59 protein-coding genes and 1 pseudogene (1 of these 60 cut by a window edge) are annotated in these 55,102 nt (G+C 71.1%); 34 read left to right on the top strand and 26 right to left on the bottom strand.

The annotated features are described in order from the left end of the window. Window positions 1-201: 201 nt before the first annotated feature. The 3 genes and pseudogenes from FV234_RS11725 to FV234_RS11735 form a co-directional block, all read left to right on the top strand. A pseudogene (locus tag FV234_RS11725) lies at window positions 202-984 on the top strand (SLC13 family permease); the annotation flags it as partial. A gap of 16 nt (window positions 985-1,000) precedes the next feature. Then, entirely contained in the window at window positions 1,001-2,338 is a 1,338-nt protein-coding gene (locus FV234_RS11730; protein ID WP_147829434.1) for an acyclic terpene utilization AtuA family protein, read from the top strand. A gap of 15 nt (window positions 2,339-2,353) precedes the next feature. After that, window positions 2,354-2,659: a hypothetical protein gene (locus FV234_RS11735; protein WP_147829436.1), complete on the top strand. Its 306-nt coding sequence runs from the start codon at window positions 2,354-2,356 to the stop codon at window positions 2,657-2,659. A gap of 109 nt (window positions 2,660-2,768) precedes the next feature. On the opposite strand, the gene FV234_RS11740 is transcribed toward FV234_RS11735, so the two are convergent. The 4 genes from FV234_RS11740 to wrbA all read right to left on the bottom strand — a co-directional run bounded on the left by FV234_RS11740 (window position 2,769) and on the right by wrbA (window position 4,356). Beyond that, a complete protein-coding gene (locus FV234_RS11740) occupies window positions 2,769-3,005 on the bottom strand; it encodes a hypothetical protein (protein WP_147751348.1) in 237 nt (78 codons plus the stop codon). Window positions 3,006-3,135: 130 nt separating this feature from the next. After that, window positions 3,136-3,318, bottom strand: a complete 183-nt coding sequence (locus FV234_RS11745) for a hypothetical protein (protein ID WP_147751349.1) — start codon at window positions 3,316-3,318, stop codon at window positions 3,136-3,138. Window positions 3,319-3,420: 102 nt separating this feature from the next. Beyond that, complete coding sequence (locus FV234_RS11750) at window positions 3,421-3,612, bottom strand: hypothetical protein (RefSeq protein ID WP_147751350.1); 192 nt, start codon at window positions 3,610-3,612, stop codon at window positions 3,421-3,423. Window positions 3,613-3,708: 96 nt separating this feature from the next. After that, entirely contained in the window at window positions 3,709-4,356 is a 648-nt protein-coding gene (gene wrbA, locus FV234_RS11755; RefSeq protein WP_238272793.1) for an NAD(P)H:quinone oxidoreductase, read from the bottom strand. Between the two features lie 177 nt (window positions 4,357-4,533). On the opposite strand from wrbA, the gene FV234_RS11760 reads away from it, so the two are divergent. The 3 genes from FV234_RS11760 (at window position 4,534) to FV234_RS11770 (ending at window position 5,819) form a co-directional block, all read left to right on the top strand. Further along, the gene (locus FV234_RS11760; protein WP_187273658.1) at window positions 4,534-4,824 is read left to right on the top strand and encodes a hypothetical protein; all 291 of its coding nucleotides are present in this window, start codon (window positions 4,534-4,536) and stop codon (window positions 4,822-4,824) included. 55 nt (window positions 4,825-4,879) lie between these two features. Next, window positions 4,880-5,236: a hypothetical protein gene (locus FV234_RS11765; RefSeq protein WP_147751353.1), complete on the top strand. Its 357-nt coding sequence runs from the start codon at window positions 4,880-4,882 to the stop codon at window positions 5,234-5,236. Window positions 5,237-5,444: 208 nt separating this feature from the next. Continuing rightward, window positions 5,445-5,819, top strand: coding sequence for a response regulator (locus FV234_RS11770; RefSeq protein WP_147751368.1), 375 nt, complete (start codon window positions 5,445-5,447; stop codon window positions 5,817-5,819). A gap of 110 nt (window positions 5,820-5,929) precedes the next feature. Here FV234_RS11770 and FV234_RS11775 read toward each other — a convergent pair whose 3' ends face one another. Both FV234_RS11775 and FV234_RS11780 read right to left on the bottom strand, forming a co-directional pair. Next, a complete protein-coding gene (locus tag FV234_RS11775; protein WP_147751354.1) occupies window positions 5,930-6,340 on the bottom strand; it encodes a DUF1236 domain-containing protein in 411 nt (136 codons plus the stop codon). A gap of 143 nt (window positions 6,341-6,483) precedes the next feature. Beyond that, window positions 6,484-9,828 carry a DEAD/DEAH box helicase gene (locus tag FV234_RS11780; RefSeq protein ID WP_147751355.1) on the bottom strand — a complete coding sequence of 1,115 codons (3,345 nt, stop codon included), beginning with the start codon at window positions 9,826-9,828 and terminating at the stop codon, window positions 6,484-6,486. Window positions 9,829-10,351: 523 nt separating this feature from the next. On the opposite strand from FV234_RS11780, the gene FV234_RS11785 reads away from it, so the two are divergent. Together FV234_RS11785 and FV234_RS11790 are read left to right on the top strand one after the other, a co-directional pair. Further along, window positions 10,352-10,588: a hypothetical protein gene (locus FV234_RS11785; protein WP_147815635.1), complete on the top strand. Its 237-nt coding sequence runs from the start codon at window positions 10,352-10,354 to the stop codon at window positions 10,586-10,588. Window positions 10,589-10,592: 4 nt separating this feature from the next. Further along, the gene (locus tag FV234_RS11790; RefSeq protein ID WP_147751357.1) at window positions 10,593-10,772 is read left to right on the top strand and encodes a DUF2934 domain-containing protein; all 180 of its coding nucleotides are present in this window, start codon (window positions 10,593-10,595) and stop codon (window positions 10,770-10,772) included. A 31-nt stretch (window positions 10,773-10,803) separates the two neighbouring features. Here FV234_RS11790 and FV234_RS11795 read toward each other — a convergent pair whose 3' ends face one another. The 10 genes from FV234_RS11795 to FV234_RS11840 form a co-directional block, all read right to left on the bottom strand. Continuing rightward, the gene (locus FV234_RS11795) at window positions 10,804-11,292 is read right to left on the bottom strand and encodes a response regulator (protein ID WP_147829440.1); all 489 of its coding nucleotides are present in this window, start codon (window positions 11,290-11,292) and stop codon (window positions 10,804-10,806) included. A gap of 276 nt (window positions 11,293-11,568) precedes the next feature. Then, window positions 11,569-11,856, bottom strand: coding sequence for a hypothetical protein (locus tag FV234_RS11800; protein ID WP_147751359.1), 288 nt, complete (start codon window positions 11,854-11,856; stop codon window positions 11,569-11,571). A 131-nt stretch (window positions 11,857-11,987) separates the two neighbouring features. Beyond that, window positions 11,988-13,040 (bottom strand): zinc ribbon domain-containing protein, encoded by a 1,053-nt coding sequence (locus tag FV234_RS11805; RefSeq protein WP_147751360.1) that lies wholly within the window; start codon window positions 13,038-13,040, stop codon window positions 11,988-11,990. A gap of 76 nt (window positions 13,041-13,116) precedes the next feature. Beyond that, on the bottom strand, window positions 13,117-14,397 hold the full coding sequence (locus tag FV234_RS11810; protein WP_238272795.1) for a DUF3829 domain-containing protein: 1,281 nt from the start codon (window positions 14,395-14,397) through the stop codon (window positions 13,117-13,119). A gap of 44 nt (window positions 14,398-14,441) precedes the next feature. Beyond that, window positions 14,442-14,783: a hypothetical protein gene (locus tag FV234_RS11815; RefSeq protein ID WP_147751362.1), complete on the bottom strand. Its 342-nt coding sequence runs from the start codon at window positions 14,781-14,783 to the stop codon at window positions 14,442-14,444. Window positions 14,784-15,012: 229 nt separating this feature from the next. After that, window positions 15,013-16,083 (bottom strand): glycosyltransferase, encoded by a 1,071-nt coding sequence (locus FV234_RS11820; RefSeq protein WP_147751363.1) that lies wholly within the window; start codon window positions 16,081-16,083, stop codon window positions 15,013-15,015. Beyond that, window positions 16,080-16,997, bottom strand: a complete 918-nt coding sequence (locus FV234_RS11825; RefSeq protein ID WP_147751364.1) for a galactosyltransferase-related protein — start codon at window positions 16,995-16,997, stop codon at window positions 16,080-16,082. Before FV234_RS11825 ends, FV234_RS11820 begins: the two co-directional genes overlap by 4 nt. A 23-nt stretch (window positions 16,998-17,020) precedes the next feature. Continuing rightward, on the bottom strand, window positions 17,021-18,178 hold the full coding sequence (locus FV234_RS11830; RefSeq protein WP_147751365.1) for a glycosyltransferase: 1,158 nt from the start codon (window positions 18,176-18,178) through the stop codon (window positions 17,021-17,023). A gap of 21 nt (window positions 18,179-18,199) precedes the next feature. Beyond that, complete coding sequence (locus tag FV234_RS11835; protein ID WP_187273659.1) at window positions 18,200-19,087, bottom strand: glycosyltransferase family 2 protein; 888 nt, start codon at window positions 19,085-19,087, stop codon at window positions 18,200-18,202. Beyond that, complete coding sequence (locus tag FV234_RS11840) at window positions 19,077-21,131, bottom strand: HAD-IIB family hydrolase (protein WP_147829442.1); 2,055 nt, start codon at window positions 21,129-21,131, stop codon at window positions 19,077-19,079. Before FV234_RS11840 ends, FV234_RS11835 begins: the two co-directional genes overlap by 11 nt. Before the next feature lie 60 nt (window positions 21,132-21,191). On the opposite strand from FV234_RS11840, the gene FV234_RS11845 reads away from it, so the two are divergent. Next, the gene (locus tag FV234_RS11845; protein ID WP_147751370.1) at window positions 21,192-22,232 is read left to right on the top strand and encodes a glycosyltransferase family 4 protein; all 1,041 of its coding nucleotides are present in this window, start codon (window positions 21,192-21,194) and stop codon (window positions 22,230-22,232) included. Further along, window positions 22,232-23,425, top strand: coding sequence for a glycosyltransferase family 4 protein (locus FV234_RS11850; protein WP_147829444.1), 1,194 nt, complete (start codon window positions 22,232-22,234; stop codon window positions 23,423-23,425). Before FV234_RS11845 ends, FV234_RS11850 begins: the two co-directional genes overlap by 1 nt. Window positions 23,426-23,447: 22 nt before the next feature. On the opposite strand, the gene FV234_RS11855 is transcribed toward FV234_RS11850, so the two are convergent. Next, window positions 23,448-24,431: a hypothetical protein gene (locus FV234_RS11855; protein ID WP_147829475.1), complete on the bottom strand. Its 984-nt coding sequence runs from the start codon at window positions 24,429-24,431 to the stop codon at window positions 23,448-23,450. Between the two features lie 98 nt (window positions 24,432-24,529). On the opposite strand from FV234_RS11855, the gene FV234_RS11860 reads away from it, so the two are divergent. Together FV234_RS11860 and FV234_RS11865 are read left to right on the top strand one after the other, a co-directional pair. Continuing rightward, entirely contained in the window at window positions 24,530-25,162 is a 633-nt protein-coding gene (locus FV234_RS11860; RefSeq protein WP_147829446.1) for a hypothetical protein, read from the top strand. A gap of 10 nt (window positions 25,163-25,172) precedes the next feature. Continuing rightward, the gene (locus FV234_RS11865) at window positions 25,173-25,817 is read left to right on the top strand and encodes a hypothetical protein (protein ID WP_147752056.1); all 645 of its coding nucleotides are present in this window, start codon (window positions 25,173-25,175) and stop codon (window positions 25,815-25,817) included. Between the two features lie 33 nt (window positions 25,818-25,850). Here the strand turns inward: FV234_RS11865 and FV234_RS11870 are convergent, their stop codons facing one another. Beyond that, entirely contained in the window at window positions 25,851-26,759 is a 909-nt protein-coding gene (locus FV234_RS11870) for a LysR family transcriptional regulator (protein ID WP_147752057.1), read from the bottom strand. A 90-nt stretch (window positions 26,760-26,849) separates the two neighbouring features. On the opposite strand from FV234_RS11870, the gene FV234_RS11875 reads away from it, so the two are divergent. Then, window positions 26,850-27,293 carry a PACE efflux transporter gene (locus tag FV234_RS11875; RefSeq protein ID WP_147752058.1) on the top strand — a complete coding sequence of 148 codons (444 nt, stop codon included), beginning with the start codon at window positions 26,850-26,852 and terminating at the stop codon, window positions 27,291-27,293. A 12-nt stretch (window positions 27,294-27,305) separates the two neighbouring features. On the opposite strand, the gene FV234_RS11880 is transcribed toward FV234_RS11875, so the two are convergent. From FV234_RS11880 to FV234_RS11890, 3 genes are read right to left on the bottom strand one after another with little or no spacing between them, the layout of a single operon-like run. Further along, a complete protein-coding gene (locus FV234_RS11880; protein ID WP_147752059.1) occupies window positions 27,306-28,199 on the bottom strand; it encodes an NAD(+)/NADH kinase in 894 nt (297 codons plus the stop codon). 60 nt (window positions 28,200-28,259) lie between these two features. Beyond that, on the bottom strand, window positions 28,260-29,246 hold the full coding sequence (locus FV234_RS11885; protein WP_147752060.1) for an SPFH domain-containing protein: 987 nt from the start codon (window positions 29,244-29,246) through the stop codon (window positions 28,260-28,262). A gap of 21 nt (window positions 29,247-29,267) precedes the next feature. Beyond that, window positions 29,268-30,020 (bottom strand): NUDIX domain-containing protein, encoded by a 753-nt coding sequence (locus tag FV234_RS11890; RefSeq protein ID WP_147752061.1) that lies wholly within the window; start codon window positions 30,018-30,020, stop codon window positions 29,268-29,270. Between the two features lie 211 nt (window positions 30,021-30,231). Here FV234_RS11890 and FV234_RS11895 point away from each other — a divergent pair, with 211 nt between their 5' ends. From FV234_RS11895 to FV234_RS11920, 6 genes are all read left to right on the top strand, one after another. Then, entirely contained in the window at window positions 30,232-30,699 is a 468-nt protein-coding gene (locus tag FV234_RS11895; protein WP_147752062.1) for a hypothetical protein, read from the top strand. A gap of 101 nt (window positions 30,700-30,800) precedes the next feature. Then, window positions 30,801-31,097 carry a hypothetical protein gene (locus tag FV234_RS11900; RefSeq protein ID WP_147752063.1) on the top strand — a complete coding sequence of 99 codons (297 nt, stop codon included), beginning with the start codon at window positions 30,801-30,803 and terminating at the stop codon, window positions 31,095-31,097. A gap of 33 nt (window positions 31,098-31,130) precedes the next feature. After that, window positions 31,131-31,430 carry a hypothetical protein gene (locus FV234_RS11905; protein ID WP_147752064.1) on the top strand — a complete coding sequence of 100 codons (300 nt, stop codon included), beginning with the start codon at window positions 31,131-31,133 and terminating at the stop codon, window positions 31,428-31,430. 334 nt (window positions 31,431-31,764) lie between these two features. Next, complete coding sequence (locus tag FV234_RS11910) at window positions 31,765-31,950, top strand: hypothetical protein (protein ID WP_147752065.1); 186 nt, start codon at window positions 31,765-31,767, stop codon at window positions 31,948-31,950. A 141-nt stretch (window positions 31,951-32,091) separates the two neighbouring features. Further along, window positions 32,092-32,340, top strand: coding sequence for a hypothetical protein (locus tag FV234_RS11915; RefSeq protein ID WP_147752066.1), 249 nt, complete (start codon window positions 32,092-32,094; stop codon window positions 32,338-32,340). Between the two features lie 477 nt (window positions 32,341-32,817). Then, entirely contained in the window at window positions 32,818-33,555 is a 738-nt protein-coding gene (locus FV234_RS11920; RefSeq protein ID WP_246686182.1) for a Crp/Fnr family transcriptional regulator, read from the top strand. A gap of 111 nt (window positions 33,556-33,666) precedes the next feature. Here FV234_RS11920 and FV234_RS11925 read toward each other — a convergent pair whose 3' ends face one another. Continuing rightward, window positions 33,667-33,942, bottom strand: a complete 276-nt coding sequence (locus tag FV234_RS11925) for a hypothetical protein (RefSeq protein ID WP_147752067.1) — start codon at window positions 33,940-33,942, stop codon at window positions 33,667-33,669. A 157-nt stretch (window positions 33,943-34,099) separates the two neighbouring features. On the opposite strand from FV234_RS11925, the gene FV234_RS26195 reads away from it, so the two are divergent. From FV234_RS26195 to FV234_RS11995, 15 genes are all read left to right on the top strand, one after another. After that, entirely contained in the window at window positions 34,100-34,267 is a 168-nt protein-coding gene (locus FV234_RS26195) for a hypothetical protein (RefSeq protein ID WP_187273660.1), read from the top strand. Window positions 34,268-34,809: 542 nt separating this feature from the next. Next, complete coding sequence (locus FV234_RS11930) at window positions 34,810-35,097, top strand: hypothetical protein (protein WP_147752068.1); 288 nt, start codon at window positions 34,810-34,812, stop codon at window positions 35,095-35,097. 12 nt (window positions 35,098-35,109) lie between these two features. Further along, window positions 35,110-35,418, top strand: a complete 309-nt coding sequence (locus FV234_RS11935; protein WP_147829448.1) for a hypothetical protein — start codon at window positions 35,110-35,112, stop codon at window positions 35,416-35,418. Between the two features lie 374 nt (window positions 35,419-35,792). Then, on the top strand, window positions 35,793-36,203 hold the full coding sequence (locus tag FV234_RS11940) for a helix-turn-helix transcriptional regulator (protein WP_147829450.1): 411 nt from the start codon (window positions 35,793-35,795) through the stop codon (window positions 36,201-36,203). A 334-nt stretch (window positions 36,204-36,537) separates the two neighbouring features. Continuing rightward, complete coding sequence (locus FV234_RS11945) at window positions 36,538-36,780, top strand: hypothetical protein (protein ID WP_147752071.1); 243 nt, start codon at window positions 36,538-36,540, stop codon at window positions 36,778-36,780. An 884-nt stretch (window positions 36,781-37,664) separates the two neighbouring features. Next, complete coding sequence (paoA, locus tag FV234_RS11950; protein ID WP_147752083.1) at window positions 37,665-38,315, top strand: aldehyde dehydrogenase iron-sulfur subunit PaoA; 651 nt, start codon at window positions 37,665-37,667, stop codon at window positions 38,313-38,315. Then, window positions 38,312-39,262, top strand: coding sequence for a xanthine dehydrogenase family protein subunit M (locus FV234_RS11955; RefSeq protein WP_147752072.1), 951 nt, complete (start codon window positions 38,312-38,314; stop codon window positions 39,260-39,262). The genes paoA and FV234_RS11955 overlap by 4 nt, the downstream gene beginning before the upstream one ends. Window positions 39,263-39,265: 3 nt before the next feature. Then, window positions 39,266-41,485, top strand: a complete 2,220-nt coding sequence (paoC, locus tag FV234_RS11960; protein ID WP_147829452.1) for an aldehyde oxidoreductase molybdenum-binding subunit PaoC — start codon at window positions 39,266-39,268, stop codon at window positions 41,483-41,485. Window positions 41,486-41,612: 127 nt separating this feature from the next. After that, the gene (locus tag FV234_RS11965) at window positions 41,613-42,725 is read left to right on the top strand and encodes an FAD-binding domain-containing protein (RefSeq protein ID WP_147829454.1); all 1,113 of its coding nucleotides are present in this window, start codon (window positions 41,613-41,615) and stop codon (window positions 42,723-42,725) included. Between the two features lie 96 nt (window positions 42,726-42,821). Further along, window positions 42,822-43,961, top strand: a complete 1,140-nt coding sequence (locus FV234_RS11970; RefSeq protein WP_147829456.1) for a metallophosphoesterase — start codon at window positions 42,822-42,824, stop codon at window positions 43,959-43,961. A 162-nt stretch (window positions 43,962-44,123) separates the two neighbouring features. Next, window positions 44,124-45,173 carry a 2-dehydropantoate 2-reductase N-terminal domain-containing protein gene (locus tag FV234_RS11975; RefSeq protein WP_147752076.1) on the top strand — a complete coding sequence of 350 codons (1,050 nt, stop codon included), beginning with the start codon at window positions 44,124-44,126 and terminating at the stop codon, window positions 45,171-45,173. Window positions 45,174-45,201: 28 nt separating this feature from the next. Then, window positions 45,202-46,125, top strand: coding sequence for a LysR family transcriptional regulator (locus tag FV234_RS11980; RefSeq protein WP_147763166.1), 924 nt, complete (start codon window positions 45,202-45,204; stop codon window positions 46,123-46,125). 109 nt (window positions 46,126-46,234) lie between these two features. Beyond that, the gene (locus FV234_RS11985) at window positions 46,235-47,452 is read left to right on the top strand and encodes a CaiB/BaiF CoA-transferase family protein (protein WP_147829458.1); all 1,218 of its coding nucleotides are present in this window, start codon (window positions 46,235-46,237) and stop codon (window positions 47,450-47,452) included. Then, window positions 47,449-48,372, top strand: coding sequence for a hydroxymethylglutaryl-CoA lyase (locus FV234_RS11990; protein ID WP_147829460.1), 924 nt, complete (start codon window positions 47,449-47,451; stop codon window positions 48,370-48,372). The genes FV234_RS11985 and FV234_RS11990 overlap by 4 nt, the downstream gene beginning before the upstream one ends. A gap of 190 nt (window positions 48,373-48,562) precedes the next feature. Continuing rightward, window positions 48,563-49,882, top strand: a complete 1,320-nt coding sequence (locus FV234_RS11995; protein WP_147763168.1) for an MFS transporter — start codon at window positions 48,563-48,565, stop codon at window positions 49,880-49,882. A gap of 177 nt (window positions 49,883-50,059) precedes the next feature. Here FV234_RS11995 and FV234_RS12000 read toward each other — a convergent pair whose 3' ends face one another. The 4 genes from FV234_RS12000 to FV234_RS12015 form a co-directional block, all read right to left on the bottom strand. Continuing rightward, a complete protein-coding gene (locus tag FV234_RS12000) occupies window positions 50,060-52,765 on the bottom strand; it encodes an RICIN domain-containing protein (RefSeq protein ID WP_246686183.1) in 2,706 nt (901 codons plus the stop codon). 252 nt (window positions 52,766-53,017) lie between these two features. Then, a complete protein-coding gene (locus FV234_RS12005; protein WP_147829464.1) occupies window positions 53,018-53,701 on the bottom strand; it encodes an SCO family protein in 684 nt (227 codons plus the stop codon). A 227-nt stretch (window positions 53,702-53,928) separates the two neighbouring features. After that, entirely contained in the window at window positions 53,929-54,825 is an 897-nt protein-coding gene (locus FV234_RS12010) for a type II secretion system protein GspK (protein ID WP_246686184.1), read from the bottom strand. Beyond that, window positions 54,822-55,102: the 3' portion of a prepilin-type N-terminal cleavage/methylation domain-containing protein gene (locus FV234_RS12015; RefSeq protein ID WP_147829466.1), read on the bottom strand. The gene runs 331 nt beyond the window's last position; 281 of the gene's 612 nt are visible here — the last part of the coding sequence; the start codon falls outside the window, past its right edge; the stop codon is at window positions 54,822-54,824. Before FV234_RS12015 ends, FV234_RS12010 begins: the two co-directional genes overlap by 4 nt.

A 55,102-nucleotide genomic window follows, 5' to 3' on the forward strand; every position in this document is an offset into this window, starting at 1 on the left:
CCTGCACCGGAGGTCGTCATCTGGCCAACGGAACCGAGCAGATCAGCGCCGCTCGCTCACCCCGCCATCGTCACACGGCCGACGATGCACTAACTTCGAACCTGGGCCACCGAATGGGGGCAGGCCAGCATCCACCCTCCTTCAGGGTTCAGGATGCCCGAAAACCTTGCGCTCAGCGCGGACCAGTTTGATGGGGCAGGGTCAGTCGGCCTCGTCTTCATCTTCACGGCCGCCTACTGGCTCGGCCTTCGCGAGGAGCGCCGTCTCGCCCAGGCGCCGCGCGCCGCCGCGGCGGGGACCGCCTCCGCGCCGGCCCCCGTCGCCCGCACCTTGAGCGATGCGGAGCGGTCGCAGCGCCGGCCCTGCCGGTTCTGGATCAACGTCGTCCTCACGGTCGCCGTGCTCGGAACGATGGTGTTCATGGCGGAGAAGGTGCCGCCGGCCCTGATGTTCATGCTCGGCACCGCGCTGGCGCTGATCGTCAACTACCCGCAGGTCGACGCCCAGCGGCAGCGCATCGACGCCCACGCCAAGGCCGCGATCCTGATGGCTTCGATCCTCCTGGCGGCCGGCGTGGTCACCGGCATCATGCAGGGCACCGGAATGCTGAGGGCGATGGCGCAGACCGCCGTGACCTTCGTGCCGCCGGAGATGGGACGCCACATCCCGTTCGCGCTCGGCCTGGTGTCGATGCCGCTCTCGATGCTGTTCGACCCGGATTCGTTCTATTTCGGCGTCCTGCCCGTGGTGTCCGAGATCGCCCACCATCTCGGCGTGCCGCCGGTGCAGGTCGCGCAGGGCGCGCTGCTCGGCCAGATGACGACGGGCTTCCCGGTGAGCCCGCTGACGCCGGCGACGTTCCTGGTGTGCGGCCTGACCGGCATCGACCTCGCCGACCACCAGAAGTTCACCTTCCCGTTCCTGTTCGCGGCCTCGGTGGTGATGACCGTCGCCTGCGTCCTCCTCGGGGTCTTCCCCCTCTGACAGCGGAGATCGATCCATGAGAACCGTCCGCCTTGGCGCCGGCGCAGGCTATGCCGGCGACCGGATCGAGCCCGCCGTCGAACTCGCCGAGCGCGGCGCGATCGACTACCTCGTCTTCGAGGGCCTGGCCGAGCGCACCATCGCGCTGGCGCAGCAGGCGACGCTTCGCGATCCCGGGGGCGGCTACGATCCGCTCCTGGAGGCGCGCATGCGGGCGGTGCTCGCGCCGTGCCGGGCGCGCGGCATCCGCATCGTCACGAACATGGGCGCGGCCAACCCGGTCGCCGCCGCGCGGAAGACCAGGGCGCTGGCGCAGGAGCTCGGCCTCACCGGGCTGACGGTCGCCGCGGTGACCGGCGACGACCTCCTCGACGCGGTTCGGGCCGGCGACTTCGCCCTGGAGGAGAGCGGCGAGGCGGTGGCCGACCTCGGCAACCGCATCATCTCGGCCAACGCCTATCTCGGCGCCTCTCCGATCGTGGAGGCGTTGGCGGCCGGGGCCGACGTGGTCATCACCGGGCGCGTGGGCGATCCGGCCGTGTTCCTCGCGCCGCTGATCCACGCGTTCGGCTGGGCGATGGACGACTGGGAGCGCCTAGGCCGCGGCACGCTTGCCGGGCACCTGCTCGAATGCGCCGGCCAGATCACCGGCGGCTACTTCGCCGATCCGGGCTTCAAGGACGTCCAGGGTCTCGCACGCCTCGGTTTCCCCATCGGGATCGTGTCGGAGGACGGCACGGTCGAGGTCACGAAAGTCGAGGGCTCGGGCGGCCATGTCAGCCTCGCCACGTGCAAGGAGCAGATGCTCTACGAGGTGCACGATCCCGCCCGCTATCGTCAGCCGGACGTCGTCGCCGACTTCTCCGAGGTCGAGATGGAGCAGGTCGGCCCGGATCGCGTCCGTGCGACCGGCGCCACGGGCTCGCCCGCGACCGGCTTCCTGAAGGTCTCGGTGGGTTACGTCGATTCCTACGTCGGCGAGGGCCAGATCTCCTATGCCGGCCCCGGCGCCCTTGCCCGCGGCCGGCTCGCCCTCGAAATCGTGCGCGAGCGTCTCGCGCTCACCGGGGTGGCGTCGCGCGAGTTGCGCTGCGACCTGATCGGCGTCGACGCGCTGCACGGGCCGGCCCTGTCGGAAGGGCGGGAGCCCTACGAGGTCCGGGTCCGCGTCGCCGGGCGGACCGACACCCTCGCCGAAGCCGTGCGGATCGGCAACGAGGTCGAGACGCTCTACACCAACGGCCCCGCCGGCGGCGGCGGCGCCTGGAAGTCGGCCCGCGAGGTCGTGGCCGTGCAGTCGGTCCTCGTCCCGTCCACGCTGGCGACGCCGCGCGTGCAGATCGTAGAAGCCTGAGCAGGAGAGCGGATCATGAAGCCACGCGCGCTCGCCCACTCCCTCACCGGAGACAAGGGCAACACCTCGAACATCTCCCTGATCGCCTACGACCCAGCGGATTACGACCGTCTCGAAGCGCATGTCACGGCGGAGCGGGTGCAGGCGCATTTCCGCGAAATCGTGACCGGACAGGTCGTGCGCTACGCGCTGCCCAGGATCGGAGCGCTGAACTTCGTGATGACGGGCGCCCTCGGCGGCGGCGCGACCCGCTCGCTGGCGCTCGACGCACACGGCAAGGGCCTCGGCTCGGCCTTGCTCGATTTGGAGATCCCCGACTGAGCCGAGACGACCCTTGCGCGCGAGGTGACACGGCCCGCCGCGACGGCCGGGGCGGTGTCGCCGCCGGTGGCCGAGAAGGCGAGCGGGGCGTTGCTCGCGCCGAACACCGCTACCGGCCTAGGCACGGCGAAAGAGAAAGGTTTGGGCACGGGAGCGACTTTCGGTCGAGCTGCGCCGCATTCATCCGAACGTACAGGAAATCGCGCTGCCTCCGCATGTCCGCGAACAGGCTCAGCCGGCCGACCGTGCGGGCACGCTCGCCCGCGTGCCACGCGTGCGGCAGCCCGGTCTCGGCCATGCAAGTTGTGACGAGGGCATCGCCGATCCCGAGGATGGCCTTGGCCATCAATTCCAGGCGATCAGTTCCAGGGATGAGGCTCGGAGCGTCTGCGGGACCTGCCGACCGGTGTCGAAGGCTTCGCCGGTCATCCGCGCGCGAGAACGTTCCCGTGCGGCTCGTTCGCGACGAGACGCCGTCAGGTCGGCTGCACTTCCGTGTCCTTCACCGCGGGATCGTCTTCCACCGGGACCGTGGGCTGGGGTTGCGGGTCGGCCTCGATGTCCTCTTCGCTCGCCGGGACGACCTCGTCGAGTCGCGCGGGGTCTTCGATCAGGGCGCCCGGATCCTCGCCCGGCATCGGCGTGTCGGCATGGTTCATGACGTTGGTCTCTCTGGGACGAGGTCGGGGGAAGCGTTCAGGGGGAAGGCCCTATGGGGGCGCGGTGCCGCGCGCCGGCGCCCCCGGGATCGGACGGCGCCGTCAGGCGTCCGCGTCGTCGGCGTCGAGGATGCCTTCGAGGTCGCCGACCAGTGCGTCGAGCTGCTCGGAGGTGGAGCGGATCTTGAACGTCGTCCCGTCCTCCGCCTCCACGGCGATCTCCACGTGGTCGCCGACCTTGGCCGCCAGCGCCTGCTTCAGAATGTAGGTCGTCACGTCTGCCTTGTCGGCCATGCCGTCTCCTTCACGTTCGCCGCGGGCAACGCTGCGCAGAGGCGTTGGTTGGTGCGGCAGAACCTCGCGGCGGGGCGCAGCGGCTTGGTATCGCGCTCACGAACGCCGGCAGGGCATCTCGCCGGCGGCGATCAGGGCCTGGGCGATCGCCACCGTACGGCGGCTCTGGTGGCGGATGGCGTCGAGGTCCTCGCGCCGCGGGTCGGCGTTCTCGGCGCCGACGATGGCCGAGGCGCCGTAGGGCGATCCGGCCTCGAGCATCGCCGCGTCGGTGTAGCCCGGCGGGAGGATGACCATGCCGAGATGCGCCATCGGCGCGTAGAGCGACAACGTCACCACCTCCGAGCCGCCATGCGGCCAGGAGGCGACGGTGAAGGCGCCACCGACCTTGCCCGAGAGCGCGCCGCGCTTCCATTGCGGGCCGAGCAGGTCGAGGAAGGCCTTCAGCTCGGTGGCCATCGCGCCGAAGTAGCAGGGTGTGCCGAACAGGATCGCGTCGGCCCATTCCGCATCCTCGTGGGTCGGCGCCGGGTACAGCGCGTTCTGCCGCGCGGCGTTCTCCGTCCAGCCCTCGACCTTCGCCATCGCGTCGGCATCGGCGACTTCGCGGGCGCGGCGCAGACGCACGGTGGCGCCGGCGTCCCGCGCGGCGTCCGCGGCCGCCACGGCCAGCGCCTCGACGGAACCGGAGCGCGAGTAGAAGACGATCAGCACGCGGGCGGGATCGGAAAGGGGATCGGACACGGTGGTTTCCTTGGTCGAGATTTCTCCGACGTAGGGCGGCCGGCATCCGCGGGACCGCGCCCTGCCAAAGGGCCGCGCCGCGGCGGCCGGTCGCCAGCGCCACAGGGGTGGAGCCATCGCACACGCTGCACGTTGCCCGTCCGAAGTCCGATGCGATCGGGCGAGCGAGGTTTCACGGTGGCAGAACAACTCTCCGGACAGGCCGGCCGACAGGGCAAGCGCGGCAAGCCCGCCCTCTACGTGCTGGTCGCCAGCGTGGGACTGATGGTTGCGGCCCTCGTCGGACTGATGGTGTGGCAGGGCGCCAGCTCCCCGCCCGACTACGCGAGCCAGAGCCAGGCCGCGTCGCGCGCGCAGATCACCGGTTCCACGACCGGCCGGAGCGATGCCCCATCCTCGGCCAACACCGGCGCCGTGCCGGCTGGCAACCCGGCCTATCCGCAGCCCGCCAAGCGGGACGCCAACTGAACCCGTCGTCGAACCCGCCGTTCCCGGGTTCGACATCCTCCTGGGAAGCCCGACGATGACCTTGCGTTCCGAGACTCCGCCCTCTCCCGCCAACCTCGACTTCGGTACGCCGCCGGACGACGAGAACCCGACCTCGGCCCAGCTGAAGGCCGACATCGATAGCGGGCGGACCGGAGACAAGGTCAGCCACGGCGACGTCGGCGCGGCGCCGCTCGGGACCTGCGACGAGGCCGGCGACACGCCGCCGACCCCGCAACGGATCAAGCTCGCGCGCGAGAACGAGGCCGCGTCTGAGCGAGTCCGTGCCGCCGCCGACGTTCACGGCGAACGCTCCTGGGTGATGCCGCTGTTCTACGGCGCCGTGGTGGCGATCCCCGTCGTGGTCGGCGCCGCGATCCTCCTGCTGCGCTGATCCGAGGTCGTCGCGCGGCTCGCCGCTGGCGGCCTGTTCGCGTCAGACAGCGGAGATCGTTCCGACAGGGCGCTCGACCCTTCTGTCGGCATTCGTTTGCTCACCGGACATGGGCATTCAGAAAAATTGTTCGCTCATCGCCGTAAAATTCATACGGCGCATGCAAATCCAGCCCGCAACCAATCACGGTAACCTTTGTTGGAAAGCCATGCCGGCAAAGCGTAACCTCGATACGTGCTTCATCCTCGTCGTCGAGGACGACGACCTCGTGCGTCTCTACGCGGTCGAGATGCTGGAGGATGCCGGCTTCGCAGTCGTGGAGGCCCGCCAGGCCGACGAGGCTTGGTTCATCCTCCACGAGCGCTCGGATATCGGCGCGGTCTTCACCGACGTCGACATGCCGGGCACGATGTGCGGCGTGAAGTTGGCCGAACGCGTCTCCGAGGCGTGGCCCGACATTCGCCTGGTCCTGACCTCCGGCCGGCATCGCCTCGCGGATGAGGAGGTTCCCGATCACGGGCTGTTCGTGCCGAAGCCTTACAAGGCCTCCCAGGTCGTCGAGGCGCTCGAACAGGCTGCGTGACGGCGTCTGCCTGATTGGAAAATCCTCTGCGGCTCGTCGTCGAGCGCGCGAAATTTTTCGACAGGAACTGCGCCTTCGAGCGCCGTATCGTCGATGGCGTCCGTCAATTCTCAGTCGATCACTTCCACGATGCGGCGGGTGCCCGGCTCGACCAGCACGGGATGGTCGTTGACGATGGTGTAGTTGTAGCCCGCGAGCTCGAACTCGCGCGGCACGTCGTAGTAGACGATGCCATCCTCCGGCAGCACCGTGCCGATCCGCACCGGCCCGCGATAGGCGAAGGACGGGCGCCGCTCGGCGCTGGCATAGATCCGGAAGCGTTCGCGCCGGTCGATCCCGAGGATGCCGTTGGCGGTGCCGACCGCCGCCCCGAGCGCCCCGCCGACGACCGCGCCAAGCGGCCCCGCCATCTCCTCGCCGCGTTGCGCGCCCTCGCGGGCACCTTGCTGCAGGCCCTGCGCGGATGCGCCCGTGCCGAGGACGAGCGCGAGCGCGGTGGCTGTGAAGGTGAGGCGGGGCATCGGATCGATCCTGGGCGTTTCGAGCCCGCAGCGCGGCGCTGCGGTTTGAAGTCGGAATAGCATCGATCGCCCGCAATCCGCAGCCGGTGGCGACTCCCGGGTGGTCGGGCCGGCGCGCCCGGCCTTTTCGCCGGGCGCGTCGATCAGGCAGCCCGTTCGGCGCCGCGCGCGCAGGCTGCCCGCAACCGGTCCAACAGGTCCATAGCGAGTGCTGTGCGCTCCGCCGGCTCGGAGACCGGGCGGCGCAGGACGACGCGGCCGTCGCGCAGGACGAGATCCTCGCAGGCCGGCATCGGCCCGACCTTGACGCCGGGCCGAAGGTCGGCGGCAAGCCCCTGCGGACCTCCGTTCAGCCGGGCGACACCGAGTTCGCGGCAGGCCGCACGCAGGCGCCCGAGGGCGAAAAGGGCCGCGACCGGCTCGGGCGGGGCACCGAAGCGATCCTCGACCTCGCCAGCAAGGGCCTCAATCGCCGCCACGTCCCGCAGGCGCAGCAGACGCGTGTAGAGGCTGAGCCGGATCTCCGGCTCCGGCACGTAGTCGGCCGGGATGGCGCCGGGCAGGCCGATCTCGATCTCGGGGCACCAATCCTCGGCCTCCTCGCCCTTGGCGAGACGCAGGGCCAGCTCGAGTAGATGGCGGTAGAGGCCCAAGCCCACGAGCTTGGCATGGCCGGCCTGGTCCTCGCCGACGAGGTCGCCCGCCCCGCGAAGGTCGAGGTCGCGGGCGCTGATCGCGAAGCCCGCACCGAGGCGGTCCATCGCTTCGAGGGCCCGCATGCGCTGCTCGGCCGCCGGGCTCGGCGGCGCGGCGGGGTCGAACAGCAGGTGGACGACCCCGCGGCGCTGGCCGCGCCCGACCCGGCCGCGGAGCTGGTGAAGCTGGGCCAGTCCGAACTTCGCGGCGTCCCAAACCAGCATCGTGTTGGCGCGCGGCACGTCGAGCCCGCTCTCGATGATCGCGGTGGCGAGCAGCACGTCGCCGCCGCCGTCGGCGAAGCGGACCATCGCCTCGTCCATCTCGGCCGGCTTCAATCCGCCATGCGCGACGACGACGTCGAGGTCCGGCACGAGGGCCCGCAGGCGCTCGGCCATCGGCGCGATGTCCTCGATGCGCGGGCACACGACGAAACTCTGCCCGCCGCGACGATGCTCGCGGACGAGGGCATCCTGGACCGCGTCGGGGTCGAAGCCCGCGACCAGGGTCCGGACCGGCTGGCGCAGGGCCGGCGGCGTCGACAGGATGCTCAGGCTTTGAAGCCCGACGAGGGCGGATTGCAGCGTTCGCGGGATCGGCGTCGCGGTGAGCGTCAGGACGTGCCCCCCGCCGGCGAGGCGCCGCAGGTCGGCCTTGGTCTTCACGCCGAAGCGCTGCTCCTCGTCGATCACCGTCAGGCCGAGGTCGGCGTAGGCGACGCCGCGCCCGGCGAGCGCGTGGGTGCCCACCGCCAGCCGCACGGTGCCGTCGGCGAGACCCGCCTTGACGCGCTTGGCCTCGGCCGGTGAGACGAGGCGCGAGAGCTGCGCCACCTCGATCCCGAAGCGGGCGAAGCGCCGGCGCAGGGTCTCGGCGTGCTGGCGCGCCAGCACCGTCGTCGGCGCGATCAGCACCGCCTGCCGGCCGGCGAACAGGGCTGCGGCGAGCGCCCGCAGGGCCACCTCGGTCTTGCCGAAGCCGACGTCGCCGCAGACCAGGCGGTCCATCGGCGATCCGGAGGCGAGGTCGGTGAGCACGGCGTCGAAGGCCGCGGCCTGGTCGTGGGTCGGCGGGAAGCCGAAGCCGGCCGCGAACCGCTCCATTTCGCGGGCCGGCGGCCGGATCGCCGCGACGCCGGCCTCCCGGCGCTCCCGGGCGGTCTCCAGCATGTGGCGGGCGGTGCGCGCCAGGGTCGCCTCCGCCGCGAGGCGCCGACGCGCCCAGGTGCCGCCGTCGAGCTTGTCGAGGGTCACGGCGGCCGGCTCGGAGCCGTAGCGCCAGATCCGGTCGGCCTGGGCGACCGGCACCATCAGTACCGCGTCATCGGCGAAGCGCAGGCGCAAGGCCTCCGTCGCCGGCCGGTCGGCGACGGAGGCGACCGGCTCCAGCCCCTCGAACACGCACAGGCCGCGGTCGCGGTCGACGGCCACGTCGCCGGGCCGAAGGTCGACCTCGCAGAGCGGCAGGACATGGCCGGCGGGGCCGGCCGGCGCGGCGTCCGGCCCGTAGAGGTCGGCTGCGGCGAACACCGTCGCGCCGTCGGCGTGGAAGCCCGCCGCGAGGGGCACCTGCAACGCCAGCAGCTCGCCGGGCGCAGCCGCGGCAACTTCCGCCCAGCCGTCGATCAGGCGCACGGCGCGGTCGGCCACGGCGGAGGCCTCGCGCACGAGCCGGCGCAGGGGCAGGCTCTGGCCGGCGAGCACGATCCGCCGCCCGGCCTTCAGCTGCGCGCGCAGCAGTTTGGCAAAGGCAGCTGCCGGGCGTGCGGCGCCCGCGAGCCCCGACAGGCCGACACTCTCGGCGGCCGCATGCGTGGCGGCCATGATCGTGCGGGCCTCGACGGCGCGCGTCCACGCCGCGTGCGAGAGGTAGAGGTCCTCCCCGCGCCCAGCCACACCGTTGCGGCTCCCCTTGCCGGCATCGCGCAGGGCACGCGCCTCGTCGATCTGCTCGAAGAAGGCGGCGGCCCGCACTGAGGCGCCCTCCTCGACCACGAGCCCGGCGTCGGGCAGGTAGTCGAGCGGCGCGACGAGGTTCGGGTAGAAGCGCGCCAGGGCGTGCTCCTGGCCGGTGAAGGGGCGCAGGCGATCCTCCGAGCCCTCCGCCAGGACGATCTCGGTAGCAGGGTCGATCACCAGCCGACCTGCGTCGCCGACCGAACGCTGCGTGATCGGATCGTAGACCCGGATCGCGGTGACGCGGCCGTCCGCATGCTCGATGCGGGACGGGCGCGACGCGTCGGCGGGGAACACCTCGATGGTGCGGCCGCGGATCGCGACCTCGCCCGGCTCGTCGACCCGCTCGTCGACGACGTAGCCGAGGCGGACCAGGGTGGCGGTGATCGCCTCCGGATCGATCCGGTCGCCGGCCGCGAGCGACACGTGCGCGTCGGCCCAGGTCTCGCGCGGCGGGACGCGCTGCGCCAGCGCAGGCCCGGTGGTGATGACGAAGTCGGGCGGAGAGGCATCCGTGCTCAACCGGCGCAGGACGGCGGCGCGCAGGCCCATCGTCGCCCGGGAGGGCGAGGCGTGGTCCAGCGGCAGGCAGTCCCATTCCGGGTAGACCAGGATTTCGGCCGCAGGCGCCAGCGTACGCAGGACCTGGGCGAGCTCGTCGAGGCGCCGCGCATCGCGCGCCACGTGCACCACCGGCTTGGCCGATGCCCGGCGCCCCGACCCGTCCTGTGCCGCGATGTCGAGGAGCGAAACGGCCAGCGCCCCGATCGGAACGAGGGGCGCATCCTCCATCGGCGCGGGGCTCCGCTCGGCAGCCTTTCGTCGACGCTCGGCCATTCGTGACTCCGTCCTCAACCCTTGGACTCGGCAACGCGGTTCGGTTCGCGCCGGTCCCACGGGAAAGCCGGCTATTCACAGATCATGCGTGCGACCTGCGGACGCCCGTCACCCTGGAAACCGCCTCGCGAAGGCGCCGCAGGCCGCGGGCTCTCAAGGCGAGCGAGCTGGGCATTCCGGCGCCGCGTGGACGCATCGACGCAGCGCGAAAATACTCGGATCGGAGGCGTGCGACGTCCGGCCCCGCGCACGGCCATATCGTATGTTAGTGCGTGCCGCGCGCGGAGGTGCAGTTCTAGACCATCGCTGACCACGGGACCGGCCGTCAGCGCCTGCGAGACACTCGTGCTCCCGCCGTCCCGGAGCGGCGAAGCCCATGGCATGTTGCGATTTCGACGTTCGAGACGACGGCGCCGCGGCGTATCGCGACGGTGCAAGCGTCCGATCCGGCCGAGGCATCCCGATCATGAGCGCAGGTCGTCCGCCCTCCGCCGAACCCGACGGTCCACCATCCTACCGGGCGATGATGTTCGGAGCGGACGGCCGGATGGTGCTTCAGGCGGTGATCGCGGCCGAAGGCGACGACGACGCGAAGGCGCAGGCCCTGGCGTTGGTGGACGGTCACAGTGTCGACCTGTGGGACCAGCTACGGTTCATCGACCGGTTCGAGCCGGATCCTGCCCCTGCGCAGGTCCGGACCATCAGGGCGCGATCCTCGGATCGCGCAGGAATGCGGCTTTTGCCCAACGAAGATCTGTGAACGCATGGACGACGACGGCCCCATCCCGATCGAAGAGATCCGGCAGCGCGCCTACGACCTGTGGGACCGGCACCACCGCCCCGAGGGGCAGGAAATGCGGTTCTGGGTGCTGGCCGAGCGGGAGCTGAGGGCGGAGCGCCGGACCCGGCGGGACGGCCCGGCCTCGCATTCGTCTCAGGGCTGACGGATCGACGCCGGCGCGCCGCGGTCGAGCCTCAAGTCTTGTCCGGTTCGGCGACCGGCGCGGCGACGGCCCCGATGCCGATGCCGAGTTCCATTCCCGAACGAGGCGGCAACCCGATCGGCAGCATCGGGGCCGCCGAGGGCTCTTCCTTCTCTCGCGAGAGCTCGGCCTCCACTTCCCGGATCACGTCGGCAAAATGGTACGGCTTCCGGAGGAGCCGCGTGCCCGGCGGCAACGCACGCTCGAAATCGCCGCCCGCGCCCCAGGTCACGATGATGCCGATCGCCGGCCAACGGTGGCGAACGAGTTGCGCGAGGGCGACGCCGTCCCCCGCGATGCTGCGCCCGGTGATCAGCACGCGCACGTCGTCGGATCGTTCGAGCACGGACAGCGCCTCTGAGGCGGTGCGGACCTCGATGGTCCGGAAGCCCACATCCGCCAGCATGTCGGCGGTGACCAGGCTGACGATCTGGTCCGTCTCCACGATGAGGATGGCGACAGGTCCGTCGGCGGCGGTCAAGGAACTTACTCCCAATACCAATCTTGCGGTCGCGGCCATGGGCAGCGACGGGCAATTCGGCGTGACGATCCAGCCGCCCGCGAATTTCGGAGGCTGAAAGCACCACTAACGCAGCAAATGCAAACCTCCTAGTCCCGCGACGAACTCTGCGGAGGCGCTTGCAAGATTAACGATCATTTGTCTATCGCGCGCCGGCTTAGGCGCCAGACGTGTCGATCGGCAGAACGACGCACGCGGCGGCCGTACCGGATCGGGACGCAGCGTCGCACGGCGTCGCTAGGCGCCGGCCTGTGCTTCGAGACGTTCCGCCACGTAGCGCGCGCGGGAAGCGCCGTCGCTCACCGACCCCGTCCGTTCGCACCAGGCCGTGAACGCGGCGAGTTCCAGCGGGACCCGCACGACGTCGACGCCGCTGCGCGACACCTCGCGCTCGACCTGCTCGGCCGACATCCGCCAGGCCTCATAGGTCTCCGGCAGGTTCGCGCCGTCGGCGAGCCCGCGGCGGAGGCCGTCGTAGTGCTCGGGGCTGTACCAAGCCACGCCGACGCGGTGGGGACGGCTCATCGGAGATCCTCTGTCGGCGCGGGCGGCCTCGGGCCTATGCGCGGGGGACCGAAATCAGCATGGGACCACCCAATCGCCCGCGTGAAAAGGGCGTTCCGCCGCCCACCCCCCGCGATCTCGCCCCGGGGCGGCTACGCCGCGGTCGCCGTGATCGGCCGGCGCTCGCCGCATCCGCGGCAGAACCGCTCGAAGGTGCTCTTGCGCTGTGCGCAGGCCGGGCATCGCTCGAACACCCCGAGCCCGCAATGCGGGCAGAAGTTCGTGGCCGGGTCGTCGAGGGCGATCCCGCGCTCGCAGCCCGGGCAGACCTTTCGGGCGAGCCGCGCCAAGGCCTCGTCGGTGGCGATCTCGGTCCGGCGCTCGGCGTCGGGCCGTGCCTCGACCAGGGCCTGCCGCTCCCGATAGGCGTGCAGGGCGTTGATCGCCGCCCGGCCCCCGACGAGGGTCAGGACCGCGCCGACCCCGTACTGCACGTAGCCGCCGTAGCTCGGGAGATAGGGCACCAGCTCGACGAAGAACGCGAAGGCGGCGGCCAGCGCAAAGCCCCACACGAACGGCCAGTTGCGCGTGTTGCGCCGCCTCATCAGCAGCCAGCCGGCCAGGAGCAGGAGCGGCAGGGTCAGGGCGAGGCGGTAGCCGAACACCCGCAGCTCCTGCCCACGCTCCGCCGCATCGAGCTTGGCCTGCGCCTCGGCGCGCAACCCGGTGTCGGCGGCTTCGAGCGCGGATTCCCGCTCGCCGAGGTCGAAGGCGGTGCGGTTCAGTTGCTCGAGCCGCTCCTCGACCGTGCGCTCGGCCGCCTTGAGCTGGTCCAGTCCCTCGGTGCGGGCGACGAGCCCGGGGTCCTGATCGACGCGCTGCGTGGCGTTGCGGGTCTTCAGCCAGTTCGCGAAGGTCTCGCGCGCCGCCTCGGTGGCCGAGCGGGCGGCGTCGAGCGCCAGCTGCGCCGCCTCGGCCTGCCGCCGCGCGTCGTCCTGCTCGCGCCGGACCTTTTTGAGCGCGGCATCCGAGGCGCGGGCCGGCTCGCGGTCCAGGAACTGCTCGACGGTGTAGCGGTGCTCGACCTGCGGCAGGTCGCCGACGACGAGCGAGCCGAGGCCGATCAGGAAGCCTGCGAACAGCAGGGCGACGAGCCACAGGGCGGCGTTGAACCAACGCTCGGAAACGCGGGTGCCGTTGGCCACGCTGGGCTCTCCTCAGGTTATGACGGAACGCTAGGGCATGCCCCGGACCTCGGGACGGCGAAACGCAGGCGGACGTTCAGCCCGGCCGCGCGCGCATTTCGTTGCGGATGCAGGTTTCGATGTCGCGCACTGAGCGGTTGTAGGTGTCGTTGAACAGCTGCGCCGGCTGGCTCGGGTCGCCCTTCGCCTTGATGTCCCGGGCGACGTCGCGGCCGTGCCCGATCACGCTCGCCACCGTGTCGGCGTAGCCGGTACACGCGGAATCCGCCTTCGGAGCCAGCGCGTCGAAGGTCGTCCCGAGCTGACGGTTGGCGGTCGAGACCTCGCCGAGCGCGGCGAGGAACGGCGCCACGTCCGACTTCGGCCCGAGCGCCTCGAAGCGCTTCACCGCCCGCTTCAGGGCGAGGCTGGTGTCCAGCAGCCGGCGGGCCGGCGCATCCTCCGGCAGGGCGGCCGCGCGCCGCTGGTCGCGGGCCATCTCGCGGTCGAACAAAGCGGTGCCGTAGGCGTCCATCGCCTTGGCCGCCGCCTCGACCTGGGGCACGAGGATCGGGTGCTGCTCGCGCGCGAGGCGGAACCCGTCCACCTTGAACTCGCGAGTGGTCTGATAGCGGGTCAGCGCCTTCAAGGTCGGGTTGAGCGTGCGCAGGCTCGCGAGGAGGATCGCGGCCGGGGCGTCGACCTCCGGCACGACGCCGGGCAGGGCGATTGCCGTCTCCAGTTCGCCGATCACCCCGTCGAAGTCGACGATGCCGAAATGGTACCACGCGTCGGCGCCGGGCTTGAACTTCGGCTTCAAGACCCGCTCGTTGTCGCGCCGGTAGTCGGCGAGCTGGCGCTCGATCGGGTGCGAGCGCACGAGGTGGTTCTGCGCCTCGGTGTAGGCGTCGGCCTTGGCCGCCGCCTGCGCCTCCGGGCTTGCCGGCGGGGTCACGGATCGCGCGGGCCTCGTGTCCGGCGCCCGGGCGGCGACCGCGGGCGGCGCGGCCTGCAGGATCGCCTGCGACGCCGGCGGCAGGCCGGGGAAGTCGCACTTGAACGCCTCGACCATGCTCTTGCGCACGGTCTCGTGCGCCCGGGCGCACTGATGCGCGATCGTCGTGCGGACCGCCTCGTTGCGGGTCACCGCCTCGCGGAAACTCTCGCGCAGATTGTCGATGCCCTGGCGGATGTTGGGGCGGACGGCCTCCGGCACGCCGGGGCTCGCCGCGCACTGCGCATAGGCCTCGAAGAAGGCGTCGCAGCTCTCGATGCCGACCGGCGTGACCGGCGTCACCGCCGCCGCGGGCGTCACCAGGGCGACGGCCAGGCAGGCCGCCGCGAGGTGGGGAACGCGTCGTTTGCGCGTGGTCGTCATGGGCATGACCTTCCGGGTCTGGGCCGATCCGGCCGTCGGCCGGCTCACAGGTTGCGCAGGGCGAGAAGGGGCACGAAGGCCGCCAGCGCCACGGGGATCGACCAGTATTCCATCCGCATCCAGAACAGCTTGTGGAGGCTGTACAGCAGCACGCGCTCGTTCGTGACCGGATCGACGAGTTCGCGCGGCGGCTTGCCGTTGAGGCGCCGGCCGACGAACCAGTTGGCGGCGGCGGCAGCGAACAAGCCGAGGCTGACGGCGAGGAACGTCAGTTCAGGATGGCCGGCCGCACGCAAGGCCAGACCTCCCGCCGCCCCGACGAGGATGGCGGTGACGGCAACCACGGGCAGGACGAGGATTCCCCAGCCGGACCAGATGAACAGCATCGCCAGAGCCTGACTTTTCGATCGCGGTCGCGGTCGAACACGCGTAAGGACGTGCCCGTGCGATCCGGAAAAGCCACGACTGCGCATCAAGCCTGCCGCTACCGGATTCGGACCGCGGGATTGTCTTGGGCGTGCGAATGCGGCGACGCTGTGTTCACGGCGGCGTGATCTGCAACGGAACTCCGGGACGGCCAAGCCTCGCTTGTCTCGACGCGTCGCCGAAGCCGGCTCAGACGAGGTTTTCGTGCTCCGCTCGCACCTGTGCGTAGAGGGCTTCGCAGCGCGCAAGCCACAGGTCGCGGGTGAACAGGCGCATCACCCGGGCATGCGGGACCGTGCGCGGGATCGCGAGCGCCTGACCGAGTGCGGCTGCAAGCGCGATCACGTCGTCCGGCGGCGCGAGGCAACCGGCCTCGCCGACGACCTCCGCGGCCGCCCCCATGGCGATGCCGGCGACCGGCACGCCGCAGGCCATGGCCTCGATCGCCACGAGGCCGAAGGGTTCGTCCCAGCAGGGCGTGAACAGGAAGACCGAGGCACGACCGACTTCGCTTGCCAGCGCCGCGCCCGAGAGGTGCCCGCCGTAGCGGATCGGGCCGCCGAGATGCGGGGCGACCTGCGCGTCCCAGTAGTCTTGGTCCTCCACCGGGCCGAACAGGGTCAAGGGGATGCCGGCGCGCCGGGCCGCCGCGACGGCGCAATGCGTGCCCTTGATCGGCGCGATGCGGCCGGACCAGACGGCGGTTCCGTCGCCGCGATCCTGATAGGGCCAAGACGCGGGATCGACCCCGTTGTGGAGGACCGAGACGCCTGCGGGCGCCGCCTCCCGCCACCACGACCTGCGTTGGGCCTCCGACGTGACGGTGACGCGATGGCCGGGCACGAGGCTGTCCTGCACGAACCAGCGCAGGGCGTCGTAGGGCGGCACGTGGAGCGAAGTGACGGTGGGCGTCGCCGCGAGGCGGAGGCCGTCCAGCGGCAGGCGGCTGAGGGAGTTGTTGTGCAGTACGTCGAAGCCGCCGTCCGCGATCCGGTCGCAGGCGGCGGCGTAGCCGGCATCGACATGGGCCTTGAGCCCGGCATCGCCCCGATGCTCGAGGCCGGGGAAACTGCGCTCGTGGTGCACCGGGATCACCGGGTCGATGGCGAATCGCGGGTCGCTGTCGCCGGCGGCGAACAGGACGACCTCGTGTCCACGCGCGGTCAGGCCTTCGGCGAGGGCCCAGGTATGCGCCTCCATGCCGCCCGCAAAGGGCGGCGCCACGGGATGGCGGAGATGGGCGAGCAGCGCGATCCTCACGCCGTCGCCGCGGCGGCGGCCTGGGCTTCGAGGAAGCGGATGACGGAGGCCGAATTGCCGTAGGGCTGGTGGCTCTGCTGGCCGGTCAGCGCGAGGTCGCCGGCCTCCGGGCGGCGCAGGATGCGGATCGGCCGGTCGGGGGCGTCGTCGATCAGCCCCATCACCTTGAAGGCGTAGAGCCAGTGGCCCATCGTGCGGTAGCCCCACTTGGCCTCGAACAGCTCGGCGTTGCGCACCACGCTGTCGAGGTGGTGGACCGGCGGCATGTGGTGCGGGTGGTACTGGTGGTAGGCGAGGCCGCCCTTCATCCAGGCGATGGGGATGCCCGCACGGTCGAGGACCTTGCCGAAATCCGTGTCCTCGCCGCCATAGCCGGTGTAGCGCTCGTCGAAGCCGCCGGCGGCCAGGAAGGTGGCGCGCCGGACCGCGAAGTTGAGGGACCAGAAGCAGCGGTAGTCGTCGCAGATCTCCAGGCCCGACGCCGGGGGGCCGCGCCGGTCGGAATGGCGCTCGGCGACCGTCGCGAAGGCCTCGCAGGTCCAGTCTCCGATGGTGGCGCGCTCGGGCAGGTGGAGCACTTCGCCCATCAGCAACCCGTCGAGCTCGGCGAGCCCGCGCGCGTAGTCGGCGACGAGGTCGGGGGCCGGGATGCAGTCGACGTCGAGGAAGACCACGGCGTCGCCGCCCGCCGCCGCGACGCCGCGGTTGCGCGCCGCAGCCAGCGGCAGCTCCGTGCCCGGCACCAGGATCTGGCGCACCGGGAAGCCGACCTCGGGCAGGTCGTAGGGCGCGTCCTGCATCACCGCGACGACGAACTCGGCGGGCTTTTGCGTCTGGCGCTCCAGGCCGCGGAGCACGTTGCGCAGGTGCGCCGGCCGGCCCTTGGCCAGGGTCACGACGGAAACGGTGGACATGGGGCGGTCTGGCTCCGGGAGGTTCAGGCGGTGCGGGATGCGGGCATGCGGCCGGCGACGACCGTGAGCGGAGCAGGCTCGGCCGCGCCGTGCCAGAGTTCGTCGGTCAGGCCTTCGAGCCATCCGGCGGCGCGCGCGGCGGCGTCCGGCGCGTAGAGGCTGCGCAGGGGGGCGGGGTCGAGGCCGCGCGCCCGGTCTAGGAGGTCGCGCCAGCCTTGGAGGTCGCCGGGCCAGATTGGGGCCTGGACCGCAGCCCCGAGCCGGACCAGGGCCTCGGCCTTCCGGGTCTGCTCGCCGAAGTAGCGCCATTCGGGCATCACGATCAGCCGGCCGCCGACGCGGGCGACCTCGTGGATCGTGTTGTCGCCGGCCGAGGCCACCACGATGTCGGCGGCGGCGAGGTAGTCGGTGACGGAGGGCACCCAGCCGAGCTCGCGCAGGTTGGCGAAGTCGGTCTCGTGGCCCTCGCGGTGGGTCGGCCCCAGGGTCAGCCACAGGGTGTCGGGCGCAGCCCGCGCCGCCACCGTCAGGGGTGCGTAGGGCGTGCCGCTGCCCCCGCCCCCGGTGATGGCCACGACGATCTCGCGCTCAGCATCGAGGCCGAGCTTCGCCCGCGCCTCCGCTCGGTCGGGCACGCCTTCGACGCTGGTGCAGAGGCCACCGCTGTAGAACGTCTTGGCGCGCAGGGCGGCCGGGTAGTCGTCCTGCTCCATGCGCTCGTCGAAGGGGGCCAGCATCCCGACGCAGGCCTCGTAGGCGCCGACATGGCCGATGTCGGAACGGTCGCCGTGCATGCGGATCTGCACCGCGGGCACGCTGGCGATGCGCGCGAGCAGGGCGATCTCCGCCGAGACGTCGACCATGAACAGGCCGACGTCGCGCTCGTCGAGGTGGTCCAGGATGCGCCGCATGGTCCGGCGCATCTCGGCGAGCCCCAGCGGCACGCAGTGCATCACCTGCGGCGTCGGCTCCGCGTAGAGGCGCGGCGTCGGCACGGACGCGCCGATCATGTTCGGCAGCGGCACGATCTCGATGTCGCGGGAGAAACCGTCGAACAGCGACGGGCCGGCGGTCAGCACGGAGACGGGCCGGTCCTTTGCGAATTCGGCCGCCACCGCCATCGTGCGGTTGGCGTGGCCCCGTCCCTGATGGTGGACGAAGAACGCGATGGGCTTCTTCATGGCTGTGGGATTCGCGATCCGTCAGGAGAACAGGGCGTCGGGCCGCAGGGCGGCGGCGATCTCGGTCGGGTCCGGCCGGCGCAGGACTTGGATCGCGGGGGCGTCGTCGTCCCAGGCGATCAGCCCGGCGGCCCGGAACTGGTCGAGCCAGTAGGTCATGCACCAGCGCCCGTGCGCGCGCCGGAAGCGGGCGGCGTTGGCGAGGATGGCGTCGAAGTGCTGCAGCGGCGGCACGTGGACGGGATGGTGCTGGTGGTACGCGCGCGCGCCGCCGACCCAGAAGGTCGGCAGGCCGGAGGCTGCGAGGCGCATGGCGAGGTCGGTCTCCTCCCCGCCATAGCCGGCGTAAGCCTCGTCCATGCCGCCGCATGCGCGCCAGGCGTGGGCCGGGAGGGCGAAGGACAGGCCCCAGAGCTGGCCCGGATCCGGCTCCCGTCGCAGGCCCTCGGCAGGAACCGGGGGACGGGCCGGATGCGCCCGGCCGAGCCGCGCGAGCGCGGCGTCGTCGGCGGCGACGTCGGCGTCGAGCCCGGGCGGCAGGTACAGAACCTCGCCGAGGAACAGGCCCTCGGCCTGTGCCGCCGCGCGCCGGTAGGCCGCCACGAGGCAGGGCGACGGGATGCAGTCCACGTCGAGGAACACGAGGAGGTCGCCCGAAGCGGCCTCGGCCGCGCGGTTGCGGGCGGCCGCGAGCGGCATCGGCTCGCCGGCGACGTGGCGATGGCGGACGGGGCAGCCCGGGTCGGGCAAGTCGGCGGCACGCTCCGGCTGCATCCAGGCGATGACCAGCTCGCGAGGTGGCACGGATTGCCGCGCCAGCCCGGCCATGAGGTTGCGCAGCCGGTCCGCCCGGCCGCGGACCAGGGTGAGCACGCTCGCCGACGGCCCGTCGGACGCGTCAGACGGCATCGGCCAGCATCCGGCGGAAATGCCCGACGCCCTCGATGATGCCGCGGGCGTGCGAAGCGCGGGCGACGTAGGAGTGCTGCAAGCCGGCGTGGCTCGCCAGGTCGTCGGAGTAGTTGGCCACGATGATCGCCTGCGCCCCGGCGCGCAGCATCTCGACGTCGTTGCCGGAATCACCGGCGACGAACACCGCCCGCTCCGGCAGGGCGTAGAGGGCGCGGACATGGGCCACCGCCGTGCCCTTCGACGCCGCCGCCGGCAGCACGTCGAGGTAGCGGCCGTGGCTGTGGATCACGGTGGCGCGTTGCCCCGCGAGGGCGAGGCGGGCGCGCACCGCCCGCGCCGCCGCGGCGTCGGCGAAATAGCTCAGCTTGTGCCCGCGCTGCTCCAGCGGCCCCTGGGGCACGAGCCCGTCGAGGCCGGCCAGGACCGCGTGGACGCCGGCCCGGTCCCAGTCGGCGGAGACGGCGGTGCGCCACGCGAGGTCGGCGGCGTAGGTCACGCCGTTGGGGTCGAGATGGTAGATCTCGGAGCCGACCGAGGTGATCATCACCTGCGGCCGCGGGCTCATCTGCTGCTCGAGGATCGCCATCGCGCTGTGGAACGACCGGCCGGTGGCGACGCCGAAGGCGAGCCCGGCCTGCCGGCTACGCCAGCGCCGGAAGATGCCGAGCGCCGCCGCGCAGCCGACGAGCGTGTTGTCGATGTCGCAGACCAGCATCTGGCGCGGCGCCGCCAGGGGCGGCTGCGGCGCTAGCAGCGCACCGAGCAGGGCGTGGTATCGCGCGGCGTGCTGGTCCCAATCGTAGGCGGCGGCCGCGCGGGCGCCGCCTGCCACGCAATCGGCGTACAGCGCCGGCTCGCGGAGGATGCGCAGGCACGCCGCCGCGATGGCGTCGGGCGCGCGCGGGTCGACGAGGAGCCCGTTGCCGCAGGTCTCGACGATGTCGTTGGGGCCGCCGCTGTCGGTGGCCACCAGCGGCAGCCCGGCGGCCGAGGCCTCCAGCAGCGTCAGGCCGAACGGCTCGTTGAGCGCGGGGTTCACGAAGACGCCGCCGCGGGCGCGGGCGTAGGCGTAGATCGCCGGCACGTCCTCGGGATCGTGGGTCTTCGGGTAGGCCACACGCCCGTAGAGGTCGTAGCGGTCGATCAGCACCAGGATCTCGCGCAGGGTGGCGGGCATGTCGCCGTCGAGCGCGTCGATGTCCTCGCGCATGCCCGCCATCAGGACGAGGTTCGCACGCGCCTGAAGCTCGGGACTCTCGCCGTAGGCCCGCACCAGGGCGGCGAGATTCTTGCGCGCCACCGGCCGGGCCAGCGCCAGCAGCGCGGGCTTCTCAGGCTCGTGCAGGAAGCGGTCGATGGTGGCGTCGATCCGCGCCAGCGGCTGGGCCGCGGTGAACCGCGCCAGGTCGCTGCCCGGCGGCAGGACCCGGATGCGCCCGGGATCGTAGGCGGTGTACCCGGCATACTGCACCTCCGCCTCGTCGCGCGAGGAGGCGACGACGAGGCTCGCGCGTGCCAGCGCGCCTTCCTCGGCGGCGATGCGATGCACGAGGTCGGGGGCGTCCTCCGCGCCGGCACCCATCAGCGCGGCCTTCACGCGCCCGAGCGAGTGCGCGGTGAACACGAAGGGGATGCCGAGCGCGTCCTGGACAAGCGCCGCCACCGAGGCGGCGTCGGCATAGTGGGCGTGGATCATGTCCGGCGCCCGCGGCTGCCGGGCGATCCAGGCGACGAGGTTTCGGGCGAAGCTCGCGACCTCCGTGTGCATTTCCTCTTTGGAACGGTAGGCCGGCGACGCGCTTGCGAGCCGCACCAGTTCCACCTTGTCGGAGATCCGCTCTTCGGGCACGGCGTAGTCGGGGCCGTGGATGCCGTCGAACAGGCGCGTCGCCATGACGATCCGCGCGATGTCGGCATCCTGCGCGGAGGCCGCCACGAGGTCGAGCAGGTAGCGGATGTGGCCACCGGTGTCGGCGGTCAGGCCGAACGCGACTCCACCGCCGCGAAGGCAGCCTTGCAGGGCGACATGCAGGACGAACATCAGGCGGCCGGCGTCTCAGCCGTGACCGGGCGAGGAAACGTTACAGGTGAGGTCTCGACCGTGATCCGCGTCGCCCAAGTCGCCCCCAACATCTTCCCCGTTCCCCCCGAGCATCACGGCGGCACGGAACGGGTCATCCACGATCTCGGCACGGCGCTGCGTCTTATAGGTGTGGAGGTAACGCTGTTTGCCCCCTCCGACAGTGCGACAGACTTGCCGCGCGTCGGCAACCACCCGAGCCTCGCCGCCCTGGAACGGCGCCACGGGCGGGTCGCGCCAGGCGTCCCGGCTGCGCTCGACGCCCTGCAGCTCGAGGCGCTGCGGCTGCGCCTCGACCAATTCGACATCGTGCATTGCCACGGCGAGTTCGCGCATGCGGCGCTCCTCGGGGCGCGCCGCCGCCACAGTCTCACGACGGTGCACTGGCGGGTGGACGAGCTCGACCGGGCGCTGTTCTTCGCGGGCTTCCCGGACCTGCCGGTGGCGGCGATTTCGGCGGCGCAGGCGGCCGAAATCCCGGCCGCGAACCGGGCCGGGATCGTGCATCACGGCATCGCGCGGGACCGCTACGCGCTGAGTCGGCGACCCGAGGCGCACGTCGCCTTCGTCGGGCGGATGACCGACCAGAAGCGGCCGGACACCGCGATCCGCGTCGCGCGCGCCGCCGGCCTGCCGATCAGGCTCGGCGGCACCGTCGACGTCGGCAACCCGGACTATTTCGAGCAGCGGGTGCGCCCGCTTTTGGGCGACGACGCGACCTACCTCGGCCCCGTGGACGACCGCCGCAAGGCCGACCTCCTGGGCGGCGCACGGGCGCTGTTGTTCCCGATCGACTGGCCGGAGCCCTTCGGGCTCGTGATGATCGAGGCGATGGCCTGCGGCACGCCGGTGGTCGCCTGGAACCGCGGCTCCGTGCCGGAGATCGTCGAGGACGGCGTCACCGGCTTCATCGTTTCCTCGGAGGCGGAAGCGGTGACGGCGCTCGGGCGGATCGGTCAGCTCGACCGCGCCCGGGTCCGCGCACGCTTCGAGGCGCGCTTCACCGCCGACCGCATGGCGGCCGACTACCTCGCCCTCTACCGCCGCCTGCTCGCCGCCTGATGCGGGTCGCCTACCTCGCCTGGGACTACCCGCCGGCCCCGAGCGGCCTCTCGACCGCGGCCCGCGAGATCGCCGAGAGCCTCGCCGAGGCCGGCGCCGACGTGACCGTCTTCACCCTCGACCGCACGGGGTGCGACCGCATCGGCGGCGTCGACGTGGTCGGGCTTGCCCTACCGCCGGGTGGCGCGCTGGCACGCCTACGCCGCCGGGGCTCGGCCGGGCACCTCGCGGCCCCCCTCGCCTTTCGACGTGCGGTGCTCGCGGCCCACGCCCGCCAGCCGTTCGACGTGGCGGAGGCGACGAACTGGTACGCCCCCGCCGTGCTGCTCGCGGGACGCCGCGACCTGCCGCTGGTGACGCGAAGCTCGACGCCCGCCGCCTTCACCCGCGACGCCCCCGCCACGCTGCGCGACCGCCTCGACGGCCGAACCGCCGATTTCCTGGAGCGCAGGCAGGCGCGGGGCAGCGCCGGGCTCGTCGCCAACACCGCCGAGCACGGCGCGGTGATCGCGCGCGCCTACGGCCTGTCCGGCCCGCAACCGGGGGCGGTGATCGGCTTGAGCCTGCCTCCCGCGATCACGGAGGCCGCGCGCGGCGCGTCCTATCCGGAACATGAGAAGCCGGTGCGCCTGCTCTTCGTCGGGCGGGCGGAGGCGCGAAAGGGCTTCGACGCCCTGCTCGGGGCGATGGCGATCCTCGCCGACGAGGCGGCGCGCGGGTCGGGGCCGTCCGTCCGGCTCGATCTCGTCGGCGTGCCGGCGGCGGACTTGCCGGCCGATCTTCCCGCGGCGGCGCGGGCCTGCATCCGCCCGCTCGGCCGGGTTCCCGCAGACGATCTCGCGCAGGCCTACGCCGGGGCCCATGTCGTGCTCGCGCCCTCACGCTACGAGAGCTTCGGGCTCGTCTACCAGGAGGCGCTGGCCTACGGCCGCCCGGTGGTCGCCTGCGCGCTCGACGCGAGCGCGCGCGCCTTCGTCGGCGATCCCGGTGCCGGGCCGCTGGCGCGGGACGCCACCGGCGCCGCGCTCGCCGACGCGATCCGCCCGCTGCTCGCCGACCCGGACGTGCGCGTCGCCTATCGCGCCCGCGCGCTCGCGGCGGCGGGCCGCTTCACCCGCGAGGGCTTGGCGCGCCAGACCCTCGACCTCTACGCCCGCGCCCTTGCCTCGGCGCAATCGCGACAGGCGCGTTGAAGCGGACGTGTGGAGGCGAGCGCTACGCGCGAAACGGGCGCAGCAGCGCCGCTTCTTCCTCGGGTCGCCCGCGCCCGGGGGCGAGGCTCTCGTAGCGGCGCGAGCGCGCCAGCACATGCGCGCGGCCGAGGTGGTGCTCGATCGCCCCGTGCAGCGCGACGAAGCTTCGCGGCCAGCCGCCGTCGAGGGCAGGCCGCTCGTGCACCCGGCCTTCATAGCGCACGGCCTTGCGGTTCAGCCGGTACTGCACGTCCGGGAAGACGTCCGACAGCAGGCCGTCGACCCGGTTGCGGCGCGCAAGCCCGACCGAGAGCACGTCGCCCGCCTCCGCCAGGGCCGCAAGCGCCGGGAGGCGGCGGCCGACTGCAAGATCAAGGGTCTCGTCCGCGTCGAGCTGCAGCATCCAGGGATGGTGGGCGAGATCCTGGAGGGCGTTGCGCTGGGCGGCGAAATCGCCATCCAGCGGACGGGCCGCCACGCGGACCGCATCATGCGGAAACCCTTCGTCCGAGACGGTGCGCGGCGACGCAGCCGCCGCGTCGAGCAGGACGACCACGTCGTCGGTCCAGGCCGCGTGGGCCGCGACCGCCGCCAACACGCGGTCGAGGTCGGGCGGCCGGCAGAGCAGGCCGAGGGAGACCGGCACCCGCTCCCGCCCATCGAGGGCGTAGAGGTCGGCCTGCGCGGCCCGCACCGCGTGCGGCCGGCGAAGCTCCGCCCGGCCCGCGGCGTCCTGCGGGCGGATGCCGAGCCCGAGGGCGGTCGCGGCGCTACGCAACGTGTAGAGGTCGAGCCCGTAGGCACCCGCCGGGTCCGGGACGAAGGTCGGGCCGGCGAGCCGCGCGGCGAGGTCGGCGCGGCAGCGGGCCGGGTCGGCGTCCGGCGCCAGCAGCAGGCCGCAGGACGCGCAAGCGATCGGGAAGTCGCGGCGCTCGCCGCCCGGATACGCGAGGTGCCGCCCGCTCGGCTCCAGCATGTCGGCGGCGCAGACGAAGCAGCGGCGCATCATCGATTTCCGATCCTCGACCTGCCCCGGCTTGCCGCGCGGGGCCGACGCCATACCTCCGCTTTTCCCCGCACAAAGTCCGCAAACCCCTGCCGCACGTGAACGCTCCCGTCGATCCGTCCTTCGTCGGCGACGCGCTTCCGCGCCTCGACCGGCCGCTCGCCGTCGTCGGCAACGCGCCGGGGGTCGAGGCCGCAGCCGCGATCGACGCGGCGGCCTGCATCGTGCGCTTCAACAACGTGACGGGCTTCGGCGGAGCCGCCGGCTCCCGCGTCACGCACCTCGCCCTCGTCAACCGCGGCGGGCAGATGCGCGCGTGGCTGGCCGATCCGCGCTTCCTCGATCGCCCTGTGGTTCGCGCAGCGCAAGCCTTCATCCTGCCGTTCCCGATGCTCCCCGCCGAGCACAACCGGCCCGAGCAGACCTGCTGGACCCGCGAGGCGCTGGCCCGGCTCGCGCCCCTGGGCAAGCCGGTCCACGTCCTGCCCGAAGCCTTGCACGAAGAAGGACGGCGTCGCCTCGCTCCCGGCACCACCGGCAGGCCGAACCCGAGCACCGGATACCTGGTGACGCTGGCGCTCCTCCTCGCGCGGCCCGCCGGATCGGAGCCGGTCGACGCCTACGGCTTCGGCTTCGCCGGCTGGCCCGGGCATCCGTGGGCGGCCGAGCGCGCCTGGTTCGCGGAGGCCGAGGCGGCGGGCCGGCTCCGCCTGCACGAAGCCGGACGATGAGGTTTCTCGCATGACGACGCTCGTCACCGTCCTGAAAGGCGGCGGCCGCTACGACGCGACCTGGGTCGAACGCCTTGCCCGGGGCGTTCGGCGCCATGCCCCGGCCTTCGACCGCATCCTCTGCCTCACGGACCTTCCGCTCGAAGTCCCCGGGGTCGAGCGGGTCGCGCTTCGGCAGGGCTGGCCGGCGTGGTGGGCGAAGATGGAGGCGTTCCGCCCCGGCCTGACGCGGGGGACGACGCTGCTGTGTGACCTCGACACGGTCTTCACCGGCCCGGCCGACGCCCTGGCCGAGCCGGGCCTCGCCGCGATGGAGGACTACTTCCACAAGGACCGGCTCTCCAGCGCGCTGCTGCGCTGGGATGGCGACGACCTCGCTTTCCTCCACGCCGCCTTCGCCGCCGAGCCTGAACGCTGGATGGCGGCCGGCTCCTGCGGGCCGGTGCCGAACGGCGTGCACGGCGACCAGGTCGTCATCGACCACCTGATGCGCCGGGCGGGCGTGCGGCCGGCCTTCGTCCAGCGGCTCTACCCCGACCTCCTCGACTTCTACGATCCGCGGCGTGCGGAGCACGGGCCGGTGGTGATCTTCATCGGCGATGCCAAGCCCGACACCGCCGCCGGCCCAGTCCACACCGCCTGGGCGGAGCCCTGACGGGCCCGCGCGGGGGGCCGGCGAAGTCGCTTTTCAGCTCGGCGGCTTCTCGCCCGAGAGGCTGCCGACGCGCTCGGCCGCAAAGCGCGTGCGCAACCAGGCGGCCGCGGGGCCGCAGGGCCGCTGCTTGTGCCAGACCAGTTCGAGGGCGATCGGCCAGTCGCCCGCGTCGAACTGCAGGTCCGGCGTCACGAGGTCGGGCGCGGTCTGCGAGGCGGCGATCACGTGGTCGGTGACGAAGGCCCAGCCGATCCCGTGCTTGACCATCTCCAGGATCACCCAGTGGCTCTCGACCCACCACACCTCGGCGGCCACCCGCAGGCGGCGCTTCTCCGGCCCGTCGCCGCGTGCGGCGACCAGGATCTGGCGGTGGCGCTTCAGCTCCTCCCATTCCACCCGCGCCTTCGCCAACGGATGGTCGCGGCCGCAGACGAGCTTGAGCGGCACCCAGCCGATGGTCTGGAAGCCGAGTTCCGTCGGCAGGACCTCCTGGCGCCACATCACGCCGAGGTCGGCGGCGCCGGACCGCACCATGCGGCTGACATCCTCCATCAGCGGGAACAGCAGTTCCAGCTCGACGTTCGGGAAGGCCTTGGCGAAGTCCGCGAACAGGGCGCCGAGGGCATGCTCGGGGTAGAGCTCGTCGATCGCCACCACGAGGCGGTTCTCCACCCCCTGCTCGAGGCTGCGCGCCACGCCGACCAGGTGCTCGCGGCGGTCGAGCACCACGCGCGCCTCCAGCAGCAGGCGCTCCCCCGCCGGAGTCAGCACCGGGTTGCGGCCGGCCCGGCTGAACAGGGCGAGGCCGAGATCGGTTTCGAGGTTGGCGACCTGGGTGCTGACGGCGGATTGCGCCTTCCTCAGGATGCGCGCCGCGCCCGAGAAGGAGCCGGCTTCGGCCGCCGCCACGAAGGCCTGGAGCTGGTCGAGGGAGACCGCCATCCATCGAATTCCGAGATAGGTTCCAACTTGCGAGCACGAGTATCGCAGATAGAACGCGCTCAACCTATACCAGCTTTACGAGACGAGACCATGCGAACCACACGCGACCGCATCCGCCACGCCATCCTTTTCGAGGTGATCGGGCTCGCCCTCGTCATCCCGCTCGGCTCGACGCTGTTCGGCCTTCCCGCCTCCGACATGGGGGTGATCGGCGTCGGCAGCGCGCTCGTCGCGATGGCGTGGAACTACGTCTACAACCTCGGTTTCGATCGCGCGCTGCAGCGGCTGACCGGGCACACGCGCAAGGGCCTCCTCCTGCGGGTGGGCCACGCGGTGCTGTTCGAAGCCGGGCTGCTGGTAATCCTGCTGCCGCCGATCGCCTGGTACCTCGGCATCTCGCTGGTCGAGGCGCTGGTGATGGACCTCGCGATCGCGGGCTTCTACGTGGCGTACGCCTTCCTCTTCAACCTGGCCTACGACTGGGCCTTTCCGTTGCGAAGCTGGGGCGCGGTCGCAGCGGAGCCCACGGCCTGAACCGCAGCGCGCTCACGCGACGACGAGGTTGAGCCTGCGCGCGGCCGGCCCGAGCTCGACGCGCCGCCCCCAATCGAAGGCGATGAAGTCCTGCTCGATCCCGTCGGCGAAGACCACGCCGCCCTCGTTCATCCGCGAGGTGATGGACAGCGCCGTGCCGGCGAGCTTGCCCGCCCGCACCGTGGTGCCGGTGGCGACGCTCGGGAAGGGCTCGCGCACCCAGTAGCCCACCGCCGACTCCTCCGCCCCGATCCCGAGGGTGAGGCGCGTCGCCTCCCCGATCGAGCGGGCCCAGCCGGTCAGGCCGGTCCCCGAGGCGACGATGAGCCCGCTCGAGGACTGGTCCTCGGCCGCGCCCTCCGCCTCGATCCGGTAGCGCGCCGACTGGTGGCTGCGATGGCCGACGAAGATCTCGTTCAGCGCCAGCAGCCGCTGCCCGGTGTCGAGCACCGCCTCCACCAGGGTGCGGCGCTCGACCGGCGCCGCCCCGGCGGCGCTCGCCGGCAGCAGCGCACCAAGGCGCTCCACCGCGAGACGTGCGAGGGCGCCGTCGTAGAGGTCGGGCGCCGGGTTGACGCCGAGCACCGGCTGGTCGCGCAGGTACTTGGCCACGTTGGCCACGAGCCCGTCCTGGCCCACCGTCACGACCACATCCTCGGGAGCGAACAGGAAGCGGTCGAGGTCGCCGCGTCGCGCCAGCGCCTGTCGCCACTCCCCCGGCACCGCCGCCCGCGCCTGCGCGAGCACTGCGTGGAAGCGGGCGTGGCGCGCCTCCACCTCGGCCAGGTTTTGGCCTCGGCTCCCCAGGAAGAACCGGGCTTGGCCGCGGGTCGCGTGCCGGGCGAGCAGCGCCTCGTAATCGGTCTCGCGGATCACGAACACCGCGCGCGGGGCGATCACCGCCATGGCACACTTCCTCTCATGGCACGCTTCCTCTCATGGCACGCCTCCCATCATGCCACGCCCCTAGCGCGGCAAGGCGGGCGACGGCGCGGGCCTGCGGAACTCGCCGAGCGCGGCGGCCAGCAGGTCCGGCGTCACGTTGAGGTGCTCGATGGTCTCGAGCTTGCCCGCGAACTCGCGGGCGGCGAGCCCGAGGAGCACGGCGGGCGGCAGGTCGCGGTAGATCGCGGCCCGGCGTTGCTCGGCCTCGACGTGGGCGCCCTCGACGAGGCGGATGCGCTCGGCTTCGGCGGCCGCCTCGAGCCCCTGCGCCTCGGCGAGGCCGGCGGCGCGGTCGCGGGCGTTCTCCGCCTCCCGCGCGATGAGCACGGCTTCTTGCCGGGCCAGTTCCGTGCGCGTCTCCAGCTCGTTCTCGGCGATGGCCCGCTCCTTCTCGACCGCGAGGGCGCGGCGCGCGAAGGTCGCGGCGTCGGCCTTCTGCTGCAACGCTTCGAAGGTCGGCGTCTGCAACGCGCGCTCCAGCTCGCTCGACGGCGCGAGGTTGGTGAGCCGCACCGAGACCACGGCGATGCCGATCTCCGCCAACGCCGGGGCCGCCCCCAGCACGGCTTCGAGGGCGAGGCGCAGCGGCTCGGGGCCGGCGTCGAGGAGGGTGCCGACCGGGCTCCCGCCGATCGCCTGCATCACCGTCTGGCCGGCGATGCCGCCGAGCCGCGCCTCGATGCGCTCGATCGGCTCGCCCTGCGGGCGGCCGGTGCGCAGCCCGAGGGAGAAGTCGACACGGCTCGCCAGAAGCACCGGATCGACGACGCGCCAGCCGATCGTGCCCTGGACCACCACGGTCTGGAAGTCCCGGCTGCGGCCGCGCACGAACAAAGTGGTCTCGCGGTCGTCCATCGGCACCTCGCTGATGCTCGCGGTCTCTGGCCGGAACCAGAACACGAGGCCGCGCCCGCTCTGCCGGATGCGGCCGTTGCGGTAGCGGATGACGTGGCTGCTCGCCTCGCTCCTGAGCTGGGCGACCGGGCCGAGGTTGCGGATCGTGGCCATGGGAGCCTCCTTTCGCTGGAATCAGAGCGGCTTGCGGAAACGGTAGAGTTCGGCCGGCCGGAACGAGGTGCCGGCCTCGCGGGCGCCCGTCGGGACGAGCCAGCCGCGGTCGAGCATCCGGCGGCGGAAGGCGGGCTTGTTCAGGGACGTGCCCAGGATCGCCTCGTGCACGTCCTGAAGTTGGCGCAGGGTGAAGCTCTCCGGCAGCAGCGCGAATCCGACGTCGGAATAGTCGAGCTTGCCCCGCAGCCGCAGGATCGCCAGGGCGAGGATGTCGGCGTGGTCGAAGGCGAGCGGCAGGGCTTCGTGGCCCGCCCGGTCGCGCACCGCGAAGGCTGCGACGGGCCCGCCCGCCTCGCCGGCCCAGGACACGGCGATGCGGGCCGCCGACAGCGCCGCGTTCTCCTCTTCGACCTGCGCGAACACGGCCTCGGGCAGGAGTGCCAGGTAGGCGACCGTCACGATCCGCATGCGCGGGTCCCGATCGACCGCGCCGAAGGTGTAGAGCTGCTCCAGGCGCGTCCGCTCGGCCTCGATCGCATCGAAGCCGGCCTTGTCGCGAAGCACGCGCGCCGCCGCCCCGTCGAGGGTCTCGTCCGGTCGAACGAAGCTGCCCGGCAGTGCCCAGCGCCCGGCATGCGGGTGCTCGGCGCGCTCGATCAGCAGCACCGCCGGGTGGCCATCGCTAAGACCGAGCAGGACGAGGTCGACGGTCAGCGCCGGCCGCTCGAAAGCGGTGGGATCGTAGGCCTTCAGAAAGGCATCCTCGTCCATGGCGACACCATATATCTGTTCTGCATCTAACTAAGATGCAGAACAGATATATGTCAAGCTGTGCGGTCGGCTCTGCCGTGCCTGGTGCGACGTCCCTCGCTACGTGAACGAACTCCCAGCAAAATTTGATCGTCACAGCCGCTTCCGCGTTGACGACCCGGATCGGCGGCGCCCAGGGCGCTCGCCTTCGAGAAACACCGCGAGACCTGTCATGACCTGCATCCGATCGAAGAGCGTGAAGGCCCTGGCAATCTCGGCCGTCGTCGCGGCGAGCCTGACAAGCACCGCCTCCGCCGACTGCCTGCGGCGGGTCTACAACCGCTCGACCGCCGTGCTGGTGGCGAGCCAGGACGGAGGCCCCGCCTTCGTCGTCCCGCCGGGGCGTTCGGCCACCGTGCGCCTGTCGCGGCCCGGGCAGATCGACCTGACGGCGTACTGCTCATCGGTGGACCGCTTCGGACGCCCGGTCGCCGGCGGACGGGAGGCCGCAAGGCTCCACTTGGATTACGAGGCGGTGCTCGACCGCTGCTTCATGAAGTTCGGCGACGGGTTCTTCCAGCCGGAGCTCGGCCCGGGCTTCTTCGGGACGACGAATACGGCGCCCTTCACCGTGAACAACCCGAAGCAGGGCGACGTCGTCCTCGGACCTTCCGGTGCCATCTGCTCGCCGGAGAACTGAGCGCGTCTCTGGCCGTTCTTATGAGGAGATCTGTACCGGTCTCGACCTGTGGCGTATTGATGGGACCGAACATGACCGAGCAACACGGGGACGCAACACAGATGTCCGAGGTCCTGCGCCTCATCGGAACCTTGTCCGACGAGGTGCTCGATGCCCAGATCATGAAGCGGCCGGTGCCGGCGGTCCAGGTCGCGGCGTTGGCGGACGCGGCGCGCCTCCTGCAGGACCACGACATCGCCCTGCCGCCGATGCTGCTCCAGGTGCTGCATGGGCTCGATCGCGACGGTGTTTCGCCGACCGGCGACTCGGACGATGACACGTCGGATGCGCCGGACGAGGCGGATCCGGCCAAAGGCCTCAAGAGGTTCCTGCGGCCGTTTCGGAACTCTCGTTCCTAGGTCGGCTTCTCTCGGCACACACTGGGAGAAGACATGACCAAGATCACCACGCTTTCCGGCGCCGCCGCGATCCTGATGCTGACGGCCGGCGCGTCCTTCGCCGCCCCTTGCGCGGTAGGCACGACCACCAACAACCAGGGCGCGTCGTCCTCCGCCGACAAGAGCTCGTTGGCCGACGGCACCTCGACCGCCAAGACCACACCCGGCGCGAAGGCCGAGACGCCCGGAACGGTCGGCGCCCTGAACAACGTCGGCGCCGGCACCAAGCCGGCCGACGGCGAGCAGAAGCCGGCGGAAGGCAAGGTGGTGAAGCCGGGCAGCAACGACTGCTGACCACCGTCGAACGGCCTTTTTCGATCGTCCGATGGCCCTGCCGGTCTCGCCCGGCAGGGCTTTTTGTTTGTGCGCCGGACCGATCAAGGCCGCTTGCGGGGCCGACGCGACGGGTCTCGCCGGAGCTTCACGAGGCGGTCATGCCGGCGGGCGTACAAGCCTCAGCGTCCGCACCGTGCGACGCCCGGGTTCGCCGGAATCCCGCCGTCGACGAGGACGGACAGATCGCCGCGCGGCATGCATCCTCGCTGCACTGCAGCACGGCGCGCCCCATCTCTGGTGCAACGCAGTCATGGACCGTCGCACCCCGGTGCGCCCGACCCGGAGAGCCACCATGTCGAACCTCGAACACCGCGCCGCCGCACGGATCGCCCCTGGATCCGCCTCGGTGCCGCCGCTCGTCCCAAAGCACATCCGTGAGCAGTACGGCACGGCGCTGACCCGCATCCCGCACATCGCGCTCGGCGCCCGAAAGGTCACGACCAGCAAGGCCCTGCCCGCCGTCGGATCGTTCGGCTGAGGGGAGATTTTCGCCGACGCTTCCGGACCGGCGCGCGGTATCCCGGATCGCGGCTACGTCGGAGTCGCCGAGTGATCCGGGACCTTTCGACGGGTGCGCCGGTTGATCAGCGCCGCGTCCGTCAGCGGCCTGGAGTACGCCGTGTACAATCCCTTCTTCTCGTCGATGATGCTCGCCTTCGAAGCCCAGAAGGTCGTCGAGCTTCGCCTTGTCCGGCTCGCCTGGGGCGGCCGCGAAGGCACGGCCGAGATGCAGTCGATGGTGGTCGAGAAGATCCAAGCGGGCATCGAGGCCGCCGGCACGCTGATGATGGGCGGCTCGCCCGAGGTCGTGATCGCGCGATACCGCGAGCACGTAGCCCAAAATACCAAGCGGCTGATGGCGGCGTAGGCTTCGAATCGGGCGGCCGGCACCGGACCGGCCGATCACAGAGCGCCGCGATCGGGCTCCCGCGCGGGGCATCGGGAGGCCTCGTCGGCGCTGATCGCCGAGACACCGCGGGATAGGCCGCGAGCTTTTCCCGTGACGACGGGACTGGCGCCGTCCTTCCCTTGCGACATCCCTGCTTCAACCAGGCATTGCAGATTTAACTTATGATAACGTAGAGACGCGAGGGCTTCGCTATGCGGCTCGAAGGACGGGCCGGTCGCAATCTCTGGTTGGCCAATCGGGATACCCGCCCCTTCGCCCATCGGAGACGACGTTGCCCTGCGCTCATTTCGCCCGCGAGGATGGCGACAGCTGGACCGATGTGAGCGGGAGCGGCGAGTTCCGCGCGCTTCGACCTTTCGGCCGACGCACCCGGATCTCCGGGGATGCCGGGCGTCCGATGTCCGCGCGGGCGCCGCGCCTCGGATCGATCCGCTGGTGAGCGACGCGCTCGGCTCCGACCAGTCGCCGCCCGCGCTGCTGATCCGCAAACTGGCGAGCACCGCGCAGCTCTCGGATAGGGATCGTGGCGCGATCGGGATGCTGCCATTCGCGGTCCGCACCTTCCCGGGGCGCACCAGCATCGTCCACGAGGGTGATGCGCCCAAGCAGTGCTGCCTGATCCTGGACGGGTGGGCCTATCGCTGCCGCACCCTCGCCAACGGGCAGCGCCAGATCTTCGCGTTCTACGTGCCCGGCGACATGCCGGACATCGAGAGCCTGCACCTGCACGTGATGGACCAGGGCCTCGTGGCGATCGCCCAGACCACGGTGGCCTTCGTCGCGCACAAGGACATGCGCGCCCTGATCCAGAGCAACACCAACGTCGCGATGGCCCTGTGGCGCGACACCCTGATCGACGCCACCCGCTGCCGCGAGCGGGTGATCAGCCTCGGCCGGCGGCAGGCCGTCGGCCGGATGGCGCACCTGTTCTGCGAGATGTACGTCCGCCTGCGGACGGTCGCCCTGGCGGACGACCTGCGCTACCTGCTGCCGCTGACCCAGGCCGAACTGGCGGACGCGTTGGGCCTGTCGTCGGTGCACGCGAACCGCTCGTTGCAGGAACTCAGGAAGATGGGGCTGGTCACGCTCCACCGCCGCGAGCTGATCATTCAGGACTGGAGCGGGCTCGCGACGACTGCGGAGTTCGACCCGTCCTACCTTCACCTGATCTGACGATCCGGGCTGCGGATGGCGAGCGGTCGGTCGGCGCATCGGGCGGGGGTGATACGGCGCGGACGGGCCGGTGCGGCCGCCTACACGAACGTGCCGCGCCGGCGGCCGGGATCATTGGGTTTGACGGCGCAGGGCGTGGATCGTTTCGACCGCGGACGAGCCGGAGGTTTCGATGTGGCAGACGAGGCGCAGCGTGAGCAGCGTGGAGTCGGCGTCGCGGATCGTCACCACGATGAAGCCACCGCGTCCGTCGCCATCGAGGTCGGAGACGTAGCGAGCTGCGCACGAGATCGCGTGCGCCCGCGCCGCCTCGATGTCCGACAGCTCCGTGCCCGCCTCGTCCCGGAGGTCGATGCCGTCATGGATGTCGAAGTAGTATCGGACCATGCTCCCCCCGGCATACATCGCTAACCTATGTAAACAGAGTCCTCGACACCGAGCACTCTGGCGGGATATGACCCATATTGGTGATGGGCAGGACTAGCCTTATGCATCGAACGACGCAAGATGTAACCCCACGGTCACAATGGCGATAGAGGTCAAGGTGCAGGAAGAGACCATTGGCGCCATTGGCGACGCCGTCGACCTGCTGATACAGGCTCGCGAGCGGCTTGAAGCGCATACGTCGTCGAAGACGCGCCTACTCCTCGACATGCTTCTTCTGGATCTTGCCGAACAGTTGGCTGCTTTCGCCGAAGAGGCAAAGCATTGACGGCAGGTGGACCGATTTTTCGCCGGCATATCGTCCGAATCGGATTCACTTATGACGCTTTCGGCGAAGTCGAGGGTGTCTAACGTGAGGCGCGCGCCTCCCGTGATGCGAATGCCCCCGCTTTGCTCAAGTGCCTTTCCCCTTCGGCGGGCGCGAACGACGTTCAAGACGCTCAGAAGCATAGAGTGCGAAGAGAACGCAGCTTTAACGAAGCCTTTACTACGTTGAGGGATAACCAAGAAAACAACCCTCGATTGCGTCTGGCCGATGTACCTCCCGCTGATCGCCGCACTGATGATGCCCTGCGCCCTCATGGTGGTCGCGGTCTCGGTTGCCGGTCGCGGAGACCCTGACGACCGGTGGACCAAACTATCCCACTCCACTCGTCGCCTGATGGACCTGTAGGCCGAGCATGCCGCCTCTCGCGAGCCACACCTCGCGCCGTAGACTTTCGTCCGGCGACGAACCGGCGTTTCGTTTACGGCGCGTTAACCATTGCAACCGGAAGTTGATATTACAGGTTCTCGAAGACAGGTGATCACGTGGCTGGTCTTGCGCAACTCGAAGAACAGGCGGTGGAGAGGCTGACGCTCCGTCTTGTCGAGGACGCCTATTACGACCTCGCGGCGGTGGTGCAGGCGGCCAAACCCCAGGCCGCGGCCGCGCTCCTGGCGGTGATGGAGCAACGGGTGACCGACGTCCTCACCCTCCTGTGCCGGACCCGGTCCGAAGGCGAGCGCTCGGAGGTGATCGCGCTCGCGGTCGGCGAGCGCATCGCCGAGATCATGGACCAGGCGCATGGACGCCCGTCGCACGTCCGCGCCGCCTAGGGAGATCGCATCATGACCGTCGACCGCAGCGCCGGCTTCGAGAAACGAGCCGTCGAAGGTTTCCTCGGCGTCGCCTTGCAGGTCGCCCTGGTCCGCCTCGGCGAACTCTCGGGTGGACGGGCCGAAGAGGCGCTCGACCATTACGAGCATTCGCTCGTCCAAGCCCTTCGAGGTTTGACCGGGCCCGAGGTAGCGAAGCTATCGACGAAGACCGCAGTCGAGGATACGATCGTGATCCTGCGCCGGGCGATCGACCGCGCCAGCCGGACGATCGCGGAAGGCGAAGCTTCGACGATGCGGCGCTCGCCGATCGCAGCCTGACCGATCACCGATCGGCCGTAGGCCAGCAGAGTGATCGCAGGTCGCAGCCGGATGAGATCGACCGCGGGCGACGATGCCTTTTCTCTCACGTTCGCTGCTTGCAACGTCGCGAGAGGTGTTGGTCAGCGCAGTAAACGCTTGCAGCGAACGGACCGCGCGGAGCCCGCCTGCGGCGGAGGACGAATACTGACGGCGGGTCGCAACAGTAGCATCTGCGCAGGCACAGCGACCGGCTAACGGTCAAGCTATGTCGAATTTGCAACCCCGGGTTGATCTCAGGTGTGAAACTCAATCGCGCGCAATGCGTATTGGGTCGTGTCCGGACCGGCGACGACGCCGGCTCGGCTTCCTCCGACCTGAAAGCGACCGTTCCGATGATGCCCACGCATGCGCCGAAGCTCACCACCGATGGCGATCGGTCGATCGGAAGCCGCATCGCGGCGTATCGGACGGCGCAGGGCCTGAGCCAGACTGCGCTCGGTCAGGCTCTCGGGGTGACGTTCCAGCAGGTCCAGAAATACGAGAAGGGCCGCAACCGCGTGGGCGCCGCCCGCCTTCAGGCGATCGCCGACTTTCTCGGCGTACCGGTCTCGACCTTCTTCGATGAGCCGGCCGACGCCGTCGACGGACGCGAGTCGATCCAGCACCTGCTGCAGGACCCGGAGGTGATGAGCCTGGTCCGGACCTTCGCCGGCATCTCCGACGCGGCGACGCGCCGCAACGTTCTCGCCATCGTCAAGGCCGCCGCCAGCCTCGCAACCACTCCTCCGGCGTCGGTCGAGTGATGCGGCTCCGACCGCGGCGGGTTCGGGGTGTCGGACGGTACAACCGACTTTTCAGTCGTCGCGCGTTGAACGCGTACAGCCTCACAAATTATCTTTTAGTCCCAGACAAGATATTTTTGATACTGCGCCGCCGTTTTATTGCCATGTGCGCGCAGCGCATGGCGTGACTTGGTCTTCGATGGACGAATGCGGTCGAAGGGCGGCAGTATAAAAGAAGAACTACGAATTTCCTGCATTATGTTGCGTTGCAAAATCCGCATATCGCACCGCACCATTTCCGTGTTTCAATCTCTTGGTCGGTCGGCTCTGCAGGCGACCCAACCGGAGATTCGTCATGCGCTTCACCCACGCCCTCACCGTTGTCGCCCTCGTTTCGGCGCCCTTCGTCGCCGGCACCGCGATGGCCGGCGAGCCGCTCAACCTCACCCCGCCGCTCTACCGCGAGCAGGCCCGGACGATCCGGCAGACCCGCGCGACCAGCGACATGCTCACCACGCCGCAGCCGGTCATCGCCGCCAAGCCCGTCGAGGCCCGCCGCGTCGTCGAGGTGGTCGCCGAGGCCAGCGCCGCCCGCTGATCCCGCGATCGGACGGCCGACGCGGCTCCTCGAACGAGCCCGCTGCCACCTTGCGCCGGAACACCGCCCGCCTCCGGCGCGGGCGGGGCTCCGGCGGATCGCGTTTGACGGTCTGAATATTCTACGCACGGCGCGGCCGGTCTCTTCCGCGAAGGAGACCGCGTCGATCGCAAATCCGTAGCGCGGAACCTCGCCCTATCGGATCTGCCGTTGCGCGGCCTCCCGCCCGGCAGCAGCGTGGAACCGAAAACGAAGACGTGATCGTCACGCTGGGGTCGGTCGCGCGCCCGAGGACGTGCCGAACGCAGGACGTGGCCTCGGCCGTCGAGCACGACGGTTAGGCGGTCGCCGCCCCGCAGCACTTCCCAAAATTTCTTCTCGCGTGAAGCCGATCCGAGCCGGGCGTTTGACCCTCGGAACGAGGACCGGCGCAAGGCTTAAGGCCCCTTGCAAGCTTGCGGCGCGCCTTGGGATTGGGAAGGCCCGAGTACGGTTCTGGGACCGGGTCCCGCCCATCGCCCCGGCGCTCGCCTCCGCCATCCAACCGCACAAGCACATGACGGTCGAAGCCGGCGGCAAACTTTGGTTCTGTCTGCGCCGACCGCGCACCTGCCTACGCAAGCCCGAATTGGGGCGGCTCCGCTGAAATCATGGATCAAGTGGCGACCGAGACCGTCGGCTCGGACCCGAATCGGCAACGGACCGCACGCCGCCCTCGCCATGCCGACCCATCCGCTTCTCGCCGAGGCGAAATGCCCGCGTCGGAAGTCCGCGGTCGTTTGGAGCTTATCCAGGCTGTCCGAGTTGCCCCCGGCATTTCCGATTTCGATGGCGACGCCCTGCGGCGGCCGTCGCCCCCCCCCGCAACAGGTTCGGAGACCATGATGGGACGACCTGGAGACCTCGACATGAGCCGACGCGACGTGGTCGCCACCGCGACCGCGGCGGCGGCCCTTTCCACTCTTCCCTCGGGCGCCCGCGCCGAGGGCGCCGCCACGGGCCAGCCGGTGCTTGCGACGGTGTCGTTCACGATCAACGGCGAGCGTCGCGAACTCGAGCTCGACACCCGCACCAGCCTGCTCGATGCGGCGCGCGAGCACCTGCGCCTCACCGGCTCGAAGAAGGGCTGCGACCACGGCCAGTGCGGCGCCTGCACGATGATCGTCGACGGTCGGCGCATCAACGCCTGCCTGACGCTGGCGGTCATGCACCAGGGCGCGGAGATCACCACCATCGAGGGGCTCGGCCAGCCCGACAACCTCCACCCGATGCAGGCCGCCTTCATCCGCCACGACGGCTACCAGTGCGGCTACTGCACGCCGGGCCAGATCTGCTCCGGCGTCGCGGTGCTCGCCGAGATCGAGGCCGGCATCCCGAGCCACGTCACCGCCGACCTCACCGCGCAGACCACCGTGACCGAGGCCGAGATCCGCGAGCGCATGAGCGGCAACCTGTGCCGCTGCGGCGCCTATTCCAACATCGTCGAGGCGATGAGCGAAGTCGCCGGCCTCGAGACCGGCCGGAGGCACGCATGAGGTCCTTCACCTACGAGCGCCCGGACACGGCGGCCGCAGCCGCAGCCGCCGTCGCCGCCACGCCGAACGCCAAGTTCATCGCCGGGGGCACCAACCTCCTCGACCTGATGAAGCTGCAGATCGAGACGCCGACCCACCTCGTCGACGTGAACGGGCTCGGGCTCGACCGGATCGAGGCGACGCCGGACGGCGGACTGCGCATCGGCGCGCTGGTGCGCAACACCGACCTCGCCGCCGACGCGCGCGTCCGAAAGGATTACGGCGTGCTCTCGCGGGCGCTGCTCGCCGGCGCCTCGGGGCAACTGCGCAACAAGGCGACCACAGCCGGAAACCTGCTGCAGCGCACCCGCTGCCCGTACTTCTACGACACGGCCCAGGCCTGCAACAAACGCCAGCCCGGCTCGGGCTGCTCGGCCCTCGACGGGGTGAGCCGGCAACTCGCGGTCGTCGGCGGGAGCAACGCCTGCATCGCCACGCATCCCGGCGACATGGCGGTAGCGATGCGCGTCCTCGACGCCACCGTCGAGACGATCGATGCGAAGGGCGCCGAGCGCAGGATCCCGATCGCCGAGTTCCATCGCCTGCCCGGCGACGCGCCGGAGCTCGACACGACGCTGCGCTCAGGCGAGCTGATCACGGCGGTGACGTTGCCGAAGCCGGTGGCGGGCACGCACATCTACCGCAAGGTCCGCGACCGCGCCTCCTACGCCTACGCGCTGGTCTCGGTGGCGGCGATCCTCGGCAAGGACGGCGCCGGGCACGTCGCGTTCGGCGGGGTGGCGCACAAGCCCTGGCGGGTGGAGGCGGCCGAGGCCGACCTGCCGCGCGGGGCGAAGGCGGTGACGGACGCGGTCTTCGCCGACGCCGAGCCGACCCAAGAGAACGCCTACAAGCTGAAGCTCGCCGAGCGGACCCTGTCCGCCGCGCTCAACCAAGCCAGGGCCTGAGCCATGAAGTTCGATCAGCCAGCCGGCCAGAACCCCATCGATCAACTCAAGGTGGTAGGCAAGCCCACCGACCGCATCGACGGCAAATACAAGACCACCGGCACGGCGCCCTACGCCTACGAGCGCCACGACGTGGCGGCGAACCAGGCCTACGGCTACGTGCTCGGCGCCAGCATCGCCAAGGGCCGCGTCCGCGCGATCCACACGGAGGACGCCAAGCGCGCCCCCGGCGTGCTCGGGATCGTGACGACACTCGAGACCCCGCGGCTCGAGCGGGGCATGATGAACGCCGCCTACCTGTTCGGCGGCGACCAGATCCAGCACTACCATCAGGCCGTCGCCGTGGTGGTGGCCGAGACCTTCGAGCAGGCGCGCGCGGCAGCCTTCCTGGTCGCGGTCGACTACACCCCGGATGCCGGCAAGTTCGACCTCGCCGTCGAGGCGAAGGGCGCTCCGCCCGTGCCGGGCGACAGCGGCGAGGGCAGCGGCGGCGACGGCGAGGAGCGCGTCGGCGACTTCGAGGGGGCCTTCGCGCAGGCGCCGGTCACGCTCGACGAGCGCTACACCACCGCCGACGAGAGCCATGCGATGATGGAGCCGCACGCGACCATCGCGGCGTGGGACGGCGACAAGGTCACGCTCTGGACCTCGAACCAGATGATCGGCTGGGGCCACGGCAGCTTGGCCAAGATCCTCGGCGTGCCGAAGGAGAACGTCCGCCTCGATTCGCCCTATATCGGGGGCGGCTTCGGCGGCAAGCTGTTCGTGCGCGCCGACGCGGTGCTCGCCGCCCTCGCGGCGAAGGCCTTGAAGCGGCCGGTGAAGGTCGCGCTGACGCGTCCCCTCATCGCCAACAACACCACGCACCGGCCGGCCACGATCCAGCGGGTGCGCATCGGCGCGACCAAGGACGGCACGATCACGGCCATCGCCCACGAGAGCACGTCCGGGAACCTTCCCGACGGCGATCCCGAGACGGCTGTGAGCCAGACCAAGCTGCTCTACGCCGGCGCCAACCGCCTGACCGCGATGAAGCTCGCCCACCTCGACCTGCCCGAGGGCAACGCGATGCGGGCGCCCGGCGAGGCGCCGGGCCTGATGGTGCTCGAGGTCGCCATGGACGAGATGGCGGAGAAACTCGGGATGGACCCGGTCGAGTTCCGCATCCGCAACGACACCCAGGTCGACCCGCAGGACCCGAAGCGGCCGTTCTCCAAGCGCGACCTCGTCGGCTGCCTGCGGCTCGGGGCGGAAACCTTCGGATGGGCCAAGCGCAACCCGCGCCCCGGCCAGGTCCGCGACGGCCAATGGCTCGTCGGCCACGGGATGGCGGCGGCCTTCCGAAACAACATGGTCCTGAAGTCCGGCGCCCGGGTGCGCCTGGACGGCGACGGCACGGTGACGGTCGAGACCGACATGACCGACATCGGCACCGGCAGCTACACCATCATCGCCCAGACGGCCGCCGAGATGATGGGCGTGACCCTCGACCGGGTCGTGGTGCGCCTCGGCGATTCCGCCTTCCCGGTCTCCTCGGGGTCCGGCGGGCAGTTCGGCGCCAACTCGTCGACGGCGGGCGTCTACGCGGCCTGCGTGAAGCTGCGCGAGGCGGTGGCGCAGCGGCTCGGCATCAACTCCGAAGACGCCGTGTTCGCCGACGGGCAAGTGCGGGCGGGCAACCGCGCCGTGCCGCTCGGCGAGGCGGCCGCCCAGGGCGCGCTGTCGGCCGAGGACACGATCGAGTTCGGCGACCTGTCCAAGAAGCAGCAGCAATCGACCTTCGGCGCCCACTTCGTCGAGGTCGGCGTCGACGCCGACACCGCCGAGATCCGCGTCCGCCGGATGCTGGCCGTATGCGCGGCCGGGCGCATCCTCAACCCGAAGTCGGCTCGCAGCCAGGTCATCGGCGGCATGGTGATGGGGACGGGCGCGGCGCTGATGGAGGAGCTTGCGGTCGACACCAAGCGCGGCTTCTTCGCCAACCACGACCTCGCGGGCTACGAGGTGCCGGTGCACGCCGACATCCCGCACCAGGAGGTGATCTTCCTCGACGAGGTCGATCCGATGTCCTCGCCGATGAAGGCCAAGGGCGTCGGCGAGCTCGGGATCTGCGGCGTCGGGGCGGCGGTGGCGAACGCCGTCTACAACGCCACCGGCATCCGCGTCCGCGACTATCCGCTGACCCTGGACAAGTTCCTCGACCGGCTGCCCGAGGCGGCCTGAGCGCAATCCCCCCCGGAGCCGGACCGATCCCGGCACCGGGGGTTTTCAGGGAAATCGGTCGCATCCATGCCCTCTCGCGCCGCGCTAGCTCGACGGCATGGATCGAAGCTTTCCCCTCACCTTTCCGATGACTCGCGCCGCCGGGCTCGACCGCCTCTCGGCCTTCCTCGCGGAGGCAGGGGCGGATTACGCCGCCGCCCGCAACACCGACCGTGGGCCGGACGCGCGGCCGACCACCTCGGCGCTCTCGCCCTACCTGCGCCGGCGCCTCGTGACGGAAGCGGAGGTCGTGGCCGCCGCCGAAGCCGCCTTCGGCGATGGCGGCGCGGAGAAGTTCGTGTCGGAGGTCTTCTGGCGGACCTACTTCAAGGGCCATCTCGAGACCCATCCAGCAGCCTGGACGGACTTCCTGGCGCTTGCCGCGGCCGACCGGGGGCGGCTTGCGGCCGAGCCCGGCCTACGCCGGACCTTCGAGGCCGCGATCGCGGGCCGGACCGGCATCGACGGCTTCGACGACTGGGCGCAGCAACTCGTCGAGACCGGCTGGCTGCACAACCATGCCCGGATGTGGTTCGCCTCGATCTGGATCTTCACCCTGCGCCTGCCTTGGGCGCTCGGCGCGGACTTCTTCCTGCGCCACCTCCTCGACGGCGACCCGGCGAGCAACACCCTGTCCTGGCGCTGGGTGGCGGGCCTGCACACGCGGGGCAAGCACTACGTGGCGCGTGCCGAGAACATCCGGCGCTACACGGAGGATCGCTTCGACCCTCGAAACCTCGACGAGTATCCGGACGCCCTCGACGAGCCGATGCCGCCGCGCGAGGTCGCCCTGCCGGCCGCCGACGCCGCGCCCTCGGGCGACGTCGCCCTGCTCCTGCACCTCGACGACCTGCACCCGGAGAGCCTGCCGCTGGGCGCGGCGCGCGTGGTGCGGGTCGGAGGGCTGATCGCGCATGCCGAGGGGGCGTCCGAGGCCGTCCGGGCGGCGGACGCCGCCGCGATGCGCGATGCGCTAGACCGGGCGGCGGCCCGTTTCGACTGCTCGGCGGGACCGGCGACCGGCGCCTGGGCCGGGGCGCTTCACGTCGTCACCGCCTGGGCGCCCGTCGGCCCGTCGGCGGCAGTGCTGCCCGAAGCGGTCTTGCGGCTGCGCCGACCCTGGGACGAGGCGGCCTGGCCGCTCTCGAACCGCGGATATTCCAGGCTCCGCTCCGCGATTCCGCGATTGACCGCAGCCTGACGCCCCTGTCGGCGGCGCCTCGCGAGGCGCCGCGCGCTGGCGCCCGAATGCGAAGGCCCTGGCCCCGGTGCCGGCTTTCGGCGTAGCCGGACGGCCATGTTCCATCTGATCTTCAGCCTCCCCTGCCTGTACGTCGTCACGCGGGTGCTCTGGCCGCTGCCGGGGCCGCCCGCGGCGAAGGCCGCCGTGGCGGTGCTGCTGCTCGTCGCCTCGCAGTACCACCTGTGGTGCCGCCTCTCCTCCGGCTCGGTGTTCGCGCCCGAGTTCCCGCGTTGGCTGGTGGTGCTGTTCAACGGGGCCTTCGGCGCCATCCTGCTGCTCGCTGGGATGCAGATGGCGCTCGACGCCGCTGCGCTGGTCGCGTGGCCGTTCGGCGGCTGGGCGATCCCCGCTGCCTGCCGCTACGGGGCGGCTGCGCTCGCGCTGCTGCTGTCGGCGTTGGCGGTGCGGCAGGCGGTACGGCTGCCGCCGCTCCTGGACGTCGAAGTGCGGATCGCGAACCTCCCCGACGCCTTCGACGGCTACACGCTTCTGCAGCTGACCGACCTCCACATCAGCCGGCTCTTCCCGGCCCCCTGGACCGAACAGGTGGTCGCGCGCTCCAACCGCCTCGGCGTGGACCTCGTCGTGATCACCGGCGACCTGATCGACGGCGCGCTGGCCTCGCGTCGCGCCGACGTGGCGCCGCTCGCCCGGCTCGGCGCGCCGGACGGCGTCTGGATCGTGCCCGGCAACCACGAGTACTTCTTCGACTACCCCGCCTGGATGCGGCACGATGCCGAGCTCGGCATGCGGGTGCTCGCGAACCGGCACACGGTGCTGCGGCGCGGCGACGCCGCCCTGGTGCTCGCGGGCGTCACAGACCGTTCGGCGCCGCAGACCGGCCACCCGGGACCCGATCTCGACGCCGCGCTCGCGGGCGCGCCTCCGGGCGCGCCGATCATCCTCCTCGACCATCAGCCCAAGGGCGCGCGGGCGGCGGCCGCGCGCGGCGTCGCGCTGCAGCTCTCCGGCCATACCCATGGCGGAATGATCGCAGGGTTCGACCGGCTGTTCGCCCGCGCCAACGGCGGCTTCGTCTCGGGCCGCTACGCGGTCGGGGGCATGATTCTCTACGTCAACAACGGCACCGGGCTCTGGCCTGGCTTCGCCCTGAGGCTCGGGCGCCCCTCCGAGCTGACGCGCATCACCCTGCGCCGGGGCGATGACGCCGCCGACCCGGCGCCGACCCGATAAGTCGCGCTGAACGAGAGCGCTGCCGCCACGTCGGCGCCGTGGATCGCGTTGCGCGTCAAGCCAAGCGTGGCTTGCGTGCGAGCCGGACGACTGGGTATACCAGATACACGCCGGATGATCGTCCGACGCAAAAACAATAACCTAACTCTCAGGGATGAAATCATGCCGCGCCGAATCTTGATCCTCGGGGCATCTTACGGCTCGCTGCTTGCGACGAAGCTGTTGATGGCCGGTCACGACGTGACGCTCGTCTGTCGTCGGAAGACCGCGGATCTCATCAACAGCCAGGGCACCGAGGTGCGCATCAAGCTGCGCGACGAGGCCACGCACCGGGCGTTCCACTCGCGCGACCTGCCGGGCAAGGTCGACGCGATGCCGCCCGAAGACGTCGACGTGTCGCGCTACGACCTCGTCGGCTTGGCGATGCAGGAGCCGCAGTACAACAACCACACGATCCGTGTGCTGATGATCAAGATCGCCGCGGCCAAGCTGCCGTGCCTGTCGATCATGAACATGCCGCCGCTGCCCTATCTCGAGCGGATTCCGGCGCTGGCGAAGATGGACCTGCGCGAGGCCTACACCAATGCCGGCGTCTGGGACCGCTTCGAGCCGGGCCTGATGTCGCTGTGCTCGCCCGATCCGCAGGCGTTCCGCCCGCCGGACGAGCCCGCCAACGTCCTCCATGTCGGGCTGCCGACGAACTTCAAGGCGGCGACCTTCGCCGACCCCGAGCACAACAAACTGCTCCGGGAGCTGGAAGCGGGCATCGACGCGGTGCGGGTCGACGGGCACGACGTCCCCGTGAAGCTGAAGGTGTTCGATTCGCTGTTCGTGCCGCTGGCGAAGTGGTCCATGCTGCTCACCGGCAACTATCGCTGCATCACCCCCGAGGCCCCGCGCTCGATCCGCGATGCGGTGCACGGCGACCTCGATCGCTCGCGCGCGATCTACGAGCATGTCGACGCGCTGGCCCGCCGCCTCGGTGCCGACCCCGCCGACCAGGTGCCGTTCGAGAAGTACGCCAAGGCGGCCGAGGGCCTCCTGAAGCCGTCCTCGGCCGCCCGCGCGGTGGAGAGCGGCGCGCCGTACATCGAGCGCGTCGACCTGCTGCTCAAGCTGATCTCGCACCAGCTCGACATGCCCGAGGCCGAGATCGACCGCACGGTCGAGATCGTGGACCGCAAGCTCGACGAGCGCATCATCCCGGGCTGATTCCCGGAGCGGCGGGAGAGCGGGGACCATGTCGGAGGGAACGCCGACCCCGTTCATCCTGAACCGCCTCGACTTGAAGACGCTGCGCCTGTTCGCAGCGATCTGCGAGGAGGGCACGCTCAACGGCGCGGCGCGGCGGGCCGCGATCGCGCCGTCGGCCGTCAGCAAGCGCCTCGCCGAGCTGGAGCGGGCGCTGTGCTGCACGCTGCTCACCCGCGAGCCTAGGGGCATGCGCCCGACGCCGGCCGGCGAGACGCTGCTGCACCACACCCGCCGGATGCTCGGGTCGGCCGAGCAGATCGCCCTCGAACTCGCCGAGCACGCCAGCGGCCTGCGCGGCTTCGTCCGCGTGCTGGCGAACCTCTCGGCGATCGTGCAGTTCCTGCCGGAGGACCTGCAGGCCTTCCTGGCCGCCCAGGCCGGCATCGGCGTCGACCTGGAGGAGCGCCCGAGCGGCGGCGTGGTCGCCGGCGTCGAGGAAGGCGCCGCCGACCTCGGCATCTGCGCCGGCCGCACCGATCCGCGCTCGCTCAAGGCCTATCCGTATCGCGGCGACCGCCTCGTCCTCGTCGTGCCCGCCGGCCATCCCCTGGCCGGCCGAGACGCCCTCGCCTTCGCCGACACCCTCGACTACGACCATGTCGGCATGCACCGGGAAAGCTCGATCTACGGCACGCTCCGCGACGAGGCCCGGCGCCTCGGGCGGCCGCTGCGCCTGCGCGTCCACGTGCCGAGCTTCGACGCGATCTGCCGGATGGCGCAGGCCGGAATGGGGCTCGGCGTCGTGCCCGAGCGGGTCCACGCCCTGCTCGGGCCGCAGATGAACGTCGTCGCCGTGCCGCTCACCGACCCGTGGGCACGGCGGACGCTCAGCCTCGTCGTCCGGCCGGGCGCGCAATCGCCGGCGGCGGCCATGCTGTTCGACCACCTGCGGCTGACCGCGGACGCCTGAACGGCAAGACCTGCGTTCGCGTTAGGAGAACGCAGGCTGGTGCATCGCGTTTGGACACCCTGCGGCCGATCCCATACCGATCGGTCCAAAGACGATGGAGGGAACGCCGATGCCAGGCCCGGTGCAAGCTTCGGCCAACGGCCCGCTCGACGGAATCCGGGTCCTCGAGCTCGGTCAGCTGATCGCGGCGCCGTTCGCCACCAAGATCCTCGGCGAGTTCGGTGCCGAAGTGATCAAGGTCGAGGCCCCGAAGGACGGCGACCCACTGCGTCGGTGGCGCAAGATGCACGAAGGCACGTCGCTCTGGTGGTACCTGCAGTCGCGCAACAAGAAGTCGATCGCGATCAACCTGAAGTCGCCCGATGGGCTCGACATCGTGAAGGACCTCGTGCGCAGCGCCGACGTGGTGGTCGAGAACTTCCGGCCCGGCGGACTGGAGAAGCTGGGCCTCGGCTGGGACGTGCTCTCCGAGCTGAACCCGAAGCTCGTGATGGTTCGCATCTCCGGCTACGGCCAGACCGGCCCCTACCGCGACCGGCCGGGCTTCGGCGCGATCGGCGAGTCGATGGGCGGCATCCGCTTCACCACCGGAAGCCCGGAAAGCCCACCCGCCCGCGTCGGGGTCAGCATCGGCGACACGCTGGCCTCGCTCCATGGCGTCATCGGCGCGCTGATGGCGATGCTGCACGTGAAGACCGCCGGCGGCCAGGGCCAGGTCATCGACGTCTCGCTCGTGGAGAGCGTGTTCAACGTGATGGAGAGCCTGGTTCCGGAATACGACCTGCTGGGCGAAATCCGCACCCGGACCGGCGGGGCGCTGCCCGGCATCACGCCCTCGAACACCTATCCGACCAAGGACGACGGCTTCGTCGTCGTCGCCGGCAACTCGGACCCGATCTTCCGGCGCCTGATGACGGCGATCGGCCGGCCGGACCTCGCCGACGACCCGGCGCTGCGCAACAACGACGGCCGCTCGAAGGTCGCCGGCATGCTCGACGGCGTGATCGCAGACTGGACCCGAGAACGCAGCGTGGACGAGGCGCTGGCGGTGCTCGACGCGGCGGACGTGCCGGCGGGCCGGATCTACTCGGTGGCCGACATCGTCGCCGACCCGCACTACGCCGCCCGCGACATGATCCTCGACGCGGAGCTGCCCGGCGGCACGAAGGTGAAGATGCCCGGCATCGTGCCCAAGCTCTCCGGCACCCCCGGCGCGGTGCGCTGGCAGGGGCCGGCGCTCGGCGCCCACACCGATTCCGTGCTCGCCGACCTCGGCCGCGACACCGAGACCATCGAGCGCCTGCGCCGCGAGGGAGCCGTGCAATGACGGGCGATGCCATGCTGATCCAGGAGGTCGCCACCCGCGACGGGTTCCAGATCGAGCCCCGCTACGTCGAAACCGCCGACAAGGTCGCGCTGGTCGACGCGCTCTCGGCCGCAGGCTTCTCGCGGATCGAGGTGTCGTCCTTCGTCTCGCCGAAGGCCGTGCCGGCGCTTCGCGACGCGGCTGAAGTCTTCGCCGGGATCGGCCGGCGGCCCGGCACCGTCTACGTCGCCCTGGTGCCGAACCCGAAGGGCGCCGAGCGGGCGCTCGCGGCCGGCGTCGGCGAGGTCAACCTCGTCGCCTCGGTGAGCGAGACCCACAACCGCGCCAACATGGGCATGACCCCGGAGGCCTCGATCGAGGGGTTCGCGCGGATCATGGAGACGGTGAAGGGCGCCCACGTCTCGACCAACGCCACGGTGGCCACCGCCTTCGGCTGCCCGTTCGAGGGCAACCAGCCGACCGACAAAGTGATCGCCCAGGTCGAGCGCTACCTCGCCCTCGGGATCGGCGGCGTCACGCTCGCCGACACCACCGGCATGGCCAACCCGCGGCAAGTGGAACGCCTCGTCGCCCGCGCGCTGGCGATCGTGCCGGCGGAAAGGCTGACCCTGCACTTCCACAACACCCGCGGCCTTGGCCTCGCCAACGTGCTCGCGGCCTACGGCGCCGGCGCGCGCCGGTTCGACGCGGCGCTCGGCGGCCTCGGCGGCTGTCCGTTCGCGCCCGGCGCCACCGGGAACATCTGCACCGAGGACCTCGTCAGCATGGCCCACGAGATGGGCATCGCCACCGGCCTCGACCTCGACGCGCTGATCGGCCTCTCCCGCGACCTGCCGCGCCTCGTCGGCCACGACGTGCCCGGCCAGGTCGCCAAGGCCGGCCGCCCCGGCGACCTGCACCCGGTTCCCCAGGCGGCTTGAGCCGCAAACACCGCGACGAGGCGGCGTGAGCCGCGGAAGCTGCAACCCGGCGGCGCGAGCCGCCCGAAACCTCGATCCGTGTCGGATAGCCCCCGCAGAAGGCGGCGCCGCCGCGTTCGCGCGCATCCTGCCTTCGGTCTTCAAGACCGGCCGGCGGGGTCGCGCATGCCGCCCGTTCCAGGAGGAAACCATGACCGCCGCCACGACCGGCCCGCTCGCGGGTGCCGACCAGATCACCGAGGGCGGCATCGTCCGCAAGGCCGCGTGGCGGCTGATGCCGCTGATCATGGTCTGCTACATGTTCGCGTTCTTCGACCGGATCAACATCAGCTTCGCCAAGTTCCAGCTGCAGAGCGACCTCGGCTTCAGCAACGTCGCCTACGGGCTCGGGGCGAGCATGTTCGTCGTCGGCTACGTGATCTTCGAGGTGCCCTCGAACCTGCTGCTGTACAAGGTCGGCGCACGGCGCTGGATCGCCCGGATCATGATCTCGTGGGGCATCGCCACCGCGCTGATGGTGTTCATTTCCACCGAGTGGCACTTCTACGTGCTGCGCTTCATCATCGGCGCGATGGAGGCCGGCTTCGCCCCGGGCATCCTGTACTACCTGACCCTGTGGTTCCCGGCCTCGTTCCGCGGGCGTGTCACCTCGTTCCTGTTCGTGGCCTCGGCCTTCTCCGGCATCTTCGGGGCACCGGTGGCGGGCCTGATCCTCGGCGGCCTCAACGGCACGATGGGTCTTGCCGGCTGGCAGTGGCTGTTCCTGGCCGGCGGCCTGCCCTGCCTCGTGCTCGGCGTGCTGGTGTTCCTGCGCCTGGACGACCGGATCTCGGATGCGCGCTGGCTGACGCAGCCGGAGAAGGACCTGCTCGCCTCCAAGATCGCCCACCACAATCGCGACATCGGCGACCATTCGCTCTGGGGGGCGATCAAGCAGCCGGGCTTCCTGCTGATCGCGCTCGTGTACTTCCTGCTCCAGGTCGGCTCGTACGGCCTGAACTTCTGGGGGCCGGACCTGATCAAGACCGCCACCGGCGGCACCGCGGCCTCGGTCGGCTTCCTCACGGCGATCCCCTACATCTGCGGCGCGATCAGCATGGTCGTCGGGCGCCTCTCCGACGCCTCCGGCGACCGGCCGAAATTCGTGGCGGGCCTCGCGGTCGCGGCGGCCGTCGGCTTCTTCGCCGCCGGGCTGTTCGACAAGCAGATCGTGCCGCTGATGATCGCGCTGGCGCTCGTCGGGGCCGGCATCGTCGCCTCGATCCCGACCTTCTGGACGCTTCCGGCCAAGCTCGTCACCGGCGTCGGCGCCGCCGGCGGCATCGCGCTGATCAACACGCTGGGCCAGTTCGGCGGCATCGTCAGCCCCGTGGCGGTCGGCTGGGTGAAGGATCTCACCGGCTCGACGACGCTCGCGCTCTACGGCATCGGCGTCCTCTGCCTGGTCGCGGCCGGGCTGCTGATCTTCGCCTCGCCCGCGAGCCTGCGCCGCAACGACCGCAACCCGTGAACGCGACGACGCCCGGCGGGTGGAAGACCCGCCGGGCGTCGTCCGGGCGCGAGCCCGTCACATCCCCGTTCGCTGCGCCGCCGCGGACCCGCAACGTACGGCTTGCGGGAAACCGGAGCGTTACATCGCTCGGATCCAGCATGCCGCTTCCACGCGGGAAGCAGCATGTCTTGCGCCCTACCAGCCCGATTGCGGGCCGACGAAGGTCTGGTTCAGGCCGCCGTGGCAGGCCCACTGGATGGCTCCGGCTCCTCTCGCCGTCGACGCGCCGCCGACGTCAAGGCACTGGTTCGAATGCTTCGCGACCAGCGCGACGCCGTTCCCCTGGGCCTTGGTCGCCCAGACTTGGTTGGGCCCACCGGTGCAGCTCCACTGCCAGGCCTGCGCACCGACAGCCTGCGAGACGCCCCAGACATCGAGGCAGCGGCCGGTGGAGGCGTTCGTCACCGTATAGCCGCCGGCGACGGCCGTGAACTTCCACTGCTGCTCGGCGCCGCCGGTGCAGACCTGCTGGGTCACGGGCGCCCCGTCGTTGGTGTTGCCGGCCGGCACCGCGAGGCACATCCCGGAATGGGCGGCCTTGAGCAGGGTCGTGTTGGTGCTCGCGGTCGGCGCCGGGGTCGGCGTCAGGGTGGTGTCGAGCGACGGCCGCTCGCAGAACGAAGCCTGCTGGCGGTAGTCCTGCGTTTCGACGAAACCATCGATCCCGAGCGTGGTGTCGGGCCGAACCTTGACGAAGTAGTTCGGGAAGTTGACCGACTCGTAGGACACGCAAGGCCCGCTGTTGCAGCCGCAGGTCTGCGCGAGCGCGGTGCGGCGGGTGAAGCTCGCGTCCGGGCTCGTCCCGATGGACATCACGGGATTGCTGTAGAGCGCGAAGCCGGCGTGCCTAAGATATCGGGTGGTCTCGCGGGTCATCTGGAAGCTCGATCCCTTGCCGCTCAGGCCCGGGACGAGCTTGAAGCTCGCCTCCTGGCGATCGGTCGCGTTGATCGCCGGCGCCGACGCCATCAACTCGCCGAACACGCGCCGGACGTAGGTGCCGGGCTTGCTCGCGGATTCGAGGCTGATCGCCGCCGTCGGCGTCACGCCCGTAGCCGTACCGCCGGTGCCCGTGCCGCCGGTGGCGGTTCCGGTCCCACCCGTCGTACCGCCGGTGCCGGCCGCGCCGCCTGACGCGCCGCCCGTGGTTCCGCCGGCGTTGCTCGCGACGGCGATCACGGCCGGGGTCGGCGCACTCGCCAGCGGCGGGGCCGCCGTGTTCGGGCCGATCGCGACGATGATTCCGGGCGACGGCACGCCTTTCTGGTCGATCATGACCAACTGGTAGTAGCCGGGGGGCGCGACGTTGGCCGAGGCCGGCGCCTGGACCGCCACCGTGCCGTCAGAGCTCACCCCTGCGTTGAGCACCATGCGCCGCTGCGTCGCGTTGAAGCTGTGCGTGACGAGGCCGAGGCCGAGCAGCACGACCTGCGAGACGCCGGCCTGCGCGGTCACCTCGACCTGCATCCACTGGCCGTAGTTCAGGCGGTTCGTCGTCAGGCTGAGGATCTGCGGGCGCGGTGCCAGCGCCGCCTTGCCGTTGACGCTGGTGAACAGGTAGGGCGGGTAGTAGACCTCGGCGTTCTTGTTGTTCACGGGACCGGGCGCCCCGCCGCCGCTGGTGAGGACCGTACCGTTCTGCATCAGCAGCGCGGTCGAGTGATAGCCGCGATAGATCGAGGCCGCCGGGCCGAGGGTCCACGCCCCGGTCTTCGGGTCCCACATCTCCATCGGCAGCACCGCGTTGCCGTCGGCTTGGTCGTCCCACAGGCTGCCGCCGGTGACCGCCACGAGGCCGGTCGGCAGCACCGTCGCGTTCGCCCAGGAGCGACCGATCTTGGTCGGCGCCGTCTCCGTGAGGACAGGGTTGCCTCCGGTGATGTCGACCAGCGTGGCGCGGCTGCTGGCGAGGAAGCCGCTGCTGTTGTCGTAGCTGTTGCCGCCGAGCTGGAGGATCCGGCCGGTGTCGTACATCACGGCCGTCGAGCTCGGTCCGACGTTCGGGGCGTCGGCCGCCGTATTGGCGCTCCGCTGCGGCTCCTTGAACGGCGTCACCGCGATCGAGCCGTTTCCGGTCGGATCGAGGTACCACATCTTCTCGGCGCTGACGCCGAACACCTTGCCGTTCGGCGCGATCCAGGCACGCGGATACCACCAACGATTGTTCTCGGGTCCGAACGCGTCGCGGCTGTTGGCGCCGAACAGGCTGCTCCAGCGCGTGCCGTCGTAGACCTCCGGGGTCATCCCGCTCATGAAGCCCTTGTTGATGCTGCCCTGGGGATCAGCCCAGCCGCCGTTGTACGGGTATGAGCCGCCCATGATGAGTTGGCGACCGTCGGGCAGGCTGAGCATCGTGGAGTAGTAGCGGTCCGCGGCCATCTGCGCCCCGAGCGGCGAGACGCCGGTGCCCAGCCCGTTGACGACGGCGGCCCCCTTGTCGACGCCGGCCTCGAAGATGCCGCCCGCGGCCATCAGCGAGCCGTCCGCCTGGAAGGCCATGGTCGAACAGAAGCTGTTCACGTTCGCGACGGCCGGAAGGATCGTGTGCCCGCTCGGGTCGAAGCCCTTGGAAGGGTCCCAGATGTCGTAATAGCGCCCGCTCTGGACGGCGGCGTCGTCGGGCGGCGACCCGAACGAGACGAGCTTGCCGGAGGGCAACAGGCCCATGCTGATCGCGTTCAGGGGCCAAGCGAAGACGCCGCGCCACATGCCTTGAGCCGGTGCCGTGTCGGGAATCGCGGTCGGCGTGCCGAACGGGTCCTGCACCTGAGTCACGACGACGGGAAACTTGGCCGCCTCGGCGGACAGGCCGGCCATCCCGGCCAGCATCGTCGCCGACATGAGCGACCGCGCGAGGGCGCGTCCGGCTCGCGGACGCGGCCGGGAAGATTTCGGTATCATGATCCTGCATTCCCCTTTTTCGACGTCGATGGAACACCCGCCGGCGGTCGTCATCGGTGTCGGACCGCAGTCTTCCACCTCGACGACCACGTTCGAATGCGGATCGAGCGGCTGGGAACACCAATATTCCGGGAACCGTTGTCGCGCCGTTGCGAGGGGTGGTTAAAATTCCCATCCGGCGATCGGGCGGCTCTACGGTGCGGCGGACGCCGCAGGGCGCGGCGGATGCCCGACGCCGTCCTTGAGGCTGTGGAGCACGGCGATGTCGCGTCGGAGCCGCGGGACGTCGAGGGGGTCGCCGCCATAGGTCATCGCGATCTGCCCGCGGCGGTCGAAGACCAGGACGGTCGGCGGCGGTTCGGGCAATCGATCCGCCGGGTAGCGCAGCGCCGCGATCACGCCGGCCGTCGCCGCGGCGGTCCACGTGACGAGTCGAAGTTTCCCTGCGTCGATCCTCAGCCCTTCGGCGAACCGGCGCAGGGCCGCGACGTCGTCCCGATCCGGCGCCACGCTGGCGGCGAGGACTACGGTCCGCGCCCGGACGTCCGGGGGCAGGTCGCGGGTGAGGTCGGCGAGGGCGAGCGTGCGCGCGACGCAGGTGATCAGGCAGTCGGTGCTCACGAAAGACAGCACGACCACCCGGTCGCGCAGGGACGACGGCGCGAGGACGCGGCCCGACTGATCGATCCGAGGGGCCGCCACCGGGTCGCCCGACCAGAGCAGGTCGGACAGCGCGGTCTCCGGCCGAAGCGCGTCGTCACGCCCGCCCGGAGCGGACGACGTCGCGCCGGCCGCAAGCAGGCCGGCGCCGAGGACGGGAAGGACCCGGCGCAGCAGCCGCGTCGCAAGGCTCCCGCGTGAAAGAACGCCGCGCATCACGAGATACACCTACGGTTGGCTTCGGACGGCCGAACTTCGGGGAGCTGGGAGGTTGCAGCCGGCTCACGGAGGTCGGAAGATTTTCGCACTCGGCCCGCGAGCCTGTCTGTTTATTCTCGCACCGTTTCGGATTTGCCAACGGATCTGGTTAAGCCGTCGCCTCGGAGCGTCGGCCTCCGTGAAGGCGACGGCGCGGTGCCTGGGACGAGACCGCGAACATCGTCCTAGCGGGCCTGGAGGGCGGCCCCGATCACGCCGCAGGTGGGATGGCCTTCCAAGGCCGGCGGCAGCGTCGGGATGCCCGGCTGCCAGGCCAGGAAATCCATGCCGGAGCTCCCGCCGCCCAGCGCGTAGGTGCCCGAACGTCCGGCGCGGACGCCCTGCTCCTCGACTAGGACGTCGATGCGGAAGTATTGCCGCGGCGACGGCGCCGGGGGCGCCTGCGGGGTTCGCGCGCCCTGCCCTCTTGCGGCCTTGGCCGGGTCCGGCGACGCTCCGGCGACGCGGCCGGATTCATTGTAGATCGTCAGCAACGGCTTGAGCCGCGCGGCGATGTCCTCGGTCATCGAGGGCAGCCGTCCGATCTCGTCGACGCTGACGAACGGCGCGTTGCGCGGCCCGTAGCCGAGGCCGCGCGCCCGGTATTGCGGCGCCTCCGCCCCGCCGCTCGGCTCGGGCACGTCGTCGGCATCGCGATAGTCGACGATCTCCGCGGCGAGCGCCAGCGCGGTGGCGTCGGGGATGCCGGCCCCGCGCAAGGCCGTCTCGAGCCCGGCCCGCGGCGTGGCGTTGAGGTCGACGAGAAGGCCCTGGTCCTGAAGGGCGATCAGCAACCGCTCCCGCGGGGCCAGGTCGCAGGCGATCGGCCGGCCGTCCTCCGGCAACTGCAGGCCGCGGAGGCGGTAGGTCCGCTGGAGGCCGAGGTCGTAGGCGACGAGGCGGGCGATCCCGTCGGCCAGGCCCTGGACCCGGGTGAGGTCGGCGCGGGCCTGCGTCAGGGCGGTGCCGGAGCGGACGCGCATGACGGTCGCGGCCAGGAGGGCGCAGACCACGATCAGGATCGCCAGCACGCAGGGCAGCACGAAGCCCGCCTCGCCGTCGCGGCCGTGCTCCTCGGTCACGGTCGGTCTCCGAGGGCGACGAGGAACGGGGGCCAGCGTCGGCGATCACCTGGGTCGAACGCGATGCGGATCTCGACGAGCTTCGGCGCCCGGTCGGGCCGGGTCCATTGCGCAAGCCAGACGGCCGGCGCGTTGCCGGTCGGCACGCCGAAATAGCGGAAGCTGAGGCCGGTCACGCCGGCAAGCAGCACTTCCTCGTCGCCTGCGCCGACCTCGGCCCCGGGCTCCGCGAGCCGGCGGCGCTCGATCAGGTCGAGGCGGCGATCGGTGCGGGCGG

Source organism: Methylobacterium sp. WL8 (genome assembly GCF_008040045.1).
GTDB lineage: Bacteria > Pseudomonadota > Alphaproteobacteria > Rhizobiales > Beijerinckiaceae > Methylobacterium > Methylobacterium cerastii.

Coding starts and splice junctions, on each gene's coding strand:
- FV234_RS11730 (WP_147829434.1), top strand. CDS start 1,001: ATGAGAACCGTCCGCCTTGGCGCCGGCGCAGGCTATGCCGGCGACCGG.
- FV234_RS11735 (WP_147829436.1), top strand. CDS start 2,354: ATGAAGCCACGCGCGCTCGCCCACTCCCTCACCGGAGACAAGGGCAAC.
- FV234_RS11740 (WP_147751348.1), bottom strand. CDS start 3,005: ATGGCCAAGGCCATCCTCGGGATCGGCGATGCCCTCGTCACAACTTGC.
- FV234_RS11745 (WP_147751349.1), bottom strand. CDS start 3,318: ATGAACCATGCCGACACGCCGATGCCGGGCGAGGATCCGGGCGCCCTG.
- FV234_RS11750 (WP_147751350.1), bottom strand. CDS start 3,612: ATGGCCGACAAGGCAGACGTGACGACCTACATTCTGAAGCAGGCGCTG.
- FV234_RS11765 (WP_147751353.1), top strand. CDS start 4,880: ATGACCTTGCGTTCCGAGACTCCGCCCTCTCCCGCCAACCTCGACTTC.
- FV234_RS11770 (WP_147751368.1), top strand. CDS start 5,445: ATGCCGGCAAAGCGTAACCTCGATACGTGCTTCATCCTCGTCGTCGAG.
- FV234_RS11775 (WP_147751354.1), bottom strand. CDS start 6,340: ATGCCCCGCCTCACCTTCACAGCCACCGCGCTCGCGCTCGTCCTCGGC.
- FV234_RS11780 (WP_147751355.1), bottom strand. CDS start 9,828: ATGGCCGAGCGTCGACGAAAGGCTGCCGAGCGGAGCCCCGCGCCGATG.
- FV234_RS11785 (WP_147815635.1), top strand. CDS start 10,352: ATGATGTTCGGAGCGGACGGCCGGATGGTGCTTCAGGCGGTGATCGCG.
- FV234_RS11790 (WP_147751357.1), top strand. CDS start 10,593: ATGGACGACGACGGCCCCATCCCGATCGAAGAGATCCGGCAGCGCGCC.
- FV234_RS11800 (WP_147751359.1), bottom strand. CDS start 11,856: ATGAGCCGTCCCCACCGCGTCGGCGTGGCTTGGTACAGCCCCGAGCAC.
- FV234_RS11810 (WP_238272795.1), bottom strand. CDS start 14,397: ATGACGACCACGCGCAAACGACGCGTTCCCCACCTCGCGGCGGCCTGC.
- FV234_RS11815 (WP_147751362.1), bottom strand. CDS start 14,783: ATGCTGTTCATCTGGTCCGGCTGGGGAATCCTCGTCCTGCCCGTGGTT.
- FV234_RS11825 (WP_147751364.1), bottom strand. CDS start 16,997: ATGTCCACCGTTTCCGTCGTGACCCTGGCCAAGGGCCGGCCGGCGCAC.
- FV234_RS11830 (WP_147751365.1), bottom strand. CDS start 18,178: ATGAAGAAGCCCATCGCGTTCTTCGTCCACCATCAGGGACGGGGCCAC.
- FV234_RS11835 (WP_187273659.1), bottom strand. CDS start 19,087: ATGCCGTCTGACGCGTCCGACGGGCCGTCGGCGAGCGTGCTCACCCTG.
- FV234_RS11840 (WP_147829442.1), bottom strand. CDS start 21,131: ATGTTCGTCCTGCATGTCGCCCTGCAAGGCTGCCTTCGCGGCGGTGGA.
- FV234_RS11850 (WP_147829444.1), top strand. CDS start 22,232: ATGCGGGTCGCCTACCTCGCCTGGGACTACCCGCCGGCCCCGAGCGGC.
- FV234_RS11855 (WP_147829475.1), bottom strand. CDS start 24,431: ATGCGCCGCTGCTTCGTCTGCGCCGCCGACATGCTGGAGCCGAGCGGG.
- FV234_RS11865 (WP_147752056.1), top strand. CDS start 25,173: ATGACGACGCTCGTCACCGTCCTGAAAGGCGGCGGCCGCTACGACGCG.
- FV234_RS11870 (WP_147752057.1), bottom strand. CDS start 26,759: ATGGCGGTCTCCCTCGACCAGCTCCAGGCCTTCGTGGCGGCGGCCGAA.
- FV234_RS11875 (WP_147752058.1), top strand. CDS start 26,850: ATGCGAACCACACGCGACCGCATCCGCCACGCCATCCTTTTCGAGGTG.
- FV234_RS11880 (WP_147752059.1), bottom strand. CDS start 28,199: ATGGCGGTGATCGCCCCGCGCGCGGTGTTCGTGATCCGCGAGACCGAT.
- FV234_RS11885 (WP_147752060.1), bottom strand. CDS start 29,246: ATGGCCACGATCCGCAACCTCGGCCCGGTCGCCCAGCTCAGGAGCGAG.
- FV234_RS11890 (WP_147752061.1), bottom strand. CDS start 30,020: ATGGACGAGGATGCCTTTCTGAAGGCCTACGATCCCACCGCTTTCGAG.
- FV234_RS11895 (WP_147752062.1), top strand. CDS start 30,232: ATGACCTGCATCCGATCGAAGAGCGTGAAGGCCCTGGCAATCTCGGCC.
- FV234_RS11900 (WP_147752063.1), top strand. CDS start 30,801: ATGTCCGAGGTCCTGCGCCTCATCGGAACCTTGTCCGACGAGGTGCTC.
- FV234_RS11905 (WP_147752064.1), top strand. CDS start 31,131: ATGACCAAGATCACCACGCTTTCCGGCGCCGCCGCGATCCTGATGCTG.
- FV234_RS11910 (WP_147752065.1), top strand. CDS start 31,765: ATGTCGAACCTCGAACACCGCGCCGCCGCACGGATCGCCCCTGGATCC.
- FV234_RS11925 (WP_147752067.1), bottom strand. CDS start 33,942: ATGGTCCGATACTACTTCGACATCCATGACGGCATCGACCTCCGGGAC.
- FV234_RS11935 (WP_147829448.1), top strand. CDS start 35,110: ATGACCGTCGACCGCAGCGCCGGCTTCGAGAAACGAGCCGTCGAAGGT.
- FV234_RS11940 (WP_147829450.1), top strand. CDS start 35,793: ATGATGCCCACGCATGCGCCGAAGCTCACCACCGATGGCGATCGGTCG.
- FV234_RS11945 (WP_147752071.1), top strand. CDS start 36,538: ATGCGCTTCACCCACGCCCTCACCGTTGTCGCCCTCGTTTCGGCGCCC.
- paoA (WP_147752083.1), top strand. CDS start 37,665: ATGGGACGACCTGGAGACCTCGACATGAGCCGACGCGACGTGGTCGCC.
- FV234_RS11955 (WP_147752072.1), top strand. CDS start 38,312: ATGAGGTCCTTCACCTACGAGCGCCCGGACACGGCGGCCGCAGCCGCA.
- paoC (WP_147829452.1), top strand. CDS start 39,266: ATGAAGTTCGATCAGCCAGCCGGCCAGAACCCCATCGATCAACTCAAG.
- FV234_RS11965 (WP_147829454.1), top strand. CDS start 41,613: ATGACTCGCGCCGCCGGGCTCGACCGCCTCTCGGCCTTCCTCGCGGAG.
- FV234_RS11970 (WP_147829456.1), top strand. CDS start 42,822: ATGTTCCATCTGATCTTCAGCCTCCCCTGCCTGTACGTCGTCACGCGG.
- FV234_RS11975 (WP_147752076.1), top strand. CDS start 44,124: ATGCCGCGCCGAATCTTGATCCTCGGGGCATCTTACGGCTCGCTGCTT.
- FV234_RS11980 (WP_147763166.1), top strand. CDS start 45,202: ATGTCGGAGGGAACGCCGACCCCGTTCATCCTGAACCGCCTCGACTTG.
- FV234_RS11985 (WP_147829458.1), top strand. CDS start 46,235: ATGCCAGGCCCGGTGCAAGCTTCGGCCAACGGCCCGCTCGACGGAATC.
- FV234_RS11990 (WP_147829460.1), top strand. CDS start 47,449: ATGACGGGCGATGCCATGCTGATCCAGGAGGTCGCCACCCGCGACGGG.
- FV234_RS11995 (WP_147763168.1), top strand. CDS start 48,563: ATGACCGCCGCCACGACCGGCCCGCTCGCGGGTGCCGACCAGATCACC.
- FV234_RS12000 (WP_246686183.1), bottom strand. CDS start 52,765: ATGTCGGCGACGATGCTGGCCGGGATGGCCGGCCTGTCCGCCGAGGCG.
- FV234_RS12005 (WP_147829464.1), bottom strand. CDS start 53,701: ATGCGCGGCGTTCTTTCACGCGGGAGCCTTGCGACGCGGCTGCTGCGC.